We start from the raw sequence: 56,838 nt of genomic DNA, 5'->3' as shown, positions 1-56,838 counted from the left end.
GCATGAGACGTACTAAGATTGTTGCCACCTTAGGTCCTGCCACTAATACACCGGAAGCACTCGAAGCTATTGTGCGCGCCGGTGTAGATGTGGTGCGTTTGAATTTCTCGCATGGCACTTTAGAAGAGCATCAGTGCCGCGCACAACTCATTCGGGATGCTGCTAAGAAAGTAGGGCGTACTGTAGGGATTTTGGGTGATTTGCAAGGGCCTAAATTACGTATTGCTAAATTTCGCGATGGCAAAATTACTCTCAATGTCGGCGATACATTTATTCTCGATGCAGCTTTAGCAGCGGATGCGGGGGATCAAACGCGTGTCGGTTTAGGCTATAAAGAGTTGGTGCATGATGTCGTTATTGGTGATGAATTGTGGTTGGATGATGGGCGTATTGTCTTAGTCGTTGAGTCAATTAACGGCACGGAAATCCATACACGTTCTGTCAACGGCGGTGTGTTATCGAATAATAAAGGTTTAAATCGGCGAGGAGGTGGCCTATCGGCGGCTGCACTGACTGATAAGGACATTGAAGATATTCAAATTGCAGCTGCAATTAAGGTCGACTTTTTGGCGGTATCTTTTCCACGTAGCGCGGCGGATATGCACGAAGCGCGCCGTTTGCTGATAGAAGCGGGTGGTACAGCGGCTTTGGTTGCCAAGATTGAGCGTGTTGAGTCGGTGCGTCAACCGGATATGGATGAAATCCTGTTAGCCTCTGATGCCATCATGGTGGCGCGCGGCGATTTGGGGGTTGAGATTGGCGATGCGAAATTACCCTTAGTACAAAAAAGTTTGATCAAGCGTGCACGTGAGTTAAACCGAGCGGTCATCACTGCCACACAGATGATGGAAACCATGACCGATAATCCCATTCCCACGCGTGCCGAGGTGTTTGATGTGGCGAATGCGGTGATCGATGGTACGGATGCTGTCATGTTATCCGGCGAAACGGCGGTGGGTAAGCATCCTGCCCTAGTCGTGCAAACCATGGCCGCCATCTGCGAGGAGGCGGAGCAAGCCATTGAGGTACGCACTTCAAGGCATCGTGTCGCCGAGAAGTTTGAGCGAGTCGATGAAGCGATCGCTATGGCGACTATGTATACCGCTAATCATTTGGGCGTGCGTGCTATCGCAGCTTTGACGGAGTCTGGTTCAACGCCGCTCTGGATGTCGCGGATTAGCTCAGGCATTCCGATTTATGCTCTGACTTCACGCGAAGACACAGCGCGTCGTGTGAGCCTCTATCGCGGTGTTTATCCCGTTTGTGTCAAACAACCGATTACCGATCCTAAAGTGGCTAATCGTGAAGCGGTGGAGTTGATGCTAAATGAAAAAATTGTAGCCGATGGTGATTTAGTCATTATCACTAAGGGTGATTTAATGGGGCGGCAAGGTGGCACGAATATGCTAAAAATTTTACGGGTGGGCGAACATCATAATGGCTAATAAAGCCGTGCCTGTGTCTCAAATTGTTTAAGTAAGGAGAAGTTACATGGCTTTAATTTCTATGCGCCAATTACTAGACCATGCGGCTGAGTATGGCTATGGGATGCCCGCATTCAATGTGAATAACATGGAGCAGGTTCATGCCATTATGCAGGCGGCGGATGCAACTAACTCACCCGTGATTATGCAGGGCTCTGCTGGCGCGCGTTCTTATGCAGGTGAACCGTTCTTGCGCCATTTGATTTTGGCAGCGATTGAAATGTATCCCCATATTCCGGTCTGTATGCACCAAGATCATGGCTCTGAGCCAGCCGTATGCTTCCGTTCTATACAGTCGGGTTTTTCATCGGTCATGATGGACGGTTCTTTAATGGCGGATGCGAAAACGCCTGCTAGCTATGAATATAACGTCGATGTGACGCGTAAGGTGGTCGAGCTGGCTCATGCTTGCGGTGTGTCGGTTGAGGGAGAATTAGGCTGCTTAGGCTCGCTGGAAACCGGCATGATGGGTGAGGAAGACGGACACGGTGCAGAGGGTCAATTAGACCACTCTATGCTATTAACTGATCCGGAAGAGGCGGCTGATTTCGTGCGTAAAACGGGTGTAGATGCGTTGGCTATTGCCATTGGCACATCCCATGGCGCTTACAAATTTACCCAAAAACCAACCGGCAATGTACTGCGTATTGATCGTGTCAAAGAGATTCATGCACGTATTCCAAGCGTGCATTTAGTGATGCACGGTTCTTCCTCGGTGCCTGAAGATTGGTTAGCCATTATTAATAATTATGGCGGCGATATGGGGCAAACCTATGGGGTGCCCGTCGAGGAAATTGTAGAGGGTATCAAGCACGGCGTGCGTAAAGTCAATATTGATACCGATTTGCGTATGGCTTCCACCGGCTCAATACGTAAGCACTTGCAAGAGAATCGCTCTAACTTTGACCCGCGCAAATTTTTAAAAGAATCTACCAAAGGCATGATGCAAATTTGTAAAGCGCGTTATGAGGCTTTTGGTAGTGCAGGGATGGCCGATAAGATTAAACCCGTTTCTTTAGAAACCATGTTTAAGCGTTACGCATCGGGCGAATTAGCCCCCCGTATTGCCTAAATCTCCACTTAACACATCCAGCGAAAAAGGGCGAGTAGTCGCCCTTTTTTTTGTAATTTTTTGCAAAACCCGTGAACCTTTTTGTGATAAGAAAAATTAACCCTTTTTTAACGCCAAACTTTGTTGTAGGATGACAAGCGTTAGGAGGAGAGGATTCCCGAGGTCGGGCACAAATCCCACTGAGCCACGCTCAGTGGGGGACGTGCTTGCGCTGTCTACTATATTCTTAAATGTAGTCTTCATTTATTTCAGGCTATTTCCCTAGTTTATCAAACCCACCAACATTTCCGACTTTCATACTACTGTTTGAAGCATTCATCCTGTACGCTTAATGAACAATTTTGCAATTGGTCGGTCGATAACTGCAACTCATCCTCATAACAAATGATTATGAATATATAAAAAAATAATATTAATTACATCAAGACAAGCACTAAACCAAACCAGTAATAACTAAAACAAGGGAATCAATGATAATGTCTGCCTCATTTTCCAACAGTGTTAGTACCCATGCTGCACCACGCTCTAGTAGTTTTGTTAGTAACTCCTCGAATGCTTTAGTGGCTCCAACAACACGTTTCTCTGATGCAGCCCCTTATAGTTCTAGTTTTTCTAATATCAGCCGTGCTCAAACTCAAGAAGGTTTAGCTCATATGGCAGGTGGTTTGGTAAATAGTATTAGAGCAGATGCGCAAGTGATGACTGTTTCAAGCAGTGCTCCTAGTGCCGTCGCCAGTGCAGAGACCACACATGCAGCAACCTCATATAATGCTATGTTTAGTCATTGGCACTCTATGCAGGGGTGTGAAGTAAAAAGTCATACCACATTCTCTCAAGAGTGCGACAGTGCGTCTGTAGCCCATTCATTAAGCCGTCGGGCGGGGCGTCACTTCCGCCAGCAGCATCAGACCTTTATGGTGGATAGCTATGCTTGGTTTAATAAGTTTTCTCATGCACGTGGCTAAGGCCTAGTTTCAGTTTTCGTTTCGTACTCATTCCAAAGTTTTAGGCTCACTTCGGTGAGCCTTATTTTTGGACTAATCTTCTGTGTTACTAAGATGATTTTGCAGCCAGTGCTTAATAGTTTTACGATCTGGTAAGGCATTCAGGATAAAATCGGTAAGTTTCTCTAAGTCTTGCTCTGAAATAATACTGGGATCTGCTTGCGTTTGGCGTCCCGCATCGCTAAAACGTTGCTGCATCTCAGGTCTATCGATTAATTCCCCTAATAAATCTTCTAGCAAATCAGCTCGACTAGGTGCGCGAAAGCCAATCGAACAAGTCATGCACTCATTCAGCGCTACACCATAATGAGGCACGTTTGGTGGTAGATAGAGTAAGTCGCCCGGCTCCACAATCCACTCTTGCTCTGGTATAAATTCACGCATAATGCGTAAGTCCACATTGGGAAGGAAGTTATCTTCACCACAACTGTGTGTACTGATTTGCCAGCGTCTTTTGCCTTGCGCCTGTAACAGAAATACATCATAAGCGTCAATGTGAGGACCAACCGAGCCACCCTCGACCGCATAACTAATCATTAAATCATCGATGCGCCAGTCGGGAATAAAACGAAATGGCTCAATCAGTTCGCTCAATTCAGGCATCAACTGTTCCATATCATTAATTAGCAAAGTCCAATGCGTTTCAGGTAATTTAAAGTCTTTTTTCCGCAATGGGCCGTGGCGCACTTCCCAAGGAGTTTTTCCCCCTTTTTCAATCACCAAGCGTGCTGTATCGGTATCGTAGGCTAGACCGGCGAATTCAGTGGCATCTATAGGTAGTTGCAAGTTCGGAAAAGCTTGACGAATAAAGAGCGGTTTTTGCTGCCAATAATCACGTAAGAAATCGGCAATTGGCATATCACCAAGATGAGTTAAAATTTTAGACATGGTACTGAGTGTGGTCTTGCCCAAATAGAGTGAAACGATGATTTATCTTACGGAAGCTTAACTGGGTTTCTGGCATTAGAAGAAGACCCAGTTAACTGTTTTGCGCCACAAGCTTTATTTTAAGGCTTTAGCCTGTTGAATGGCATTTCCTAAATAACTGGCCGGTGTCAGCTGTTTTAAAGCAATTTTCGCTTCTGCTGGAATATTTAAACTATCCACAAATAGCCGCAACGCCTCGGGTGTGATGCGTTGCCCACGCGTTAAGGCTTTGAGTTTTTCATAAGGCTGTTCCACCGCGTAACGGCGCATGACGGTTTGAATCGGTTCGGCCAATACTTCCCAATTCGCCTCCAAATCCGCATTCATACTGGCGGCATTGGCTTCTAGTTTGCTGATCCCTTTCAATAAGGATTGATAAGCAATTAAGCCGTGGCCAAAGCCAACCCCCAAATTGCGTAATACGGTGGAATCGGTTAAATCCCGTTGCCAGCGCGAAATTGGCAATTTCTGCGCTAGGTGGGTAAATAACGCATTCGCAATCCCCAAATTCCCTTCGGCATTTTCAAAATCAATAGGATTGACTTTGTGCGGCATGGTAGAGGAGCCAACTTCACCCGCAATAACCTTTTGTTTGAAGTGCCCCAGTGAAATGTAGCCCCAAATATCACGGCTAAAGTCGATTAAAATAGTATTGAAACGTACGCAGGCATCGAATAACTCTGCGATGTAATCATGCGGTTCAATTTGCGTGGTGTAAGGATTCCAGCTTAATCCTAAGGAAGTCACAAACTGTTCGGCCAATGCTTGCCAATTTACGTGGGGATAGGCACTTAAATGCGCATTGTAATTGCCGACTGCGCCATTAATTTTGCCTAAATACTCAGCGGCTTCCACTTGTTTTAATTGGCGCTGCAAACGATAGGCAACATTCGCCATTTCTTTGCCCATGGTCGTGGGGGTGGCTGCCTGACCGTGTGTACGAGAGAGTAGCGGTTGCTCAGCATACTGTTGTGCTAAATCATGAATCGCGCTGAGGGTTGCGCGCATATCCGGCAGTATGACTTGTTCCATGCCAGCTTTCAGCATGAGCGCATGTGACAGATTATTAATGTCTTCCGAGGTGCAAGCAAAGTGAATAAATTCGCTAACTTTGTTTAATTCTGCGTGGTCGGCAATTTTTTCTTTGAGAAAATACTCGACTGCTTTGACATCATGATTAGTGGTGCGCTCAATCGTCTTAATACGTTGGGCATCGGCTTCGTTGAAGGCAGTAATGATGTGTTCTAAAAACGCATTGGCTTCGGCTGAGAAGGGTGGAACTTCTATAATAGCTGATTGGCTAGCCAGTAATTGTAGCCAGCGAATTTCCACCAATACACGATGATAAATGAGGCCATATTCGCTAAACCAAGGGCGTAAGGCGTCTGTTTTGCTGGCATAGCGTCCATCAACAGGTGAAAGGGCAGTGAGTGCGGAGAGTTGCATAGCGAAGTTCCAAGCTAAGGCGAAAGGGCGTTATTGTAGCGCAATTGGCAAAAAAATCCTGCTTAGTGCCATTCGCCGTAAAAAAACACATAAGCTGTATTGCTGCTTTATAATAGCGCCTGTCAATCCCAATCTTGACTAGGTCATTAATTTTAATAACGAGTGTTACAGCCTACCTGAGGGAACCCCATGAGCTATGACCATTATCGCTATTTAATCGAGAAAACTGTCGATAGTTGTTCATTTGAAACATTAGATCAATTTTGCCGTGATGTCGTGTCACGTATGTTGGATCATATTCAATCGGATGAGATGACGAGTCTAAAAAAGCGCGAATTCACCTTAGTGACGAACTTGATTAGTATGGTGCAACAGAACCCACTCCCTTGGGATCAAGCAGGGGCTATTCTGGACGAAATCAGTGAATTAGAAGATCAAGCCGATATTGAAGATGCTATTGAAGGCGATTTGATGGAATTTTTATGTGCGATGGACAGTTGGCGCGATTTACAAGATAACAAAGTGCCTATTGCTGCGGCTGCTGTCTCGGAAAGTTTGATGAATATGTTGGATGCCAAAGTCGATCCTGCCAAACGCTCTGATGAATGGCTTTCAGTACCTCCTTTACGCGATGAGTTTGCACGCCAAGTCCATTTTTTGAAAGCAGCGGCTTGAAAGAAGCGTTCGAGCGCTTTGTGTAAAACAAAGCGCTTGGTAGCTAAGGAGCGCTAGCCGTGAATAATAATTGCCCCTGATAAGTACCCGCAGTGAGCGGGGTGTTATTGGTGTAGGTAAAGGTCCAGGTAGCGCTTTGGTTAGTGACTAGTCCAGCAAAACTATTCCCTACAACATTAACAGAGGTTCCTGCGCCACTATCAGGTACGAGCGGAGCAGGAAGGCTGCTATTATTAGAGCTAATATTGATTCGTGAAAAGGGAATGGTATGAGAACCATTCGCCAAAGGCGTATTAACACTGGCTCTTAGGCTAACCGTACCTGCATTGCTACGTATTTCGACTGGTAAAGCAGCACTTCCTGTAGTGGTCAAGGTCGGCGCTGTATTATTCCAGTTAACTGCTTGATTACTTCCATTGCTGGGCGTGATAGCCCCGGCTGGGATGGTATAATTGGCGTTGAAGCTAACAGTACTCACTGTACTGCTAGCAGTCGGATAAGCACTATTGCCAAGGCGGAAAAAAATAAATTTGCCCATATTGATTTGAAAATCAAGGCTAGCACTGGTAGTGAGTGATGCGCCCGAGTTATTAGCAGGAGCAGAGACTGTTGTAGTTTCAGCCAGTAGGCTCTGGGTATACAGTACACTACCTAAAAATAAAACGGTGGAAATATAACGCCATTTCATTTGAACGTTGCATTTAGTTTGAAACTGCCCTTATCCCAATCTAAATTGCCCTTGCTGCTGATTGGATAGTGAATGGGGGGGGCTTTACCATTTTGCTCGCCTAATGGCAACAACGCTAAAGATCGGGTTTGCTTAGGTAAAATCGGTGTACCTTCTGGCGATAATTGCAAGGGACGGCCTACTGCATCAATAGCCTCTAGTGTGCCTTCTAAACGTCCGTGAGCATCGCCCGAATTAGTAACAGTGACGACGGGGAGGCGTTGGCCTTTAATAGTTTTGACACTAATCTGACCTATTTTGAGTTCAGGTTCTGCGCCGTTAATAGACAGGTAAACGGCCACTGCAATACGTCCTGTCACCGGTAAACTCAGGTTTGCACCCGCGCTTTGTAATAAGGTGCGATGTGCAGGTTCTACGCCTTCAATGGCTATCATAAAGCGGCATTCAGTGCGGGGAACGTCGGCTGGAATATCGACTTGGAAGCGGAAATTATTTTTACCCTTGGCTGGTATTTTAATTAAACCACGTTCTAAGGTGACCCATTCACGGCAACTGTCTGGTAATAACTCATCATAATAAGTAATACGGCCATCTTCGGAATAAGTCCAATCCATGGTTCGGATGGCTATTTCGTTAGCATCGCGACCAATATTTTGAATCTCTAGTGATTGGCCGATACGTTGTCCACTTTTCGCGGTTAATTCAAATCGTGAGGGCGCCGTGGCAATCTCAAAGCCGGCAGCAGTACTGAGTTGGGTAAAGCTGGTTAATACAAAGCCCATTAGAGCACACAACAGTTTTTTATTATTTTTCATGGTAGTACTTCTATTTCAAAATAAGCTTCAAAGCCAAACGCTTGGTTGTCACCTAAACGTATTTGATCCAATTGCACCGTCCATTGCAGATCAAAACTTTCTTCTACCCACGGCTCTTGAATCATGCCAGACCATACTAATTGACGTTCGCCAGCGTGCGCTGAACCAGCTGTAAATTCTTTACGTGCTTGCCATTCAACCGTTACCCCTGTCTTTGAAACTAATCCTGGAATGACAGGCGGAATGACATAATAAATACGTACACTTTTGCCAAGGTAGGCGGTAGTCGCTAAACGGTAATCCACTCTGCCAAATTTAATAATTGCTTGTTTTGCATCAAAACTTTCACTCAGTAATTTGCCGCTCTCACTGAGGACTAATACCGCTTCGACATTAGCACGAGGCGATGCGGAGTCATCTAAACGCTCGTAAATCGCGGCTTGAGCCGAATAGCTTAGTAGCAAGAATAGCCCTAGAAGGGTGCGGATAATGGTTCGGATCATGGCATCGCCGTCGTGAAGGTTACACGTCCTTTATATTGACCCGCAGGATAAAGGGTTGAGTTTGAATAGGAAAAGACCAGCGCCTGAGCCGTTTGAAAACTGGCGCCACTAAAAGAAAAGATAAATAGCGTTTGCGTTGAGCCATTAAACGTACCATTCTGAATATCGTAAGTCTCATAAGGACTAGTAGCGTGATGGTAGGCGATCCAACTAATCGTGTTAAAAGGGATAATCGTACTGCCACAGCCGCTTCCACTCACACACGTCAAACCAGCGGAGGAGCTTACTTGTAGATTGAGACCGATAGCACGACTAGTATCGGTTGAACGCACAGCCGCACGCACGACTACATCAACCCCATTCGCGATGACTGGACTGAGGGTCGTGCTGGTATTAGGTACACCCGTAGTAGCACTAGGACTGGGTGCGAGATTGGCATTTTGTACATCAAAAACGACGGTATCGACCGCACTGGTATTCGACCCCACACGGAGCGTTAGTGAACGTACGGGTGCTGAACTAAACCAAGTGAATACAGCATTGGCATCGGAGAGGGGAAAAACACTAAGCGATGCTAAAGCGACTATCTTTAGCCAAAAAGCATTGGAAAAATCACAGATAGTCGCTCGCATAACACCTCACTAATGCTTATAAAGCTGACGCTGTATAAGTGGTTGTTTGTTTATGTTCACCCGCTTGGGCAGTCGCTAAAGCAGATCCTAAAATCGAATAAGTCCACGTGCCTGTTGCTAAGGTGTTCTTAGTCAATGTGGTTGCAGGACCTGCACACGAAGTATCTGTACCAGGATGCGCTAAAGTGCCTGTGCTACTGACTTTGACATCAGCAGACGTTAAGCCGTTAGTAGCAACGAACATCGTATTCGCTACGGTTGCACAGCTTAGGCTACCGCCACTGGCATTGGTCCAAGCATAAGCTGTTAAGGTTTGCCCAGCAGTATTGGTGAAACTTGGCGCTACAGCGCCACTAGAATCTCCCCAGGTTGAGGCTAGGCTATTACCCGTCGTTAAGGTAGTCGGCGCACTGGCCACACTACCGGCCGCTGTAAAAGCCAGATTGTCTACTGTGGAGCCTTCTGTACCTACTCTTAACAGAATAAGTTTGGGTACAGTCACGGTTACTTGCACTTTCGCGGTTGCTGTTACACCGCCTACGCCGGTACCTTGATAACCATAAGTACTTTCTGCAAAACTTTGTCCAGCAGCACTTAATACACAAGCAGCAGTAAATAAACCTAAAATTTTTGACACTGATTTCATGGTTCTTGACCTTATTGTTTTTTATTGTTTGGGTTTGTAAGTTTTATATTGATCTTGGGTGTGTATCAATAGTTGTAGTTTACATGGGTTTAGTTGCTATAGAATATAATTTTGTTCAATCACTCCGACTAATGGCTAATGTTTTGGGTGGCAATATCTTGGGTGACACGGCCTCGTAATGGCACGCTGAGCTTGATCTGCTGAGATTCCTTGAGACCCCAAGGTAAAGGAAGGCTATTGAGGTTCAAACTTAACTCATGCTTGCCGGTGGCTACTCGATTAAAGGTATAATTTCCAAGGTTATCGGTGGTGGTCTGATAATTGCCATCTAACGTGACTTCAACGCCACCTAAACCGACTTCATCAGCTTGTTGCTTACCGTCCTTATTAGCATCTGCGAAAACTTTGCCAGCGATTACGCCACTACCGGCTAAACCCTTGCCACCTAGGCGCTGATAGGGTTTGCCTATAGTGTCTTCCCAGATTAGATAAATGCCGCCTATTAGGTCACGGCTACGGCTGACTAAGGGCTTATTATCGAGTGGATTAGTGGCTTCTACTTTGGCTTCATTAGCACTTATCGATGCACCAATTTTCCAACTACGATTTAGGGTTTTTTCTGTCGATATGCCACCGGATAAGCCTTGGCTGGTGGACAAATTACCATGGCGCGAGCTATACCGTAGGTTGGCAGCTAAATTCCAATCTGGATTGATCCAATGCCGCATGGTGACACCAGCCGTTGGGTACACTTGGGTATCTTTTTCACTGCGATCATGCGCTACCCCTAAAGTAGTTGTCAGCTCAGGGCGCATGGTTTCATATTGCTCGCGAATCCAATTTTGTTGCCACTGAATTTCTTCGCCAGTAGAGGCTTTTGCATTGGTAGCTAAGAGATCATTACGTTTTAGAGCTAGATTCAAACGTGCGTTACCCCAAGGTTTAAGCGGAGCTTCGTAATAGATATTCGCATTTAAAGCCCGTGAGCCGGTATTATTTGCGGCATCCGTTTTTTGCTGTGAGAGACGGGCATAGCCACCCATATATTTATTATGCGTTAACTGATAACGCGCATTGGCATCCAGTCCAAGATGTTGACTGGTATCTTGATCGGCTTGGCTGTGATTATCCTCTTGTAGATCAATGCCTCCCGAGGCTTGCCAGCGTACTTGTTGGCGATCAACACGCCAATACGCGCCGCGTTTACCCGAAGCGATGGTATTAGACCCATAGCGTAAGTCGGGATCAACTTGATAAGCACCAAACTCATGGCGGTATTTACCTTTTTTCACTGATACTTCAGCGAAAATACCTTGTGATCGGTCGGTATGATCTGTTTGCTGGTAATCAGTTTTACTTTGTAGCCAGGTTACACGCGCGCGTTTAGTATCGCCGTCTATAATGTAGTCATTCGAGGCGTAGTCGATAGTGGCAGCCAGCGTATGAATATTAGCTAACGAACGCTGCGCATTGATTAGCTCTGTGATGGGCAAGTCACGTGCTTGGCTGGTTTGAACCCCAATAACCCACTGGTCATTGATGGCTTTGGAGTAGCCAAGCCACGCAAAATCACCTTCTTGCGCATCATAGGCCGGATAAGGGCCTCCGACTAAACGGCTACGCTTTCCATATCCAGCACGTAAATCGAATTTCTGGCCTTTAACTTTGGTACTAATGCCGCGTACCGATTCGCTATTCAAAGCAACTCGGCCACTACGAGTAAAAGCTGTGGTAATGGAGCTAGATTGATCACCTAAAGTGGTGTCAGCACTGATGGTTTCAGTGAGGGCGAGTGCTTCATTGCGCAGCGTAATCCGTTCATGATTATCTTGATAAGCTTGAGCACTGGATGGGTTTGCTGCGTCTTGAGTGCGGCCATCAAACTGAAGTACTACATCGCCATAGTCGCGTGTTTCGGTACGATATTCGCCGTGCACGCCCGCTTCCGTGAATTGATAGGCATCAGTGACAGAATTGCTACTTTTAAAGAAATTGACGCGACTTTCTAAGGTATAACTACTTTGACCCTCAGGCTCTGCTTGTGATTTTGCATCTTCTGCTTCGAAGCTTAATAACTCTAACGGCTGCATAAATTTATCTTTATAAGCAGGCGGTTTTTCGGCGATGAGTTTTTTTAAGCGCTCTTGTTCTGCTTCGAAAGCGTCTAAAGCCTCTATTTGAACACTCACCGTTTCATTTTGAATAACTTGTTCTTTGGGGCTTGTGTTTTCAGCCCATACCGGTAAAGCCAGCGCTAGGCTAGGTAGTGACACTAAAGCTGCTAAAGCTGCTAAAGCTTGTTGTTGGCCTCCGAATCTCTTAACACGCATAAACGTGCACCACTTATATTTTTAATTAATTATTATTAGTGCTTATTTAGCAATAAGTTTTACAACTTTTAGGTGAGCTGTCAAACTAAGTTAAGGCAATAAATTCATTAGTTTTTGCAAATAGCGCTGCTCATCTGGCATGGTATTATCGCGTTGTGCTTGCCAAATGCTTTCTGCTAAGCATTCCATCATTTCGTGTTCAGTCGTGTGTAAGTCTTTCAAAGTTAAAAGTTTCTGATAAATGGCACGAATACCCGTAGGACGATCAGTGGCAATTTGCTCACGTAGTCCTAAATGTAAGCCAAGGTGCAAAAAAGGATTGGTTTCCCCCATTTCTGGCAAAAAATTACGCCCTACACTGCGTTCTTGGGTAATAAAGGCTTGGTATTCAGGGTGTTCACTAATCACTTGTGCAATTTGTTGCTCTAAGGCATCCATGGGCTGATTAGTTTGTTTTTTCTGCCAGCACTGCTGATAGTAGCGGCGTAAACTGTCACGATCATTACCAAACATTAAAGCGTTTTCCCTTTGAAGTCACAAAGATCAGCAATTAAGCATTCTGGGCATTTAGGCTTGCGCGCTACACAGGTATAACGTCCATGCAAAATCAACCAGTGGTGCGCATCCAGTACATACGCTTTTGGAATATGACGCAATAAACCTTGTTCGACTTCCAAGACATTTTTCCCTGAAGCTAAACCTGTGCGATTGGCGACCCGAAAAATGTGCGTATCAACTGCCATAGTGGGTTGATGAAAGGCTGTATTCAAGACGACATTAGCAGTTTTGCGCCCAACGCCGGGCAAAGCCTCCAAGGCACTGCGTTCCTGTGGCACTTCACCCTGATGTTTTTCTAAGAGTAAGTGGCAGGTGGCGAGAATATGTTTGGCCTTACTATTATACAAACCGATGGTCTGAATATATTGTTTTAAGCCTAACTCACCTAAATCTAAAATCGCTTGCGGCGTATTCGCAACGGGAAATAATTTAGCCGTGGCGAGATTCACACTTTTATCAGTGGCTTGTGCCGAGAGAATCACAGCGATTAATAATTCAAACGTAGACTGGTAGTGTAATTCAGTACGCGGCTCAGGATTGGCTTCTTTTAAGCGCCGGAATATTTCCGCACGTTTGGCTCGATTCATGTGCTTTCACTAAGCTTGGCGGACTGTAATCTGGCAGTGTTGCGTTCAGCACGTTTTTGGTCAATATAGTTTTTGCCAGCGACCAAAAAACCTAAGCCGATAAAAGCTCCAGGAGGTAAAGCAGCTAATAACAGGCCTTGGTAGTCACTACCGAAAGAAATGGTAAGACCCCGTGCAGACTCCCCAAACATTAAATGGGCATCGGCAAACAACGTGCCTTTGGCCAGCAATTCCCGTATGCCACCCAGTGTCATCAGCACTAACATAAAGCCTGTGCCCATCATCAAACCATCAAACCACGCATATTGCGGCGGGTTTTTTGAGGCAAATGCTTCGGCGCGACCAATGACAATGCAGTTAGTCACAATGAGCGGAATGAAAATGCCCAAAACGAGGTAAAGTTCGTGGAAATAAGCTTGAATCAAGAGCTGAATCGCGGTAACCGTCGAGGCAATAATCAGCACAAAGACCGGAATACGAATTTCTTCGCGAATGAAATCACGTGATAAAGCAATGATCAAATTGGTGATGGTGAGTGAGAGTAGGGTCGCTAAACCTAAGCCTAAGCCATTCATAACATTGGTGGTGACCGCCATCATGGGGCACAAGCCTAATAATTGTACCAGCCCTGGATTATTGTTCCATAAGCCATCAGTCAGCATAGCGCGATAATTACTGCTCATCGGGTCTCCTGCGCAGGCATTTCATATAGACGATTCGCATGTTGCTGTTGCCATTGTAAAACGCGCTTTACGGCGCCAACAACGGCGCGCGGTGTAATGGTTGCACCGGTAAATTGATCAAATTCACCGCCATCTTTTTTAACTGCCCATTTTTCCTCGCTAGGGCTAGTTAGCGATTTATGGGTGAAGCTAAAAATCCATGAACCTCGCTCTGCTTCAATTTTATCACCTAAGCCGGGGGTTTCTTTGTGCGCCAAAATGCGCACACCGGCTAAAGTTTGATCGGCATTTACCCCTACTACCATGCGAATATCGCCACTATAGCCATTGGGTGCAGTAGTGATGAATAAAGCAGCTACTGGCTGCTGTTGTTTACGTGCGCGGTAGACTACCACCGGTTGGGAGCTTCCTAATGCCGCAGCAGGCAAACTAACACTATCGGCAATCGGATCATTATCATAGCGCTCAGGCGCGACCAAGGTGTTTATCTGCTGCAATAAGGCAAGGTGCTCATTAGCAGTAATGCGGGGCGCCGTCAGTGCATGAATACCGGCTAGCAGGCTGGTACCCGTTAATGCGAAGGCTGTTAATAATAAAGCAGGTTTACTAAGGTCTTGCAGTGAGAGTTTATTGAGCGACATCAACGCTTGCCTCGCTTGCCGTAAACCCGAGGCTGTGTATATTGATCCAGTAAAGGTGCGGTCATATTCATGAATAACACTGCAAAGGCTACACCATCGGGATAACTGCCCCAGGTGCGAATTACCCACACTAGACCTCCAATGCCAGCCGCATAAATCAATTTGCCACGGAGGGTGGTGGAGGCTGTGACCGGATCGGTTGCAATAAAAAATGCACCTAACATGGTCGCACCCGAGAATAAATGAAAGGCGGGGGAGGGATACTGATTCGGATTGATCAACCAAAAAATGCCAGCCAGTACTGCTATGGCGCCCAACATAGCACTCGGAATATGCCAGCTAATCACGCGTTTATAGATTAGCCAGAGTCCACCTAGCAGATAAGCGAGATTCACTACAGCAATCGGAGGGCTGCCGAGTCCATTAAAAGGAGGCTGTTGGAAGATCTCAGCCAAGGTTTTACCCAAGCCCAGATTGACCTTGGCATGATCCAACGGGGTAGCTTGCGTATACGCATCCCAACGGGGGATGGGGCTCGCGAATACTGATTGCAACGCTTGGATGAAGTCAATGTTGCCAAAGCCAGACTGCAGGGGGGCAGGCCAGAGCGTCATTTGCAAGGGGAAGGATACCAAGACAGCGGCATAACCTACCATTGCCGGATTAAAAGGGTTGTAACCCAAACCGCCGTATAAATGTTTGGCAATAATCACGGCGAACAACATGGCCACCAGTATTAACCACCACGGCGCATAAGGTGGTAAAGCGAGTGCTAATAACCAAGCAGTTACCGTAATGCTTAAATCTTGCAAGGCCGGAGAAATAGGTCGCTGGCGTAATTTTAAGAAACTGGCTTCCAGCCCAAGTGCAAAAATCAGGCTTAGCAGTAGATTACTTACCAAGCCCCAGCCAAAGAAATACAACACCACTAAGGTAGCGGGCACCAATGCGTAGATCACTTGTAGCATCAGTTGGCTCAGGTGATTGGTGCCAGTAATGAAGGTGGAGGTACGTGCACCAAAAATCATGCGGGTTTGTCCTCTGACACGGAAGGCGCGGGGGATTTTTTAGCTTTAACGCGATCTAAAGCCGCTTGAATCGCTACTTTTTTGCTATCCACTTCGCTGCTAGGCGCTGTGGGTTCTTGGCTGGCTTTTTTATGCTGTGCCAATTTTTCGGCTTTTTCGCGCTTTAAACGTTCCAAACGCTCTTGACGAAACTCATGACGGGCTCGTGCCAATTCAGCTTTTTCCTGAGTTTCACGCTGCTTTAGCACTTCACCTTTCGCAAAACGATAATAATCCACTAAAGGAATATGGCTTGGGCAAACATAGGAGCAGCAACCACATTCAATACAATCAAATAAATGGTGGTGTTCTAACGCATCCAAATGGCGCGCGCGCGCGTGCCAGTAAAGTTGCTGCGGTAATAAACTCACCGGGCAAACATCGGCGCATTTGCCGCAACGAATACAGGGCAGAGCGGGTGGTGGTTGGATAGCCGCTTCGACCAAAATGCAATTGGTGGCTTTCACTACGGGCAAAGTGTCATTGGCTAAATTTATCCCCATCATAGGGCCACCCATGACCAATGCCGGTTGATGCTGCGTATAACCCCCCGCCGCCGCGATGAGGTGTTTGATTGGCATACCCAAGGGCACTTCAACGTTCTGTGGCGCTTTGATACCAGAACCAGTGATAGTGACATAACGTGAAATCAAGGGTTCGCCTAGTACAACGGCGCGATAAATGGCGCGTGTGGTCGCTACATTGTGACAGAGAATACCGACATTTAGGGGGCGTTGACCACTAGGAACTTCTCTGCCAGTTAAAATATGAATCAGTTGTTTTTCGCCGCCGCTGGGATAAATAGTTGGAATAGCGACCACTTGAATGCGTGAATCTTGGCTATGCGCCAACGTCTGCTGCATGGCTTGTAGTGCTTCGGGTTTATTATCCTCAATGCCAATGAGGCAATGTAAACCCTTGGGGTCTGTATGTTCATGAAAAATATGCAGAATAATTTGAATGCCTGCGATGATTTCCTGTGCTTTTTCACGCATCAGCATATCATCGCAAGTAATATACGGCTCACACTCTGCGCCATTAATAATCAAAGTGTGTAAAGCTGTGCCTTGGGTTTCCAACTTAAGTGCTGCCGGAAACACCGCGCCTCCCAAGCCGACAATACCGGCACCGCAAATACGTTGGCGTAAGCGTTCTGCGGTGTAATCCGTATAATTGGCGAGAGGCTCTAAACGCTCTGGTGTCCAAGTATCTAAACCGTCCGGTTTGAGAATAATACAGGTATCGTTTAAACCGGATAAGTGTGGAATCGGGCGCGGTTCAATCGCAATAATTTGCCCTGAGGTGCTAGCATGGATGGGTAAACTGCTATAGCCCTTGGCTTTGGCCAATGCTTGGCCTTTATAAACGTTATTCCCCACTTTAACGACAGGTTCGGGATAAAAGCGTGCATGTTGCAATAAAGGAATAACTAATTCTGGCAGGTTTGCTGCCGATAAGCATTGCACCGGCTGTTGTGTAGAGATGGTCTTGTGCTCAGGTAAATGTAAGCCACCATGATTACGCCAAAGCTTGTTTGTTAAAGTGCTCATGCAGCCTCCGATTCAGGCTTAGGCGCATGTTGTATTTGCAGCGTATCACTGGGATAAGGCCATTTCCATTGCGTGGGTTTGCTATGGGCGGGAATCATGTCAATGCAATCAACAGGGCAAGGTGGCAGGCACAATTTGCAACCCGTACATTCTGCAGTAATAACCGTGTGCATATGTTTTGATGCACCCACAATCGCATCCACTGGACAAGCTTGGATGCATAAGGTGCAGCCAATACAGTTATATTCATCAATAATAGCCACTAGCGGTGTAGCCGGTGTTGTACCGTTTTCACTATTGAGTGGTTTGGGTTCAACCCCCATTAATTCGGCTAACGCTTGAATGGTGGTTTCACCGCCAGGTGGGCATTGATTAATATCCGCCTCACCTTTTGCAATAGCTTCTGCATAAGGACGACAGCCGGGGAAGGTACACTGTCCGCATTGGGTTTGTGGTAAGAGTTTATCGATCTTGTCGGCCAGTGGATCGCCTTCAACATGGTATTTTTTGGCGGCAAAACCAAGCAATAAGCCAAATCCGAGCGCTAATCCAGCCACCACCAATAAAGCGCTTAACATTATTGTTTGACCAAGCCAGAGAATCCCATAAAAGCTAAGGCCATCAAACCAGCGGTAATCAAGCCAATCGGATTGCCTTTAAAGGCGGCTGGGACATCGGCGACAGCCACACGTTCACGAATGGAGGCGAATAAAATGAGTACAAACGTAAAACCTAGTGCGGCACCCATGCCATACAAAGCCGACTCAATAAAGCTATGTGATTTTTGAATGTTAAGAAGTGCCACGCCTAAAACCGCACAATTTGTAGTGATTAGCGGTAGATAAATCCCTAGCACATTATATAGAACAGGGCTATTTTTCCGCACAGCCATTTCCGTAAAGCCCACAATAGCAGCAATTACCAGAATGAGGCTAAGGGTGCGTAAATATTCCAAACCAAACGGTAATAAAAGATAGCTATCTACAAGATAGCTCGCGATGGACGAAAGGGTCATGACAAAAGTGGTCGCGAAACCCATACCCAAAGCCGTTTCGAGTTTGCGAGAGACTCCCATAAACGGGCATAGTCCCAAAAACTGTGCTAGGACAAAGTTATTTACCAATATTGTGCCAACCAGAATTAGCAAATAGTCGGTCATGTCCACCCAACCTCATCGACTTTCGAACGCGAAAGCCTACTGAAAATGTTAAAACTGCACAATGATTATTGCCAATGCAATCTATCCAAATTGGTGCAATGCAAAAAAATTCGTGGATTTCTAAAAAAGCTTGAATTATGATGGATTGTGAAGCGTTTCAAAGCGCTTCACAATCCTCCTAGCGGTTGGGTGCTCTTGTTTTAGAGCACCCTTTTTTATGTCTACTGCTTTTGACGAGCTAGTGTTAAGGCTAATTGAATGGCTGTTTGTAAGCTGCCCGTGTCAGCGCGCCCTGTACCAGCTAAATCGAGTGCAGTGCCATGATCGACTGAAGTGCGAATAATTGGCAAACCGAGGGTAATATTCACCGCATTACCAAATCCTGCGTATTTCAAAACTGGCAAGCCTTGATCATGGTACATCACCAAAACGGCATCGGCTTGTTCTAATAAACGCGGTGTGAATAACGTATCCGCAGGCAATGGTCCCGTGAGGTTTAAACCTTCTTGCTGTAATTGGCGTACGGTAGGGATAATGGTATCCAACTCTTCACGCCCTAAATGGCCGCCTTCACCAGCATGAGGGTTTAGGCCGCTCACTAAAATACGTGGATTTGCTAAGCCAAATTTGCTTTTCAAATCGTGATCCAAAATACGCAGCACATCGCGCAGCAGTTTCGGCGTAATCGCTTGGCTCACTTTAGCAAGGGGTAGATGGGTGGTTGCCAACGCAACCCTTAATTTGCCAGCCGCTAATAACATGACAGGCAGCGGCGCATCAGTAAGTTGTGCCAAATATTCGGTGTGTCCGGTAAAAGGCACACCGGCATCATTGATGATACCTTTGTGTAAAGGGGCGGTAACCATACCGACGAACTCGCCGCTTTGGCAGCCACTAACCGCTCGTTGGAGTAGCTCCAGCACATAAGCTGCATTGCGCGTGTCTAAAGTACCAGGGATGCAAGGGACAGGGCAGCTTATGGGGAGGACAAATAATTCGCCCGGCTGGCAAGCACGCTTTTGTTGGTCTGGTTCGTAAGGTCGTAAACGAATGTTTAAATTCAATAAACGAGCACGGGCGCGCAAAACATCGGGGTCGCCGATGGCAATAATATCGCCGGCCCAATGAATCTGACTGGCCAACATCAGCGTTAAATCAGGGCCAATACCAGCAGGCTCGCCGGTGGTTAAAGCCAACCGTAAGCGTCGTTTCATGAGTATCCTTTATTGCAAGGGCAAATTGGGTTTTGCGACTGGAATCCGATAGTCAATATAAGCTTTGCCGCGTAGATTTTGTAGCCATGCACGATATTGTTCTTCAGCTTTGCGATCACCGATGTAATCCGCTGCTTTTTGGCGTAATGCGTCGTCTTGTACAGCAGGCGACTTATTGGTTTGGCGCTCGACAAGGCGTAGCACGTGAAAGCCTGCCGCATCGCGCATCACGTTAGACACTTGGCCCGGCTTCATGAGTGCCAGTGCGCGCGTAAAAGCAGGCGGTAGATTTTCTGCGGCTTGCCAACCTAAGTCACCGCCTTGGGCGGCTGCATTATTATCAGAGAATTCGCGTGCCAGTGCGGCAAAATCTTCACCTTTTGCTACACGCTGACGAATTTGTTCAGCACTTTGGCGTGCGGCATTGGCTTGTTGCGGCGAGGCATTCTGCGGTGTAGCAATCAAAATATGCTGCAAATGATAGCGTTCACCCGCAGTGAGCTTATTGCTTTGGCTACTGATTAAGTCTTCTACTTCACGTTCAGAAACCTTCACTTTTCCACCGACTTGCTGGTTGCGCAAACCATCAATCAAGAGTTTGCGGCGGGTTTGCTCACGAAACATCGCATAATTAATGCCTTGGCTTTCTACCGCTTTTTTGAAGGTGGCTAGATTCATTTTGTTATTTGCCGCAATCTTAGTCATCGCGGCATCTAGCCTATTATCGTCGACTTGTAAGCCGTTTTCCTTCGCAAATTGCACCTGTAAACGTTCCATAATCAAGCTATCGACGGCGGTTTGCATGAGTTCTTGTTGCGGTAGTTTGCTAGCGGCAGGATCACTGGCCTTTAAAAAACGCATTTTTTGCTGGATTTCGCTTTGCAAAATCACATCTTTATTGACCACTACGGCAATACTATCCAGCATTTCAGCTTGGGTAGGTATGAGTGCATTGAGACCGAGTGTCGTGGCCAACAGCAGAACCGCTGCCATCTTTTTACGGGTGCTTAAACTTGTTTTATTCATAACCATAAATTCGATTTTCCAAAAGATTGCGTGTGCCACTGCCGAAATTGCCCAAGCCTTTTAGCTCAAATTCGACAAAAAACGCATTATCATAAGTTTCATTATCAGATAGCAAATAGCGGCGTGATGCAAGACGGCTTTTCCAACAACAGCTCTGGTATTCTAAACCACCTAAACTCTCTAGCGAACGTCCGGTTTGTAAATCGCGTTCATAAGCACCAACGACTTTCCAGTGCTGTGAAACAGGGGCTGCAAAGGAGACATGAGCGGCTTCATAATCACCTTTACGTTGCCCATACCCGAGATTCAAGAGGCGTTGTTTGGGATCGTGATAATTAAGCCGCAATTGGCTGGCACTAATTTCATCACTACCCGTATCCAGAAAGGCCGTGCCACTTAAACGTGTTAGGGCATTCAATTCACCGGCTATTTCCATCACCACTTCGGAGTTTGTCCCGCTGGATGGCGTTTCGCTTGGCAACGTCACTTTGCGCGCATCGAAGTAATGAATTTGACCAATACTGGCTCTAAAAATTTCACGTCCCTTGCTAGGAAGTTGCAGGCGTGTGGTGAGCGAAGCGGATAAGCGATTAGCATCCGCAATCCGATCTTTACCCGAAAATAGACGATCACTGAATAATTGACTGTAATTGAAGGTGCGTTTCGCCGTGTCAAAAATAGGGATGTCACTTTGATCTTTAAACGGGGTAAACGTGTAATATAAGCGCGGCTCTAAGGTTTGGAGACGTTGACCTTTAAAAACATCGCGTTCAAAGAAAAGGCCACTATCCAGTGAGGCGGTGGGCAAACTACGCGATAAATGGGTTTTCTCGCCTTCAGAGAGTTGGTAATGCGTGTGCTCAACGCTCAGTGCAGGTGTTACATAACTATAGCTATTCCCAAAACGCTTTTTTAAACCCGCTTGTACATCCATACGCTGCCCATTCGTAGCTTTAGTTTTAGTGAAATAAGTGTATTCACCGGAAGCATAAAGCTTTAACTGATTTTCTTCCGTTTCATGCGCATAACTAAAGGCTAATTGAGGCAGTCGAGCATAGACTTCTGTGCTGTTATCAAGGATTTGATAATCTTGAACTAAACCGGATACAGTCCAATCTTCTTGGGTTTTTACATAGCTTAGGGTGCGCTCCAAATTGACTGTGCTACTAGCGGCGAGCGAGCTGCCGAGATCATTAAAATAATCAGAATCGGACACGCCACTGGCTTGTAACTTTAAGTCACCATCGGCTATGTGGCTTTGATGGTCAATGCGAAACAAAGAGCGTGTTTCGTCTTGGTAGCGCCGATCATGGGGTAGAATTTCATAATCGAGACTTCCTTGATGGCCTTCAAATAAATAACGGAAAGCCGCATCTGTTTTTAAACCACGTTCTGATAATAAATTACCAGTTAAGGTCAGGTCATAATTGGGCGCGAGATTCCAATAATAAGGCAGGCTAACACGAATGCCACTTTTCTCATCACTACCAAAATTCGGCGTCAGAAAGCCAGATTGGCGTTTGTCGCTCAAAGGAAAACTAAAATAGGGTAGGTAAGCAATCGCCTGTTGGTGGAGGGATAACTTAACTTGACGTGCCACCCCTTTATCGGTGGCGCGATCCAGTTCTAAGCTTTTTGCTTCTAATTGCCAAGTCGTATTGCCAAGTGGGCAAGTGGTATAAGTTGCATCACTTAAGCGTGTCAGCGTTTTACTGGCTTGTACAAACGTTTTGCTAGTTCCCCGACCTTGTGCATCATTAAGTAAATAGGCAACCTCGCTTAATTGGCCTATACCAGTTTGAAAATTGTAGTGCAGGGCTTGGCTATCCACTTGTGCTGTATCAGTTTGAAGATGCACGCCTTCTTCGGCTGTGATGTCTCCGGTCTGTTTATTAAATGTCGCACGTCCTGCATAAATATGTTGATTTTGTTGTGATAAATAAACCTGTCCCTGTAATTCTGAACGCCCCTTCTCACGGAATAAAGCCTGATCCGCCTCCAGATAAACTGCCATTTTATCTAAACCTTCGGGGCGCAGAATAGGACGCTTGGGTGTGCTGGGAGCTGCACAGACTGGCCAATCCTTATTAGCCGCCAATAAGCTGGGACTGGTTAAAGATAGGCCAATTGTTAGCCATCCCATCTGCCTAAAACGCATCATTATCCTTTTAAGATGTTTGTTGGATAGATCGTAACATTGCATAGGGTATAAAGGCAGTTAAGCTTAGTCTCTTAAGCTTTAAATATTTTTTAGAGTTTGAAAAACTTAATATTTTTACCTAATAGGTCAAGGAAAAGCGTTTAAAAATACATCAGGATACGATTTTACAAATCGTAACGTTTTGTGTAGTCTTTGATCTATTTCTTACTAGGTATGGTTGCATTATAACGTTAGGAGCTTCCGCAAACCCTCCTTCAATGATTGCTTTGGACAAATCCATTCAGTATGACCGATTCTATTATTAAAAAGCGTGGTCGCCCTAAAGGTGCTATATCCGCTAGTCTTGCCGAAGTGCGAAGTCGAGCCGCCGAGGATTTGCGTCAGCAAAAACTCAGCTACGAGACCCGTATTCTTGAACTTAAGGCTAGTTTAGAAGAGTGCAAGTCACGTTATAGTGCAGAAATTCAACAACTCAAGCTCGATCTGGATCTGTCTCGGCGGCGTGAGCAGAATTATCAACAAGCGTTAAGTGAACGTTTAAATGAAATGGTCGCTTATTTGCAGGAAAGCTTGATTAATTGGGGTAAGGCTGAGCTCGAAGAGGCGCAGATCGACAAGCGAAAACGCGGGCGGCCTCGAAAGACCATTAAAGCAAAATAAGCGCCTTGAAGGCGCTTTACTTTTTATAGCGTATTCGATTTGAAATAATGCGGGTTTCGTTTGAGTTATCTCGATATTCCGTGGATACTAGAAGTGCAGGAGTAAATTAGACGTTGTTACTTAAACGAGGAGTCGGTTGATGAGCGAGCCCTATAATAGTAAGCACGTGATTGATGCAAAAGCGCCGAGTACCAGTTTGTTGTTTGGCGGTGCGCCGGTGAATGTAGTAAATCCCAGTTATGTATCGAAATGGCTCAGGCAAGGTTGGCAAGATTTCAAGCATAGCCCCATGCACAGCCTAGTTTATGGTTTTATCTTTGCCATTATTGGCATTTTTCTTGAGCGTCTTAGCGATATTAGCCCCAGTTTTAGACTGTCTGCAGTCGCAGGCTTCCTCTTATTAGGCCCGTTTCTGAGCTTAGGTTTGTACGATATTAGCCGCCAGATTGAAAAGGGGCAGCCGGTTAGTTTATTTGAGTCGGCCTTGGCCATTAAACACAATATGTTTGCTTTAATCCTTTATGCCTTGGCTTTAAGTGCGGTTATGTTTGTTTGGATTCGCGTCAGTGTCGTGGTGATGGGTATTTTTTTTAATCAAGCTAATCTAGCGGGTCTTTCGTCGTTTGAATTGACCATGACCATTGCTAAGTTAGCAGGTGGCCCTGCGTATTTATTGGTGTTTTTTGCCACGGGTTTTTTGTTTGCCTTGGGTGCTTTTGTCAGTGGCGTAGTGACTGTGCCCCTCATGCTAGATCGTAAAGCTGATATCGTAACAGCAGTCAATACCAGTATCCGTGCATGTTTGAAAAATCCGAAAACCATGGCGTTGTGGGCAATGACGGTTGCAGTATTGATTGGCCTTGGGATTTTTACTTATTACTTGGGGCTTATTGTGGCTGCACCTGTGGTGGCACAGGCCAGTTGGCACGTTTATCGTGATTTAGTGGCGAATGCGTAATAAAGCATAACACCTAGCATGTTGAGATAGTGGAAATAAAAAAGGCTGCAATAAATGCAGCCTTTTAAATGTGGTGCCGGCACTCGGAATCGAACTGAGGACCTACTGATTACAAGTCAGTTGCTCTACCAGCTGAGCTATACCGGCGTTGAAGTCGCGCATTTTATGCAAACTCTTCTCGCTTGGCAAGTATTTTTAAGCATCTCGTGGCTGAAATTTTCTACCTTGAAACGAAGCCAACATGCCACGCAGCATACTCACCTCATTTTCGGTCATAGCAGCACGTCCAAAGAGTCGGCGCATACGGCGCATGAGCAAGCGTGGATGCTCAGGGTCAAGATAGCGTGTTTCGATGAGGGTGTTTTCCAAATGCTCAAAAAAGTCTTCTAGCGCTTCGTGAGTGGCAGGTAATTCCTGTTCTGCACCTAGTGGTGGGATTTGCGGATGAGTTTGTAAAACGGCCATCCGGCATTCGTAACACAGTAATTGAATGGCCGCGGCAATATTAAGCGAGAAAAAGTCAAAGGCCATCGGGATATGTACCAAAGCATGGCAATGCTCTAGTTCGCTATTAGTTAAACCTGTACGTTCGCGCCCAAATACCAGTGCCACTTTTTGTGACGTTAAACGTTCAGCGACATGTACTCCCCCTTCGCGCGCATTCATTTGTGGCCAAGGCAGACTACGCTCAGAACGGGCGCTGGTCGCCATTACATAATGGCAATCGACCAAGGCTTCACGTAGGTTATCGCAAATCCGTGCATTATCCAGAATATCATCCGCACCTGAGGCTAGTGCTTTGGTTTCGGGAGAGTTAAAACGATTGGGCAGAACGAGGCGCAAATCTTTTACGCCCATGGTTTTCATGGCTCGTGCAGCCGAACCTATATTGCCCGGATGCGAGGTGTGTACCATGACGATACACAAATTATCCAAGCGCTCAGTCATTACTTTTTCATCACTCGCGATTTTTCACGATTCCAATCGCGCTCTTTTTCAGTCGCACGTTTATCGTGTGTTTGCTTACCCTTACCTAAGCCAATTTCAATTTTGACGCGATTATTTTTCCAATACATAGCCGTAGGGACAACAGTATAACCTTTGCGATCTACCGCACTGCCTAAGCGAGCTATTTGATAGTCGTGTAAGAGTAATTTTCGGGTGCGTTTCGATTCGGGAATAATATGGGTGGAGGCCGAAATCAGTGGCGTAATCAAGGCATTAAATAAAAATGCTTCGCCCTGTTGCAGCATGACGAAACTATCGCGTAATTGCACACGCCCTTCACGAATACTTTTGACTTCCCAACCTTGTAAGACTACACCAGCCTCATAGGTATCTTCGATGGAATATTCGTAGCGAGCATTTTTATTGAGTGCTATGGTTTTACTACCAGACGCTGCTTTTTTGTTTGTTTTTGCCATATGGGTTTCTATCAATGCAAGATTCAGATGATGATAGCGTGTTCTGGGCGTAATATGAATTAGCTGAGTTGGCCGACAGGTCGAGATAAAGGAAATTGTATGCCGCATATCGTTCGTAGCGCACTGGTGCCTTATTCTGCTGAAAAGATGTATGCCTTGGTGGATAATATTCTGGACTACCCTAATTTTTTGCCTTGGTGTCGCCATACAGTAGAATTAGCACGCAGCGAAACGGAGGTAACGGCCAGTATTGAGGTGGCTAAAGGTGGTTTTGATAAAAGCTTTACTACACTCAATCGCGTTATTCCTAATCGTACTATCGAAATGACCTTAGTGGATGGGCCGTTCAAGAAATTACACGGTCAGTGGAGTTTTCAAGCGCTTGGTGACCAAGCGAGTAAAGTGTTATTAGATATTGAGTTTGAATTTTCTAATAAGCTCACGGGAATGGTGATGGGGCCAGTGTTTAATCAAGCGATTGATTCTTTGGTGGATTCTTTTGTAGCACGTGCACAAGATGTTTATGGAAAAGCAGCCGTCTGAATCGATTTCTATTGAAGTGGTTTATCCCTTGCCACAGGAACAAATTTTATGGCAAGTTCAGGTCGCGCCTAACACGACTGTGCGTGAAGCGATTCAAGCCAGTGGTATATTAAGTCGTTATTCTGAACTGGAGCTGGAAAAATTGAGTGTCGGTATTTTTGGCAAAGTAACCCAGTTAGATACGGTAGTGCGGGTAAAAGATCGGATTGAAATTTATCGCCCCTTATTAGCTGATCCGAAAGAGGTACGTAAACGACGTGCGGCAGAGGGTAAGCAAATGAAAAAAGGTTCAGGTGGCGAAGAAAAATAAGCCCTTTTGAAGAAAGGGCTTAGCTTGATAGTTAGTCGCGGCGAATCTCCGTTACTGTACCAGCATCACTAAACAGAATAGTTACGCCACTACGTTTAGGCGTGCCGCTACCGGGTTTTAAATAAAAGATATAATCCCAGCGATTTTGCCGAAAATCGTCAGCTAATAAAGGTGTACCTAAAATATCCTGCACTTCTGTGCGGCTCATGCCACGTTGAACTTTAGCGAGTTGCTCCTCGGCCAAATAATTACCTTGTTGGATATCCATACGGTAAATACCACAACTGGTCAGCAAGAGGGCTGCGAGTGAAACTGAAAGAATAGTTTTGATCATGATAAGCTTTATCTAAGTTGTTCAGTATATGTTAGTAATGCTGTGTGGCTGCCATAATAGACCATTCAGAATGGAGAGTGCAGGGTGGAAGAGCAAGATATTAAACGCGCTGGTCTGAAAATTACTCAGCCACGCCTAAAAATCCTCGATTTATTAGAACATTCGACGGATCGCCATCTCAGCGCAGAAGATATTTATCGCACGCTGTTGGCAAACGGTGAAGAGGTCGGATTGGCAACCGTGTATCGGGTTTTGACGCAATTTGAGGCGGCAGGATTAATTAACCGCCACCATTTTGAAGGTGGGCAGGCAGTGTTTGAAATTGCGTCAGAGGATCATCATGATCACATGGTGTGTTTACGCACTGGTAAGGTCGTGGAATTTTGCGATGAGTTGATTGAAAAGCGCCAAGGGGAAATTGCCGAGCAACATGGGTTTAAGATTAGCGGTCACTCATTAATTTTATACGGCGAATTTATTGAAACATCGTAAAAAAATCAGTGTCGCTTTTACATTTGGCGCTAGAGCGCGTATAATTACGCGTTTACTAAAATGCACCACCTCGTGGTGATACCTATGGATTCATTTTAAACGATTCTAACTGATTGAGATTATTGAAAATATGCCAAGTGTACGAGTAAGAGATACAGAGCCTTTTGAAATTGCGGTACGTCGTTTTAAGCGTACTTGTGAAAAAGCAGGTGTGGTGGCTGAAGTTCGCGCGCGCGAGTTCTATGAAAAACCAACCTCTATCCGTAAGCGTAAACGTGCTGCTGCGGTTAAACGCAATTTAAAGCGTATCTCTCGTGATTTGAACCGTCGCGTCAGAATGTATTAATCGGAGTAGTACTGTAATTGTTGGATTGCAGTCAACTCGGTTCACTTGGTTTAGGAAAATAAAATGAGCTTAAAAACAGAACTCACCGAAGCCATGAAAACTGCCATGCGCGCCCACGATAAGGCGCGTCTGGGTGTCATTCGTCTGATGTTGGCCGCACTGAAGCAGCAGGAAGTCGACACCCGTACTGAGTTAGACGATACAACCATCTTGGCGATTTTGGACAAAATGGTAAAACAGCGCCGTGAGTCTATCCGCCAATACACCGACGGTGGTCGTGCTGATTTAGCCGCCGCTGAACAGTCCGAAATTGACATTATCCAAGAATATTTGCCGCAAGCTTTGACTGAGGCCGAGTTAAATGTCTTAGTGCAACAGGCAATTGCTGAAACGGGTGCTAGTTCTGCTAAAGATATGGGCAAGGTCATGGCATGGGTAAAACCCAAGGCGCAAGGCCGTGCTGATATGAGTAAAGTAAGTAGTTTGATTAAAGCTGGATTAGGCAGCTAAGCCAGTCTTCCTTTTTGAGCCACAAGCTGGTGTGCTCAGTCTTTTTGGAGTGTATACATGGTTGCTACGCCGCTAAAGAATGATCGTTTTTTGCGTGCCTTATTAAAGCAAGCTGTTGATACCACTCCTATTTGGATTATGCGTCAAGCCGGGCGTTATTTGCCTGAATATCGCGCCACTCGCCAACAAGCAGGCAGTTTTATGGATTTGTGTCGCAATCCAGAGCTTGCTTGCGAAGTTACTTTGCAGCCTTTAGAACGTTTTGATTTAGACGCCGCCATTCTATTTTCTGATATTTTAACCGTTCCCGATGCCATGGGTTTGGGCTTGTATTTTTCAGAGGGTGAAGGGCCACGTTTTGAACGGCCTGTACAAACGAGAGCAGCTATTGAAGCCTTGCCTATTCCTGATCCTGAAGACGAATTGCGTTATGTCATGGATGCAGTGCGCACAATTCGCGCAGCACTCAATGGCCGAGTGCCCTTAATTGGTTTCTCGGGTAGTCCTTGGACTTTGGCTACTTATATGGTGGAAGGTAGCTCCAGCAAAGAATTTGCTAAAATTAAAGGCATGATGTATAGCGATCCTGCCACTTTACATTTACTTTTGGATAAATTAGCAAGTAGCGTCACCGCCTATTTGAATGCGCAAATTGCAGCAGGCGCGCAGGCAGTAATGATTTTCGATACTTGGGGCGGTAGTTTAACACCGACTACTTATCGTGAATTTTCCTTAGCGTATATGCAGCGTATTGTTGAAGGCTTAACGCGTCAGTACGAAGGTCAAACTATTCCGGTCATTTTATTTACTAAAGGCGGGGCACAATGGCTGGAAAGCATGGCAGCAACGGGCTGTGATGGCTTAGGCTTAGACTGGACGATTAATATTGCCGAGGCTTATGCGCGTGTTGGTCAACAAGTGGCTTTGCAGGGCAATATGGATCCTTGTGTACTCTATGCCACACCTGAGGCCATTCGAGCGCAGGTAAAGCAAATTGTCACTGATTTTGGGCAGCCAAGCGGGCATGTATTCAATTTAGGACACGGCATCCACCAACACATTAGACCCGAGAATGTGAAGGTATTAGTTGATGCGGTACATGAGTTTGGCCGTAAGGCCTAAGGCGTATTCTCCTCAGGCTGTTCTAGTAATTCTTTAAGCTTGCGATAATCAGCGCGCTTCAACGCTTTGCCGGTTTGTGGATTTAAAGTGGCGTGTGCATCGCGCCCATCATCTGGGAAGATCATTAATTCTACTTCAACATTATCGACGAAAAAGCGTAATAAAGGGTAATACTCCTGCTTTTTTCCGGAGCGCAATTTACGTTCATGTGTTTGAAACGGAATATTCTGATCCTCTAAAAAGAACATCACATCTTCAGCTCGATTGGCTTGTAGATACAGCGTCACAGGCGAATGCGGCCCGCTGGTACCCTCTAAAGCCGAGCCTGTAAGGTAAGGTTGAAACTCGTTCAGAAAATCCAATGCTTCCAGAGCGATTTGTCGATGTTGGCGTAGGCGGTTTCGTTGTTCGACAGGATCGACTAAACGCACATATTCTTGCAGAGCCGTTTCGATCTCGTCATTACTGGGTTGTTGACCGGCTTGATTTGCACCGAGTCGTTCAGCAGCTTTTAGCTTAGCCAGTCGATAATCGCGATAGCCTTCATCAAAAATTAAGCGTGCTGTCTCATCCGCGACTAGCTGACGGATATTTTTTTCATTAAAGCTCATTAGAAAATTTGCTCAGGGATTTCAACAACCTCTTTACGAATGACGCGCGGGGCTGCTGGTGTGGCGCGGTTCGCGTTTTCCGCTGGGTCATTGCCGCGTGTATCCGTAAATTCAAAACGGGGTGTCGTTTTCTTGGGCGCAATCACATCGTTTTTAGGCGGCAAGGCTTTACCTTCTTCTACTATAGTGGTGGTTTGGTCGTTAGCTAAGGAACCAGTGATAGCATCTACTTTAACCGTTTGCAACACAGGCGGCTCTACCCACGGTCTTTCGGGTACATCTTTGAGTACATTTTGCATTAAGCGTGTCCACATAGGGACTGCTAATCGACCTGAGGTTTCGCCATTGCCTAAACGTGACATATCATCAAAACCAGACCACGCTACCGCCACATAGTCAGGGCTAAAACCACAAAACCACGTGTCGCGCTCGTCATTCGTTGTACCGGTTTTTCCAGCAATATCGTCTCGCTTTAAAGCTCTGCCCGCATGAGAAGCCGTACCGATGCGAATGACATCTTTCATGACATCCACAATTTGAAAATGGGTGTGTGAATCCATAATGCGTTGGGCTGCTGGCACTTGCGGTTCGTTGGTCTGAGTCGGAGGCTCGGTTTCACTTGGCTTTTTGGCATTAATAATATTATCAGGTTGCTTGGTTACACCAGCCGCCCCTTGCACGCCGCTTTCCTGCTCTTGGGCGATACGCAAAGGGCAGGTATCGACATTATCGCCACAAACACGTTTAGTAAACGGCATCGCATCGTAAATGATTTTGCCCGTATTATCTTGGATTTTAGTAATGAAATTTGGCTCAATTTTAAAACCACCATTCGCGAAGGTCGCATAAGCGGTAGCCATTTGTAAGGGATTCGTCATGGCAGTCCCCAACGCCAAGGTTAGGTTTTGGGGCAAATCCTTTTCAGGAAAACCAAAGCGTCGAGCATAAGTAGTCGTATAAGGAACGCCAATTTCTTTAATAAGACGCACAGACACTAAATTACGTGACTTTGTCAGTGCCTCGCGTAAGGTCGTTGGGCCAATATACTTGCCGCCAAAATTTTTCGGTTCCCACGTTTTACCATCCTCCGTAATAATTGTGATAGGTGCATCATTGACAATCGAGTCAGGGGTATAGCCTTTAGAAATGGCGGCTGAGTATAAAAAGGGTTTAAAGCTTGAGCCAGGTTGGCGAATGGCTTGGGTGGCACGATTAAACTTAGTATATTCAAAATCATAGCCGCCCATGACGGCTCGTAAAGCGCCATTTTTCGGATCCATTAAAATCAACGCGCCGCCCACTTTAGGAATTTGGCTAAATTGCCATTCGGAATTTGTGATGGGAGCTTTGGTAGTGCTTGTTTTCGTCTCAGGTGTTTCCAAGGGTTTGGCTGGGCGCACACGAATGACATCACCCACTTTTAAGACATCACTTACACGCTTAGGCGCAGGGCCGCGCTTATCTGACTCAATAAAAGCACGCGCCCACGCCACATCGGCCAAATGAAAGCTGGTAGCCTGTTCATTTAATAACAACACATCCGCGCGCTCATTACCGGTTTTTAAAACAACAGCAGCCTGTAAATCACCTACTGGCTGATAAGTCGAAAGCTTGTCTAATAAATCATCGCGCTCTTTAAAGTCCGCCAAATTCAAACGCTCTTCTGGGCCACGATACCCATGACGCTGATCATATTCATCAAGGGTTTGACGTAAGGCGTTTACTGCATAGCTTTGTAAATTTGAATCGAGGGTCGTATAAACATGCAAACCTTGGGTGTAGACTTTTTCATCATATTGTTCAAATAAAGTGCGACGCACCATTTCCGCCATATAAGGTGCATAAACTTGAATATCAGGGGCATGTACGGTAGCGGTATTAGGTTCACGCACGGCCTTTGAATAATCTTGCTGAGTAATAAAACCTAATTCTTGCATTCGCTTTAAAATATAATCGCGCCGAATCATAGAGCGTGATTCATTCGCAATAGGATTATAGCGTGAAGGTGCTTTCGGTAATCCAGCCAGCATAGCCATTTGTGCCAGCGTCAAATCTTCTAAATGGTCTTTGCCATAATAAGTCTCTGCGGCGGCGGCAATACCATAAGCCCGATTGCCTAAATAAATCTTATTTAGATAAAGTTCTAATATTTCTTGTTTAGTAAGTTTTTGTTCAATACGTAAGGCTAATAATACCTCACGTAATTTACGTTGAATGGTTTTGTCATTGTCTAAAAAGGCATTACGTGCTAATTGCATAGTAATGGTACTGGCACCTTGGGAAGCTGAGCCGGTGGATACGACACTTTTCAAGGCACGAAAAACACCAACAATATCAATTCCTGCATGGTCGTAATAACGCGAATCCTCTATGGCAATAAAGGCTTGGCGTAATTTCTCAGGAATTTCATTGAGGGTCACAGGACGGCTGCGCTGGCTGCCAAACTCAGCAATCAGCTTATTATCTCTTGAATAAATACGTAATGGAATCTGTATTTCCATCTGCCTTAATAATTGTGGGTCAGGTAATTGTGGAGTGAGATATAGGTAAATACCTGTAAGGCCTAATAGGGCAAACATCATTAAGGTGAATAAGCTACTAAACAGAGCTGAGATGAGCTTTAAAAGCAAGCGCATAAGAATCAAGCCAACCTGAGTTTTTATAAGTTATATATGGTTGTTAAGGCAAAATAAGCCTAAAAAATAAGGTGATTGTTGTTTTTATCTGAGGTCGTTAAAGTCGGTCTTGAGCTTCCCCGTTTATCTGAAAACACCGCATCACACAAGAGGGCAGAGTAGACTATTTTTAAGTCGAACGCTACCATAATCACAAACTTAATAACAAAAATAAGACGTGAGAAGCCGTGTTTTCATTTTATAGCCGCAAGCCCAACTTACTGGGCATTGATATCAGCTCTTCAGCCATCAAGTTAGTGGAAATGGCGCGTCGTGGCCGTGAATACCGTATTGAAAGTTATGCGGTAGCTCCACTACCTGAAGGAGTCTGCAATGAAAAAGACATTGTCGATCCTGAACCCGTGGGTGAGGCCATTCGTAAAGCTTTGCGTGAAAGTCGAACACGACTTAAACACTGTGCTTTAGCAGTGCCTACTTCGATGGCCATTAGCAAAATTATCACCATGCAGGGTTCTATCCCGATAGGTGAAATGGAGGCGCAAATTGCGATTGAGGCGGATCAACATATTCCTTACTCCATGGATGAGGTCAGTTATGACTTCGAAATTCTTGGGCCTTCCCGTAAAAGCCCGGAGCTAGTCGATATTTTATTGGCTGGGACACGCACCGAGAACGTTGAAGTGCGCGTTGCCGCCGCAGAAATGGCTGGCTTAACCGTGGATATCGTCGATACCGAGACCCATGCCTTAGAAAAAGTATTGCGCCGTTTAACGAATGAATTAGAGCAATATGATTCGGTCGCCGTGGTCGATTTTGGCGCAACCATGACCAGTATTACGGTGTTTGAGCAAGGCCGCCTGACTTTCTCACGCGAACAAGCCTTTGGTGGTCGCCAATTAACAGAGCAGATTATGCACCGCTATGGTTTGACATGGCAGGAAGCAGGTTTGGCTAAGAAAGAAGGCCACTTACCTGAGAATTATATCTCAGAAGTCTTAGATCCTTTCAAAGACAATATGGTCGGTCAGTTGCATCGTTTCTTGCAGTTTTACTATGCCTCTAGCCAACGGGAAGGTGTAAGTCAGGTCTTATTATCTGGCGGATGTGCGCGCATTCCTGGTATTGATGAGCAAATTCAGGCCGTTATTGGAACGCCAGTAAAAATTGTGAATCCCTTTGTCAATGTGGCCTTGGGTACAAAAGTCAGCCCCGCACGGTTTACTAATGATATGCAAGCGTTATTGATTGCTGCAGGATTATCTTTGAGAGGGCTAGATTAATGGCTGGATTAAATCTCTTACCTTGGCGTGATAAAGAGCGCGAGCGTAGAAAAAAGCAGTTCCTAACGCTATTGGGCTTAAGTGGAGCACTTGCCGCAGGTTTAGTTTTCTTGGGAAATATGTATATGGGAATGGCTGTTGAGCATCAACAACAGCGTAATCAAATGCTCACTCAAGAAATTTCACAATTAGACCTGAAAATAGAAACCATTAAAAAATTAGACAATACGAAACAAGCCTTATTAAGTCGGATGCAGATTATTGAAAATCTACAAAGTACTAGGCCAGCAATTGTGCATTTATTTGATGAAATGGCAACAGCTTTACCAGAGGGGATGTATCTCGAAGGCTTAAGGCAAGATGGTACTTTGGTGAAAGTGGAAGGTAAAGCTGAATCGAATGCAAGAGTATCAAGCTATATGAATAGCTTAGATGCCTCACAATGGCTCAGCTCCTCAAATTTGAATATTATTTCTGTTGCACGGGAAAATGATGCTAATCAGCAAGGTGTTATTCCACTGCGTGATTTTAAGTTAGATGTACAGCAGCTCCTAACAGAAAATAAAAATAATCTATCTGGCAGTGAGGCATCAAAAAATGAATCTCCAAGCAATTAATAATCTTGCTGAGGATCCCGGTAATGCACCTTGGCCGATAAAATTATTAGCTATGCTGGCCATAATGGCGTTGATTTTATTCTTAGGGTACAAGCTGGTTATTACGGATGGCATTAATGAGTTGTCTTCAGCTGAAGGTAAAGAGAAAGAGCTACGTTCTACTTTTGAAACAAAGCAAAAGCGTGCTAGCCAATTATCAGCCTATGAAGATCAATTAAAAGAAATGGAGTTATCATTTGGCAATATGATGCAACAGTTGCCAAGTAGTACTGAAATTCCAGCCTTAATCTTAGATATTTCTGAGAAAGGTGTTTCAAACGGCTTGGAAATTGAACTCTTCGAACCATTAGCAGAGGAAAGTAAAGAGTTCTATGCAGAGAAACCGATTAAGTTGAATGCTTTAGGCTCTTATAAAGAATTAGCAACCTTTGTCAGTGATATATCTGCACTGCCTCGTATTGTGACTATTCATAATATTCAGTTAAAACCTGAGGATGCGAAAGTTAATGCTAATAAGGAAAAAGATCTTGTCACTAAAAAGCGCTTACGCATGGAAGCCATTATAAAAACCTATCGGTATCTCGAAAATAGTGACCTCAAAACAGCTTCTGCATCGGGCACCGGTAGCGAGACCAATAATGTGGTGAATGGCAGAACAGGGAATAGTAAAACGACTGTTAAAGTGGCTAGTGGCGATAACGAAAAAAGCTCTAAAAAATCAGGCCGCAGAAAGTGATTATATGAAAAATTTTATTAGTTTTTCCATGGCAAGTCGTTTAGTACTCTTGGCGAGTATCTGCACTCTCTTGTCAGCTTGTGATCAGGGTATGTCTGATTTGAATGCGTTTATGGAAGAAGTAAAAGCAAGGCCTGCTTCACCCATCGAACCCATTCCTCCTATGAAGCCCTATATGCGTTTTGAATATCCTGGTCATGATAAAGATCCTTTTGATGCTTCAACATTTGAAGCAAAAAAAGAAGAGCAGAAAATGCCAGACTCAGTAGAGTTAGATAAGAACCGTGAAACCGAATTATTAGAGAACTATCCGTTAGATGGTTTACGTATGGTTGGAACGGTTTATAAAGATAATGACTTATGGGCTTTAATTAAAGTTCCCGATGGAACCATTCATCGTGTCAGAAAAGGTAATTACATAGGCAAGAACTATGGAAAAATTACTAATGTCAAGGAAGTTGGTATTACCTTATTAGAGATTGTAGATAATGGCTTTGGTGGTTACAAGGAACGTGATAATGAGCTAGCAATCTCCAATCCGAATAAATCCCAATAATAATAATAAGGTTAGCTATAATGAAAATAATAAAGCAAACCCCCATCCAGTCGGTACTAGCGGCAACGCTATTACTTTATGGGCCGCTGGCTTTAGCGGGTGCTCAATTGAATAATATTAGTATTAATGAGGCCGCTGCTGGAAAAGTGGAGGTTATGCTCAATTTCAGTGAGCCAGTGACACCACCTAAGGGCTTTACTATGACTAATCCCTCACGATTAGTATTCGACTTCCCGGGTGTAGAGGTATCGGCCAGTGCTCGAAAGAATCAGACTAAGCGTGGTATTATTAGTTCAGTGAATGCAGCTAGTAATAAAGGTCAAGCGCGTTTAGTATTTAATGTTGATAAGTTAGTCGATTATAGCATTGAACAAGTAGGCTCAGATTTAGTTTTATTATTTGATGGTACGAATGGCGCTCAATCTTCTGCTCCAGAGGCTAAAGATCAAGCTGCCGCTAAAGGTCTAAAGCCGAATGAAACCTATCAATGGTATAAAGATCCCTCCAGTAAGCCTAGCGTAGGACCTAAAATTCCAGCCGATATGCCGGCCAATGTGCCAGAATTGCCAGCGCCTAAAGCTTTAGCGCAGGGGCAAGCGTCAGCCCCACCTGCTATGTCCGCACCACGACCTGCGCCACCTGTACCTGCTGCACCAGCGCCACGCTCTATGCCACCTTCACCTGCTAGGGGACAAGCCTCAGCGCATTATGCGCCGGTTTCGGTAAATGCTTTGCGTTCAGTGGATTTCAGACGTAATTCAGAGGGCGGTGCTGAAATCACTTTAATTCTGCCTAATAGTCGGGTGACTGTTAAAGATGATAGATCAGCAAATAATCTGAGTTTGTTATTACAAGACATGGATGTGCCGCCTAATTGGCAAAAGAATATAGATGTGGTTGATTTTGCCACTCCGGTTGCCAGCGTCCAAATTTCGCAGCGCGGTGCAGATGGTAAGGTTAATATTACCGCCAGTGAGGATTTTACTTATCGCACTGAACGTAAAAACAATGTTTACAAGGTTTATGTAGATAAAGTAAAGGCCAAAAAGGCGGATCCTTTAGCGGATAAAAAGAAAAAAACCTTTAGTGGTGAGAAATTATCTTTAAACTTCCAAGATATTGAAGTCCGTGCAGTCTTACAATTATTAGCTGATTTCACGAATAAAAATATTGTGGTGAGTGATACAGTCAGCGGCAATATTACGGTGCGCTTAAAAGATGTACCTTGGGATCAGGCTTTAGATATTGTTTTAGAGTCTAAAAACCTAGGAATGCGTGAAAATGGTAATGTTATTTGGGTAGCACCCAATACTGAATTAGATGCCAAAGAAGCGCAGGAGCTTGAACTCGCTAAAAAGAAAGTTGAACTTGAGAAGTTGGTGACTGAATATATTCCAGTAAACTTTGCTAAAGCCAGTGAGTTAGCGACTTTAATCGAAAAACGTGCTGCAGGTACGGATGGTGATGCAGGCCATTCATTATTATCTAGCCGCGGTAGCGTGTCGTTCGACGAGCGTACTAATACTTTATTAGTTCAAGATACTGCAACGCAGGTTGCAGAAATTCGCGAACTCTTAAAAGTTTTAGATGTGCCGGTGCAACAGGTGTTGATTGAATCTCGCATTGTCATTGCGAATGATGAATTTGGTAAGCAATTAGGCGCACGCTTTGGTGTGACGCCGCAATGGACCAATAGTGATTCCAAAGGCATGATGGGGAATTTAGCGGGAACCAATAGTTTCTATAATAACGGTTCTACCAGTACCACCAATGCAGCCGGTGTAACGACCACAACAACACCGTCTACCGTGCCTAGTTTAAGTGATCGCTTGAGTGTGAACTTGCCTGTGGCCGGTGCTGCAGGTGCGTTTGGCTTCTCAATTTTGGCTTCTGATTTCTTGTTAGATTTGGAATTATCTGCCTTACAAGCGGAGAGTAAAGGTGAGATTGTTTCCACGCCACGCGTCATCACTTCAAATCAAACTAAAGCGGTGATTCAGCAAGGTGTGGAGATTCCTTATCAAGAGGCATCCTCCAGTGGTGCAACCAGTGTATCGTTTAAGAAAGCAGTCTTGAGTTTGGAAGTTACGCCACAAATTACCCCTGATGAACATATTTCAATGGATTTGAAGGTTAATCAAGATACGGTGGGTACGGTCTATGCGAATGTGCCCAGTATTGATACACGCCAAGTTCAAACGCGGGTATTGGTAGAAAATGGTCAAACCATTGTGTTAGGTGGGGTACACGAAGAAAATAAAATCAAGAGCGGTAGTAAAGTGCCTGTGTTAGGCGATTTGCCAGTAGTAGGGCAAGCTTTCCGCAACACCAAGAAAACCGATAGTAAACGTGAGTTGTTGATTTTCGTTACACCGAAAATTATTGACGGTAAGTCCTAAGCAATTGACCTTACGGGAAGAAAAGCCACTTAGTGGCTTGATTCCCGCGCTTAGTACTGGCATAAAACTCCCATGAAAGAGAATATTATCCTAGTGGGCCTCATGGGGGCAGGAAAATCGACCCTAGGCCGACAATTAGCCAAACGTTACCATATGGATTTTTACGATTCTGATAAAGTTATTGAGGATCGTACTGGTGTTTCTATTCCCACAATTTTTGAAATCGAAGGCGAAGCGGGCTTTCGCGAACGTGAAGAGCAAATTATCCACGAATTATGTCAAATGCGTGGCATTGTGTTAGCCACGGGGGGGGGTAGCATTTTGCGCGAAACGAATCGTAAAGCACTGAAAGCTGCTGGGCGTGTTATCTATCTGAAAGCCAGCGCTGAACAACTTTATAGCCGTATCCGCAATGACAAAAATCGGCCCCTGATGCAAACCGAAAATCCACTCCATACCTTAAGACAATTATTACAGGCGCGTGAGCCTTACTATATGGAAGTGGCTGATATTGTCATGCCAACCAGCAAGCAACGCGTGTCACATATTGTGCACTTAGTCAGTCAACAGCTGAATCAATCAACAGGGACGCATCATGCAAACGCTGCAAGTTGAGTTAGGGGATCGGAGTTATCCTATTTATATTGGACAAGGCTTGCTGGCTCAGGCGAAGCATTTATTAGCACCCCATATTCATGGCAAAAGTTGTGTCACGATTACCAATACGACTATTGCGCCGCTTTACCTAGCTGCTGTAGAACAGGCAATAGCCGATAAAAAACACTCCGCTAGTATTTTGCCCGACGGCGAGGCTTATAAAACCTTAGAGACTGTGAACACAATTTATACCCACTTATTGGAGCAGCGCGCTGATCGTAAAACCACGCTCATTGCATTAGGGGGGGGTGTTATCGGTGATATGACTGGCTTTGCGGCTGCTAGCTATCAACGTGGGGTGGATTTTATCCAAGTCCCCAGCACTTTATTGGCGATGGTTGATTCTTCGGTGGGTGGTAAGACGGGGGTTAATCATCCGTTGGGTAAGAATATGATTGGGGCTTTCCATCAGCCCAATGCGGTGTTAATTGATACCAATACCTTGAATACCTTAGCGGATCGTGAGTTAAGTGCAGGGATTGCCGAGGTTATTAAATACGGTTTGATTCGTGATCTAGTCTTTTTAGAATGGCTGGATCAACATATGGAAAAATTGTTGGCACGTGATGCGGAGGCGCTAACTTATGCGATTCATCGTTCTTGTGAACATAAAGCGGCAGTGGTTGCCGCCGATGAGCGTGAAACAGGCGAACGTGCATTATTAAATTTAGGACATACCTTTGGTCATGCCATCGAAGCAGGGATGGGCTACGGTGAGTGGCTGCATGGTGAGGCAGTGGCGGTTGGCACGCTGATGGCGGCTGAGTTGTCACAACGCATGGGTTGGTTAGGAAAGCAAGATGTTGCCTTCATGCGGCAGTTATTTGAGCGTGCCAAACTCCCTACCACCCCACCCAGCCAACTGAGTGGGGATGATTTTAAACGCTATATGGCGGTCGATAAAAAAGTCTTAGATGGCTCGTTGCGCCTGATACTCATGAAAGCACTCGGTCAGGGAATCGTTACAGCAGATTTTGACGCGAGTGCTTTACATCAGGTGTTAAATCGTCCATGAGTGCTAGTTATGCGGCACACCCCAGTCATTCACGGGGACGGCGTTATGCGGAATCAGTGCCTTTATATCGCAGTGAATTCCAGCGTGATCGTGATCGGATTATTCATTCCAAAGCTTTTCGCCGCTTAGAGTACAAAACCCAAGTCTTCGTTAATCATGAAGGCGATTTATACCGTACACGTTTAACGCATTCGCTAGAGGTTGCACAAATTGCGCGCACTGTAGCACGTAGCATGGGGCTAAATGAGGATTTAACCGAAGCCATCGCGTTGGCGCATGATTTGGGGCATACGCCGTTCGGCCATGCGGGACAAGATGCATTAAATCACTGTATGAAGCCTTATGGTGGTTTTGAACACAATCTACAATCCTTGCGTGTAGTCGACTTGTTAGAAGATGCGTATGCTGAGTTTCCGGGTTTAAACCTGACGTTTGAAACCCGTGAAGGTATTTTGAAGCACTGTTCTACCCAAGATGCTCAACACTTGGGTGATGTGGGTGAACGATTTTTAGCTAAGACCCAGCCCTCTTTAGAAGCCCAATTAACTAATATTGCGGATGAAATTGCTTACAATAATCATGATATTGATGATGGCCTACGCTCGGGATTAATCAGCCTAGAACAATTAGAGCAAGTCCCTTTATTTGCTAAAACTTATGAGCTTGTGCGCCAGCAATATCCAACGGTAGCAGGACGACGCTTAATTCATGAGATATTGCGCCGCCTGATTGCTCAGATGGTGGTAGATCTGATTGAGACGAGTCTGTCAGCGATTCAAGCTTCAGGGGTGATAAGTCAAGACGATGTGCGCCAACAAACCAAACCACTGATGCGCTATAGTAATGCGCTGCGTGAGCAAAAGAATGAGCTAAAACGTTTTTTGCGCGAAAATCTCTATTTTCACCCTACAGTTTACCGTATGACATGGCGCGCCCAACGCATTATTGAGTCTTTATTTAATGCTTTTATGCAGGATGTGCGTTTGTTACCGCCCAAACACCAGCAGGCTGTACAGCAACTCGTTGCACTAGAAGGCGAGGCTGGGCAATCAAGAGCTATTGCTGATTATATTGCTGGCATGACCGACCGTTATGCGATGAGTCAATATGGTGCTTTGTTTGATTTATCGCGTGTAGAGTGAGTGCTTCTAGGGGTTTTATTTTTTCTATAAAATTTAAAAAGTGTAAACCCTAATTGACAAATTTTGCGATAGAATAGAATTTCTCTCTACATATCGACCCTAAGTCGTTGCCTAGTAAAAGTTTCTTTTACTAGGTTTTTTTGGGGCAGTTTATAAGAGATTATAGTTGATCCTTCCAAAAACAGGCATAATCCATCCTCTTTATAAATCAACTGCCTTTATGACACCTGCGATTCTGGCTATACGCAAATCGGGTTTTCCCTTTCAAGTGCATGAATACGAACATGATCCCAATAACCACGCTTATGGTTTAGAAGCTGTTGATGCACTTCAGTTGGAGGCAGCACGCGTCTTTAAAACTTTGGTTGTTACGCTAAACGATGACCCTAAGCGTTTAGCCGTTGGCATTGTACCTGTCACCCATCAATTGGATGTAAAAGCCATAGCCCGTGCTTTGGGTGCTAAGAAAGCTGATTTGGCTGATCCTAAACAAGCTGAGCGCAGTACGGGATATGTGGTAGGTGGCATTAGTCCTTTGGGGCAGAAACGTTTATTGCCCACCGCTTTGGATGAGTCAGCCTTGTTGTTTGACACCATTTATATCAGCGCAGGGCGACGCGGATTGGAAATTGAGTTGAGCCCTGAAGCCTTGTTAGATTTGTGCCAAGCGGATACGGTAGCTTTATGCCGTTGAACAAGAAAAGCGGTCGTTACGACACTAATAGTGTATAAAATCTTACAAATGATCCAGCAAGGGTAAAAACTGACTATGCTCGAGCCTTCCAAGCACAAAGTCCGCAAAGCGGTTATTCCAGTAGCCGGTTTGGGAACGCGAATGTTGCCTGCCACCAAAGCTATTCCTAAAGAAATGCTGCCGGTGGTGGATAAACCCTTAATTCAATACATCGTTACTGAATGTATTGAGGCGGGTATTAATGAAATTGTGCTGGTGACTCATAATAGTAAAAACTCGATTGAGAACCACTTTGATACCAGTTTTGAATTGGAAACCATGTTGGAAAAACGCGTAAAGCGTCAATTACTGGAAGAAGTGCGTTCGATTTGCCCCAAAAATGTCACTATTATGCATGTACGCCAAGGCGAAGCGAAGGGCTTAGGCCATGCTATTATGTGCGCACACCCTGTCGTTGGTCATGCACCCGTGGCTGTTTTATTACCTGATGTTTTAATTGATGATGCAGCATGCAATCTGCGCAAAGATAATTTAGCAGCCATGCTGAATTTGTACGATGACACAGGGATTAGCCAAATTTTAGTGGAACCAGTGCCTAAGGTGATGGTGTCCTCGTATGGCATTGTCGATATTAATGGGCAGCAGCTAGCCGCCGGTGCATCTGTGCCAATGACCGCTATTGTAGAAAAACCAGAACCTCACGAAGCACCTTCTAATTTTGCTGTGGTGGGACGTTATGTGTTATCACCTCATATTTGGGATTGGCTGAAGCGTACACCACTCGGTGCAGGCGATGAAATACAGTTAACCGATACGATTGGTTTATTAATGCGTGAATACCAAGTCAATGCATTTCACTTGACTGGTAAAAGTCACGATTGTGGTAGCAAATTGGGTTATATGGCCGCGAATGTCGAATATGGTATTCGTCACCCCAAAGTGGGCAAAGAGTTTAGTACTTATTTACGTGACTATGTGAAGACACTTTCCTAACCAGATGCCATAAAAAAGCCAGCTCATTAAGCTGGCTTTTTTTATGTCTAAGCTAGAAAAGATTAACGTTTTTTAGCTCTTAACTTAGGTGGTCTTTTACCTTGTTTTTTCATAACACGTGCTTTAGCAGCCGGTCTTTTAGCCTGTTTCTGAGCATTACATCTTGCACAGTCACGAATCACAACCACTTTTTGCTTTGGCTTTTCGGCCACTGGTTTTGGAGCTGGTGCTTCTGGTTCTGCTTTCTTTTCACCCATACATTCTGGGAATTCTTTACCCATGTTCTGGGATTTTACGCAGCCACCATTCGTAGATAATAATGGGCCGCCACTGCCAGCGCCTACAAAACCATCTTCTGCTACTGCAGTATAAGAGAAGGCAGCTAAGACAGCAGCCAATGCGAGTTGTTGCAATTTCATGTAAAAATCCTCTGCTATGAGAATAAGTGAACTTATTTAATGGCTCTAAAAGCAAAACCTGTTGTTTTAATGATACACGTAAACCGAGGTTCTATATAGTGTTTCTTGTAAATGATGTCAATTCTCAGTGCTGCCACTGGTTTGCTGTCAATACGCAGTTTTTGCTGTGTCTCTAGCATACCACACGGAGAACTTATGTCAGATTCTTGGAATCCAACTTTTTATCAACATCATCCAAGTTTTGCTCAACTCTTGCCCTTGCTTACTAGCTTATCCAGCACCGCAACATGGCCTCAATGTGCCACTTTGAATGCTGGTTTACCTGCACATTTAACCAATGCCAATCAAAAATTGATTCAATTTACGCCGCAGGATGCATCCTTGCCTTATCGCGAACTTTACTACGAGCAACGTATCTTTGACCATGGTTTAGTCTCAACTCGTGCCAACTGGCATGACTTTTTTAATGCGCTTATTTGGCAGCGTTATCCGCGTCTAAAATTAGCCATTAATGAAAGGCATGTGGCGGATATAAAACAACTACCCGATAAAGCTCGTACGCCACAACGTGATGCTTTAACCATTTTTGATGAAAGCGGCGTGATTATCGTCAGCAGTCAACGCATGGTGTTACAAAACATCATCGATTTTAACTGGCAAAAGTTATTCCAATATGAACGGCAAGCTTGGTATGAGACCTGTGCTTGCTTTGTAGTGGGTCATGCCTTGCTAGAGAAGTTTCTGACCCCTTATGTGGGTTTAACGACTCATGCGGTGCTGGTACAAGTGGAAGAGGCCTTTTTTGACCAAAGTTTTGAAATGCAGCGTTTCCAACTTGATTATTGGTTAGCGGAAGTTGTACGTGCAGGGCGGTTATATTCGCCTCAAGTTCTCAATCCATTTCCGGTACTCGGTGTACCGGAATGGTGGTCTGAGCAAAATGATTTATTTTACGCGAATACGCACTATTTCCGACCCAAACGTCGCGAGCGTGCGATTCAAATATTTTGCCCTAATCGGCATGTACCCGTTTGACTTGGTTTTCAATAATATCGCCATAAATGGTATTACTATCGCCATCGTAAACTAAGGCTGCTGCTAATTTGCTAGCCAGTACGGCATATTTAATTTTTTCTGGCAAACGATCAATGCGTTGACTAAATTCAGCATCCTCGCGAATGAAAGCGGCCATATGTTGCAAAATAGCGTTTTTGTAGGCTGGTTGTTGCACTTTCTCAGGATTGGCTTGGAAATAGGCAAACATTTTTGCGTAATGCTCATTAATTTCACGGCTAATACGATTACTAAAATCGGTATAAGGAATAGAACCACCGGCTTCCTTATGACGTTTAATAATCAGGCGTGCTTCTTGTTCTGCCATACGATTCAAGATTTGAATGACATCACTCACATAGCGATCTTTATGCGCCAGAAATTCGCTATCACTCATCATTAAATTCGCAAGAATTTCATAGGAAGAGGAAATAACACCACATTTATTGGCCGACGCATCACGCATAATAATCACACCGCGATTTTGTAAGCTTAAGCGCGCATCGGGCGTAATAAAAGAATTTGCGCCCTCGATAATAAGCTTGGCGGAAGGATTTCCATGACCATCAAAGAATTGATCGACATTATGGGAGGCAATCGTTTCTGGGCGACCGCCGGCTGGAATAAATAAGTCAGCGCTAACCGTAAACGCTAGGCTATTAAAGGTTTTGTAAAATTCATCCGTTGAAATCCATGTTTCTTTTAAACCTTCATTCGTTTGATGTACTTTACGGAATAATTCGCGCATCCCTTCTGTACGTTTCTGGCTGCGATAAATCATAAAGCCACCTACATGCAAAGCATTTACATCAAACGCATCTAAGTCAGCTTTTAAGACAATTTTTGCTAAAGCGGTGTGATCTAAACCTTCAGGATCAAAGACAGCGCCTGTGCCATCGACAATCATGCGAATTTGGACTTGGGGGCAACGCTCTAGCATTAAGCGCATACTATTGCCCGCCACATCACCGTTAGGGCCGCCCGTTAATTTCACACTAAAGGCGTCTTTGTGCATATCAATGCCCAAAGTTTCTTTCATAGTAACTTCAGCAAAACGAATGACACCAATGGAGGTCACGCCATATTCTTTGTGATTAATGCCCACTTGTTTACTCGACATAATGCCAGAGCCTAACACGTAACCGCGTTTGACGGCTTGCTGGGCGATGATCTCAATCATCACATCGTGCATATTTTCATCAGGGCCTAATTCAATCGGTTCTTCTTCCCCATAATAATCGATAATGCGTGGGTCTTTAGCTTTGCCACTAGCATCTGTGACATATAAATCTAAAAAGGCATGAATAAAACTAAATTGTAGGCGATATAAATATTGTAAAACAGTTGCGGGAGGTGTGTCGGTGCGCGTATTTAAAATGGCCACCATTTTAGATCCACCTTCATAAATATCTTTATTCTTTAAGTGTTGCGTATGCGCTAATACATAATTTTCTTTAAAAATAGTATTGGCATTATTGACATAATCGTCATGCCCTTGGGTCATTAGTGTACGCCAACCACCGCGTGCAATATCCGAAAAACCAATATGATAAGCTGCACCACTACGACCAGAAAAGAACGTTATCCGGAAAGGACGATCTTTGGGGAGATCATCTGTAAAGCTTTTATCTAATTCTTCCAAGTAAGCAGGATTTAAGCGGAAGGCTAATGCTAATTTATCAACGACAAAGAAATTGCTTTTTAAACAATTGGTAATAAAACTAATGGCACAATTAAAAATCGTGCGGCGTGTTTCATCTAGCAAGCGTCGGCCAGTATTAAAGTTTCTTACGGTCTCACGCACTTGTTTTAATAAAGCTTCATATTGCTCATTACGCTGCTCGGCACTTAAATCGGGATTAAAGCGTGCATAGAATAAGTTGACTAATTGTTGGCTCACTGCTGGGTGGTGATGGAAAGCACGCTGCACTTCTTCGGGGTCATAATGTTCCGGTTGGCTATGCGCCAAATTAGTATAGGTGAAAGTAATCATAGCCTTCACCAAATTGGCATCCATGCCGCTCATTAAACCCGTTTCGACTAAGGCAGAAAAAGTCCCTGAGTCGGAGGATAAAATTTGGGTGTTATAGAGCTCATTTTGTAGTTGTTGAAAGCGCGCAGAATTTTTTTCTAATAACACACCATCGCGGGGATTAACATATAAAGTAGCTAAAAAGGTGGGGAAAACACCATTGCTTATCGTGACTGTATACAAGCGTTTTACGCCAATATTGAGGCGTTTAAAGACCTCGAAAATTTGTAATAGAAAATCACGCTGTGGCGGGTTGCTGACACCAAATAAAATGCGGGCGGTTTCTGGGCCACTTCTTTTTTCTAGCGGCTGAATATCCAGATAAATACCACCATTATTTTGTGTTTGGTGATAAAGATTAATGACACGTGCTAAACGTTCAGGGTGGGATACGCTGACGTAACGCACATTGTTTACCCATAAGGTTTTCAACGTATCTTCGACGTGCTGGGCGTCCATCTCGGGATAAAGTGCTTTAGCTTCGGCTTGTACGGCGAGCAAAATGTCCTGGGGTAACGAGTCACCTTCTTGATTCGCGATAGCGCGAGCAATCTCGGCATCTGACTTTAAGGAGTAATCAAAACGCATGACTTCTAAGGCTTGAGCACGGCGCGGCATGGGTTGTGAAGAGGTATTCATCTCGGAATACATCAGATTATCGCGGCGTGGAATGCTGCTTAGGGTGTTGTAGATAGAGTTGGGGATTGAGGTTTGCGCTAGAAATAAACGTTCGGGGGTATCCGTCAAGCGAATATAAGGTAGGCGCTCTAAACGATTCATGCCCTCAGCCAATACTGCAAGGGCTGGGGCTTCATCTTGATTGAAACTAAAGAAAAAGGGATGCATAGCATTTTCTAGCCAAGCTGCGTTTTCGGCGCTGTGTTGGTTATTCAAGGCTAAGGTGTCGTTGATCGTGGTTAATACGGTTTGTATTGAGCTATCCATAAGGGCTCCTCTCCTCTAAGGTGGCTTGATGGTTGTTATAATTGCTTGGGACTAGCTTAACAAAATTAGGTATAAAAATACGCTATATTTTGGTGCATAAGCTATCAGCAGAAGCAAAACATAGTTTAGTGAAAATTGGATGACTTATAGGCTAGTTAACGGCGTGTGCTCGCCAAGCAACGCAGCGCCAAAACCAATAAAAATAGCCGCCAGTAATGCGACTGAACCAGAGGCGTGTATTGTTCTGGTCTAAATGGCGTTTGAGAGTAGCAGCTAGGGCAGGATATAAGCCTAAACAACTAAAGGAGGCGATGACGAGGTTGACATTGAAAAACAAGAAGGAAACTTAGACAGTCGCTTACCGAGATTTCAAGCCTCGGTAAGCGACTTAACAATCAAGCAGCGTTATTGTCTTGACTACCTACGAAACGATAGGCATAAGCACCAATCATTGCACCGACGATAGGCGCTACCCAGAACATCCATAATTGGCCGATGTACTGAGTACCCGCGAATAAAGCAACGCCTGTACTACGTGCTGGATTGACGGAAGTATTAGTGACTGGGATGCTGACTAAGTGGATTAAGGTTAAGCATAAGCCAATTGCGATAGGAGCAAAACCTGCTGGCGCGCGGCTATCTGTGGCACCCATAATCACAAATAAGAACATCGCTGTCATTACAACTTCAGTAATTAAAGCAGCCATCATGCTGTATTTGCCTGGTGATAAGTCACCGAAACCATTTGAAGCGAAACCACCGAGAGCAAAATCTGGTTTGCCGCTCGCGATCAGATACAAGACACCCCCTGCTACGATAGCACCTAAAACTTGTGCCACAATATAAGGCCCTAATTGGCTTACTGGGAAGCGTCCACCAGCCCATAGACCGATAGAAACGGCTGGATTCAGGTGGCAACCTGAAATATGACCAATCGTATAAGCCATGGTTAAGACGGTTAAGCCGAATGCGAAAGACACACCGACTAAGCCGATACCAACATCGGGAAATGCTGCCGCTAATACAGCACTACCACAACCACCTAATACTAACCAGAATGTGCCGATAAATTCAGCACTAAGTTTTTTTAACATCAACGTGACCCTTCTGACTTTTTAATATTGTCCTAATCCCTTTGGTGAGCCGATGAGCGATCAGTGAAAGCCTTTCAGCTTGCAAGGTTCAGGCATTGAAGTGACTGAGCCTGTACTCAGACCACACTTTGTAACGAAAACATGATAAACGGTTCATGAATTAAAAAAATTTCGTTAGCAAGACTCAATAATATTGAGCAAGCTAAGTGTAGCCACTGTTTATCAATCGACACAAAGTGTGGGTGAATAGCTCTCTAATTCACAACACTTATTTTTTCATAAAATTATTAAATATTCATCAGGTTATGTGGGTTGATTGCTTTTTGATTAATCATAGTGATCATGTTCAAACCGCAATCTGTTAGAAAGCAGGTGATCTTGAAAACTGAAGCTGAACTAACATATAACAAAAGTTTGTGATTATGGAGTAAGGAGCGCGCATGGCAAGCCAAGCTGAGCAAATGAAAAAATTGGATCAACTCGCTGTGTTATTGGATAGCTCGATCACTATTCCGGGAACGAAGTGGAAGTTTGGTTTGGATGGTATTGTCGGCCTGATTCCGGGGGTAGGAGATTTAGCAACCGGCGCTAGTTCCGCTTATATCTTGTTTCATGCGCTAAAGATGGGGGTTCCCTTACCTGTTCTGATGCGTATGGGCTTTAATATTATTTTGGAAAGTGTGATTGGCACGATTCCTGTAGTCGGGGATTTATTTGACATTGTCTTTAAGGCAAACCTGCGTAATGTGAATTTAATGCGTAGTTATGTATTAAACCCAGTCGGCGTGAAGCGGCGCAGTTCCTTGATGATTGGGGCAGTGATTTTCAGTTTAGTGCTGCTCTTAATGCTGATGATTTGGGGCATGTGGAGTTTGGTTAAATGGGGTTTTTCAGCGCTCTAAGTGGCATTCATGCTTAGTTTGCCACTATCTGCTTAATAAATTATTGATCTTTAAGCCTCAAAAACTACTGCAACTTGAGCAATCACAAGGCAAATGCTTCAAGTTGCAGTATGATGGCCGCCACTTACTGTTCCTGACGTTCAAGAGTTGATTTATGAGTAATGTGCAAGTCATTCAACCCAAGCATATGGTGCAACCACGCTCCATCAAAGGACGCTTCCGTAATCTCAAAACGGGCATTTTGCTACTAGCTTATGCGGTTTATTTTATCCTGCCTTGGGTGCGTTGGGATCGCCCGATAGGTCCTACTCAAGCGGTGATGTTCGATATTCCGAATCGTCGCTATTATATTTTTGACCTAGTCATGCACGCTCAGGATGTTTTCTGGCTCACCGCTTTATTATTTTTGGCGGCGGTATTGCTGTTCTTTGTAACGACTTTATTAGGGCGCGTGTTCTGCGGTTATTTCTGCTTTCAAACCTTGTGGACCGATGCGTTTCGTTTTATTGAACAATGGATTCAAGGCGATCGTGTGGCTCGGCTGCGTTTAGAAAAACAGCCATGGAACGGTGAAAAAATTCTTAAAGTGGGTGGTACTCATGCGCTCTGGATCTTTATGGCGTTTTGGACTTCCCTCACCTTCGTTTTGTATTGGGGCGATGCCTTTGCCTTAACTAAAAGTGTGTTTACTGGCGCTGCGCCTGCTGCTGCCTATGGCACCATCATCATCTTAACGGCTACTACTTATTTGGCGGCCGGTTGGATGCGTGAATATGTCTGTATGCATATTTGCCCTTATTCCCGTTTCCAAAGTGTTATGTTTGATCAAGATACGGCGATCGTTTCTTACGATACCAAGCGGGGTGAGGGTAAAGCTGGACGTGCTACGCCTATCAAAGAATTGAAAGATCATGCCACGCGTTTAGCGCAGGGACACGGGGACTGTGTCGATTGTGGTTTATGCGTGCAAGTGTGTCCGATGGGTATTGATATTCGAAATGGCTTGCAAATTGCGTGCATTCACTGCGCTTTATGTATCGATGCTTGCGATAGCATTATGGATAAATACCAATGGCCGCGTGGCTTGGTGCGTTATACCTCGGAAAATGCCCTAGAAGGTAAAAAGACCAAAATCTTAAAGTTGCGCACGGTTGGCTATGGCGTGGCAACACTATTAGGGGCTTTTGCTTTAGTGTGGAGTATTTCGACTACCAAAGAATTGGAGGCGTCGGCACAACAAGTACGCAGCCCCTTATTCGTCCTACTCTCCGATGGTAGTATTCAAAATAGCTATGAAGTAAAAATCAATAATAAGGCACAAGAACCAGCGACTTATAAATTGAGTTTGGAGGCGTTGCCCAGTGCTCAATTACATTTGGGAGCCTTGGATCCGAATAATATTAAGCTAGCGCCTGATTCCAGTGTACGCTTATTGGTAAAAGTCGTTCAGCCTGAGCCGGTGGCAGGTATCGCAAAAAACCGTGAGTTTCACTTTAGGCTAGAGCCATTGAGTGGTAAAGTGACTGAACCTGTGCAAATCCCATCGAGATTCGTCATACCCTAAATGAATAGCTATAACCTATTTCTAACCTTAGCGATTGGTGTTGCGGCATCGATCGCTTTGTTTTTTCTATTTTTCAAAGCCCTCAAGTGGAATAGTAAGCTTTCTGCCTTAGTCACTATTTTAATCGTTCAGATTATCTATTTGCCCCTAGTCCTTGCGGATTGGCCGGGTATGGATGTGTTTGCTATTCACTTTGCATTTTTTGTCATGACTGCGTATGGCCTAGCGATTATTAATAGTCGTGATGCGCGACGGGTGATGGAATTAAGTGCAGAGCGAGAGGGTACAGCCGCCACGCCTAAGTCATGGTTTCATTGGGCGCCTGCGACTATTGTGGGGTTTTTCCTGCTGTTGGCAATGGTTGATGGTTTAATCATTACCCTAGCCAGTAAAGGCGCGAGTGCGGAGTTTATGGAGCGTTTTTTGCCTCAGCCCCAAAGTGGTCAAGCCATTTCCTCTAGCTTTACTGGGCCAGTGGCGCACAATTTCCACCAAAAATACCAGCAATTTAACCATTATGTGGCACAAGTGCAGGAACAAAAGCAGCGTGGTTGGGCAGTGAGTAAGGGCTGGGCAGAGCAACCTATTGCTGATAAAAGTGCGCCCTTTGCGATTGAGGTGCAGGATAAACAAGGTACTCCTGTGACAGGGGCTAGAGTCGATGCACAATTCTTACGCCCGTCTGACCAGCGTTTAGATCAGAAATTGACTTTGTCCGAATTGCAGGCTGGCAGCTATGGTGCAGATATTCGCTTGCCTGTCCCGGGGGCATGGTCGGTCGTGTTAACGATTAAGCGTGGTGAGGAAGTGCATGAAGTGAAAGGTGATATTGTAGTCGCCGATCCGCAGTAAACTATGTCTGACCCTAGCGCTGACTGCTTTCATTGCAGTACTCCCATTCCGTCGGGTGTCCATTATACCGTTACTATTGAAGGTGCTGAGCGCTCGATGTGCTGTAACGGTTGCCAAGCTGTGGCACAAGCGATTATCGACAATGGCCTCAGCGATTTTTATAAATTTCGCACTGAAAAATCGGATCGCCCCGAAGACCTCATTCCTGAACAATTACGCAATACCCAGTTGTATGATGCTGATGAACTGCAACGCTCTTTTGTCAAAGTCAGCGATCAAAGCCAAATTCGTGAGGCATCCCTAATTTTAGAGGGCATTACCTGCGCCGCTTGTGTCTGGCTGAACGAACATCATGTGCGTCAATTGGATGGGGTGTTGGATTTTCGCATCAACTACTCGAATCATCGAGCGACCCTGAAATGGGATAATAGCCGTTTACGCTTAAGTGAAGTCCTGCAAGCGATTCAAGCGATTGGCTACTATGCTCATCCCTTCGATCCAAGGCGTTTGGAATCGCTACAAAAACAAGAAAAATCAGCCGCATTGCGCCGTATTGCAGTAGCAGGTTTAGGCATGATGCAGGTCATGATGGTAGCCGTGGCTATGTATATCGGTGCTGTCTCCGATATGGATCCGCAGATGCGCAGTTTTTTGCGCTGGATTAGCCTCGTGATGACGCTGCCTGTCGTCTTTTATTCAGCACGCGTATTTTTTATTTCCGCTTGGCGTGACTTGAAACGTGGACGTTTTGGGATGGATGTACCTGTTTCTATTGGTATTGCCATTGCGTTTAGTGCCAGTATTTGGGCCACACTCTTTGGTGGCGGCGAAGTTTATTTTGATTCAGTCACGATGTTTACTTTTTTTCTCCTAACAGGGCGCTATTTGGAAATGGCAGCGCGCCACAAGGCAGGGCAGGTTGCGGAAGAATTAGTACGCCTTGTGCCCGCCAGCGCCACGCGGATTCGTGATGGTCAACAAGAAGTGATTCCTGTGAGTCAATTAGCAATCCATGACCTTGTGCTGATTCGCCCGGGTGAAATCGTACCCGCCGATGGTGTAGTGATGGAGGGTATCAGTAGTACCAATGAATCGTTGCTGAGTGGTGAAAGCTTGCCCTGCCATAAAGCCGTAGGCGATAACTTAGTGGGTGGCACGGTCAATATTGAAAGCCCGCTAACCATGCGTGTCGAAAAGGTCGGCGAACAAACTGTGCTGGCATCGATTATGCGCTTATTAGAACGTGCCCAATCCGAAAAACCAGATTTGGCGCGTTTGGCGGAACGTGTCTCCTTGCGCTTTGTACCGATTATTTTATTGACTGCCGCTGCTGTATTTTTTTGGTGGTATCAGCATGAGCCATCGAATGCGTTTTGGATTGCGCTGTCGGTTTTGGTGATTACCTGCCCTTGTGCATTTTCTTTGGCCACACCGGCGGCCTTAACCGCAGCGACGGGACTATTAACTTCAAAAGGTGTGCTCACCACGCGTGGTCATGCGTTAGAAACATTAGCCAAGATTGATTATTTGATTTTTGATAAAACGGGAACGCTTACCGAAGGGGAATTGGCTATTGTGGCGTTTGAGCCGTTGGCAGCGTTGGATAAGCTTGAGCTACAAGCTTTATCAGCCGGATTGGAACAAGCTTCGGAGCATCCAATCGCCAAAGCGATAACAAAATTAAGTGATACACCTGTCGTTTTTAGTAAGCTAAGTTCTGAGTCAGGGCGCGGAGTGAAAGGATTCTACCAAGGCCAAGAATATCGTATTGGTACGGCTGCATTTGTGAGTGAGTTGACGCAACAGGCCTTGCCGGATAAGCCGCAACACGCCGGTGCATCCTTGGTTTATTTGGGAACAGCAGAACGGTGGCTAGCACAAATTGCTCTAGCCGATCAAGTACGTCCAGAAGCTAAAGCGGTCGTAGAAGCGTTGCAAAAGCAAGGGATTGAGGTGGCCTTATTAAGTGGTGATGCGCCATCGGTCGTGGCTCATGTGGCACAACAATTAGGTATTCGCCAAGCCTTGGGTGCTCAGCTACCCAATGATAAATTAGCCTATGTGAATAACTTACAACGCCAGCAAAAGATAGTGGCGATGATTGGTGACGGTGTGAACGATGCCCCTGTCTTAGCGGGAGCAGCGGTCTCACTGGCTATGGGAAGCGGGTCGCAATTGGCGCAGGCGAGTGCAGATATGGTATTACTGTCTGAGAATTTGCAGCAATTGCCATTTGCGATACAAACAGCACGGCGTATGTTGACTATTATTAAGCAAAATTTTGCGTGGACGATAGGCTATAACGTGATTGCAGTGGGCTTAGCGGCTAGTGGCTTGATAGCGCCTTGGATGGCCGCCATTGGTATGTCGGCTAGCTCATTAATTGTGGTATTGAACTCGTTACGTTTGCGGCAATAATGCCAGTTTATTCAGTGAGGCTTATAAGTAAATGGAAGCTCTGTATGTGCTCATTCCGATTGCGCTCGGCGTAATGATCGTGCTTGTGATAGCTTTTCTTTATACCGTACGTAGTGGGCAATATGATGACTTAGAAGGGCCTGCACACCGCATTTTGATGGATGATGATGATCCCCGCATTCCGGGAAATGCCAAAAAATCGCAGTGCTATGCGGTTAAAGTGGATGACAATAAATAAAAAAATTTATTCCATGCTCAAGTTAGAAGGTGGAATTATGCGTGTATGTAACCTTCTATCTTACTGATATGCTATTTTGTTCATCATTCTATCTCCCGTTTTAATTGATCTGGTCTATGCTATGACTAGCGTTAATAGGATGAATAATAGACAGAATTTATTGTCTGGTATTTTCTATCATGCTATTAAGCGCTATTATCCGGTAAATGGATGACCATTGGATGGTTTCAGGGACTCGTGAGATAACCCCCCTCTCGCACTTGCCTGGCTTAGCAGTGTCACAAACAAGGAGAACAGTTTCATCATGTCAGACAGAAGATTGCAGGTCTTCCATGCAGTGGCCCGTCTTTTGAGTTTTACTAAGGCTGCGGAAGTATTGCATATGACGCAACCAGCAGTAACATTCCAGATTCGGCAACTCGAAGACCAATTTGATACCCGTTTATTTGATCGAACGCACAATCGCGTTTCGTTAACTGAGGCCGGTCAGATTGTTTTTGAATACTCTGAACGTATTTTTGACCTTTATGGCGAAATGGAAAATGCCATTCGTGAAATGACCGATGACATTAGTGGTTCTTTGACCATTGGTGCCAGTACGACAATTTCCGAGTATATGCTGCCTGCATTGTTGGGCGATTTCAAAACTAAGAATCTGGACGTTAAGCTTCGCTTGCGCGTTTCTAATACTGAAGGCATTGTCTCTATGGTCGAGAACAATGTGATTGATTTAGGTATTGTTGAAGGGCCAGTGACTAATAAAAACTTATTAGTAGAAGTATGTCGTACGGATGAGTTGGTAGTGATCGCACCGTCAGGTCATGAGTTGACTAAACTTGCTAAAGTGAATGTCAACGAATTGCTCAAATACCCTTTTATTTGTCGTGAAGAAGGTTCTGGAACACGTGAAGTGACCATGGATTATCTTTATGCACAAGGAGCAGATAAGCATACTGTCAATAACTGTCTAGAATTAGGTAGTCCTGAAGCAGTAAAAGGGGCAGTTGAAGCCAGTATGGGTGTGTCTATTGTATCCAGCGTGAGCATTAGTAAAGAAATAAAGTTAGGCAGCTTAGTAGCGATTCCTTTAGATCCACCCTTAACGCGTGATTTTTCTTTCGTCCGTCAACGCCAAAAATTTAAAGTGCCCGCGATGGAAGAATTATTAGAGTTTGCTAGGGGCTACTGCCAAAAAGTTAAAAAAAATGAAGAGTAAATAATAAGGCTCATTTTTATTTGTGCAGCGAACTCCGTTAGAATAAAAAAAGCCTGATTAATGAGTGAAACTGCGTAATGAATGTATCTAGTGGCAATCAACAAGAAAAGAAACTACGCCAACTATTTCGTTCGTTGGGGCAGGCTGATCAAGAAACTCTAATCCGTTTCGCGGAGTTTCTGGCAGCCTCTCCAGCGACCGTCACCCCTGACTCAACTTTACAAGTGCCCGAAAATCTACCACGTCCTGCTGAAGAAAGTGTGGTCAAAGCGATTAAGCGCTTACGCCAAACTTATCCTATGTTGAATGCTGATAAATTACTCCAACCCACTTCTGATTTAATGTCCGCGCATGTCATTAAAGGTCAAGCGGCATCGGATGTTATTGATGCACTAGAAGCTTTATTTTCACAGCATTACCAACAATATAAAGATGCCTGTGCGAACTTCTAAGGCATTGTAAGGTCTCATCACAAATGATTAAGGTACTTAGTGATTGGTATAATCGCCATTTCTCCAACCCCCAAGTGGCGATTCTAGCGTTTCTACTGCTGGTTGGTTTTGTGGTTATCATTTATGCTGGTAAAACCCTAACGCCAATTTTGGCCGCTGTAGTCATTGCTTATATTTTGGATGGTGCAGTGGAGTGGTTACAGCGTTATAAACTTCCGCGTATAGCGGCGGTTGCCTTAGTATTTGGTGCTACTTTATTAGTATTGCTGGTAGCACTTTTGTTTATGATTCCGTTGCTGGTTAAGCAAACGACTCAATTTATCATTGCAGTCCCACAAATGCTCACCGTGGGGCAAAATGTAGTCATGCTATTGCCGGAGAATTATCCGAATTTAGTATCACAGAATATGGTAGAGGAAATCTTAAGCACTATCCGTACCCAAGTTTCTTCGTATTCACAGCAGGTGCTTAGTTTTTCCATAGCTTCTGTCTTTGATGTTGTGGCGGTGCTTGTTTATATGGTGGTTGTGCCACTTTTAGTGTTTTTCTTTCTCAAAGATAAATATTTAATCCAAGCTTGGTTTACACGGTTTTTACCGTATGAGCGTGCTTTGGTGAAGCAGGTGTGGGTGGACGTCAATATTAAAATTGCAGGCTATATGCGGGGTAAGTTGGTAGAGATTCTTGTCACGTGGCTCTCCACCTTTATCGTCTTTTTGTGGTTTGGTTTGCAATATGCCTTCTTGCTCT

General features: G+C 44.9%; 59 protein-coding genes and 1 tRNA gene (2 of these 60 running past the window's edge). 32 read left to right on the top strand and 28 right to left on the bottom strand.

The window, feature by feature from the left end:
- The 4 genes from A3IE_RS0109220 to A3IE_RS0109205 form a co-directional block, all read left to right on the top strand.
- Nucleotides 1–6, top strand: the end of a protein-coding gene (locus tag A3IE_RS0109220; RefSeq protein WP_020395329.1) for a phosphoglycerate kinase. 1,176 nt of this gene lie to the left of the window's left edge; 6 of the gene's 1,182 nt are visible here — the last part of the coding sequence; its start codon lies off the left edge, out of view; the stop codon is at nt 4–6.
- Complete coding sequence (gene pyk, locus A3IE_RS0109215) at nt 3–1,445, top strand: pyruvate kinase (RefSeq protein ID WP_020395328.1); 1,443 nt, start codon at nt 3–5, stop codon at nt 1,443–1,445. Before A3IE_RS0109220 ends, pyk begins: the two co-directional genes overlap by 4 nt.
- 46 nt (nt 1,446–1,491) lie before the next feature.
- On the top strand, nt 1,492–2,556 hold the full coding sequence (gene fba / locus A3IE_RS0109210) for a class II fructose-bisphosphate aldolase (RefSeq protein ID WP_020395327.1): 1,065 nt from the start codon (nt 1,492–1,494) through the stop codon (nt 2,554–2,556).
- Nucleotides 2,557–3,032: 476 nt separating this feature from the next.
- On the top strand, nt 3,033–3,521 hold the full coding sequence (locus A3IE_RS0109205) for a hypothetical protein (protein WP_020395326.1): 489 nt from the start codon (nt 3,033–3,035) through the stop codon (nt 3,519–3,521).
- A 72-nt stretch (nt 3,522–3,593) separates the two neighbouring features.
- Here A3IE_RS0109205 and A3IE_RS0109200 read toward each other — a convergent pair whose 3' ends face one another.
- Nucleotides 3,594–4,448, bottom strand: coding sequence for a cupin domain-containing protein (locus tag A3IE_RS0109200; protein WP_020395325.1), 855 nt, complete (start codon nt 4,446–4,448; stop codon nt 3,594–3,596).
- A 114-nt stretch (nt 4,449–4,562) separates the two neighbouring features.
- Nucleotides 4,563–5,933, bottom strand: coding sequence for an adenylosuccinate lyase (gene purB / locus A3IE_RS0109195; RefSeq protein WP_020395324.1), 1,371 nt, complete (start codon nt 5,931–5,933; stop codon nt 4,563–4,565).
- Nucleotides 5,934–6,122: 189 nt separating this feature from the next.
- Here purB and A3IE_RS0109190 point away from each other — a divergent pair, with 189 nt between their 5' ends.
- Complete coding sequence (locus A3IE_RS0109190; RefSeq protein ID WP_020395323.1) at nt 6,123–6,608, top strand: hypothetical protein; 486 nt, start codon at nt 6,123–6,125, stop codon at nt 6,606–6,608.
- A gap of 43 nt (nt 6,609–6,651) precedes the next feature.
- Here A3IE_RS0109190 and A3IE_RS0109185 read toward each other — a convergent pair whose 3' ends face one another.
- From A3IE_RS0109185 to A3IE_RS0109105, 17 genes are all read right to left on the bottom strand, one after another.
- Nucleotides 6,652–7,296 (bottom strand): hypothetical protein, encoded by a 645-nt coding sequence (locus A3IE_RS0109185; protein WP_020395322.1) that lies wholly within the window; start codon nt 7,294–7,296, stop codon nt 6,652–6,654.
- Entirely contained in the window at nt 7,293–8,111 is an 819-nt protein-coding gene (locus tag A3IE_RS0109180) for a hypothetical protein (RefSeq protein WP_020395321.1), read from the bottom strand. The genes A3IE_RS0109185 and A3IE_RS0109180 overlap by 4 nt, the downstream gene beginning before the upstream one ends.
- Nucleotides 8,108–8,614: a hypothetical protein gene (locus A3IE_RS0109175; protein WP_020395320.1), complete on the bottom strand. Its 507-nt coding sequence runs from the start codon at nt 8,612–8,614 to the stop codon at nt 8,108–8,110. The genes A3IE_RS0109180 and A3IE_RS0109175 overlap by 4 nt, the downstream gene beginning before the upstream one ends.
- Nucleotides 8,611–9,246: a hypothetical protein gene (locus A3IE_RS0109170; protein WP_020395319.1), complete on the bottom strand. Its 636-nt coding sequence runs from the start codon at nt 9,244–9,246 to the stop codon at nt 8,611–8,613. Before A3IE_RS0109170 ends, A3IE_RS0109175 begins: the two co-directional genes overlap by 4 nt.
- Before the next feature lie 16 nt (nt 9,247–9,262).
- The gene (locus tag A3IE_RS0109165; protein WP_020395318.1) at nt 9,263–9,892 is read right to left on the bottom strand and encodes a hypothetical protein; all 630 of its coding nucleotides are present in this window, start codon (nt 9,890–9,892) and stop codon (nt 9,263–9,265) included.
- Nucleotides 9,893–10,020: 128 nt separating this feature from the next.
- Entirely contained in the window at nt 10,021–12,222 is a 2,202-nt protein-coding gene (locus A3IE_RS0109160; RefSeq protein WP_020395317.1) for an SdrD B-like domain-containing protein, read from the bottom strand.
- Nucleotides 12,223–12,312: 90 nt separating this feature from the next.
- Nucleotides 12,313–12,735, bottom strand: coding sequence for a DUF1841 family protein (locus A3IE_RS0109155; protein ID WP_020395316.1), 423 nt, complete (start codon nt 12,733–12,735; stop codon nt 12,313–12,315).
- Nucleotides 12,735–13,367 (bottom strand): endonuclease III, encoded by a 633-nt coding sequence (nth, locus tag A3IE_RS0109150; RefSeq protein WP_020395315.1) that lies wholly within the window; start codon nt 13,365–13,367, stop codon nt 12,735–12,737. Before nth ends, A3IE_RS0109155 begins: the two co-directional genes overlap by 1 nt.
- Complete coding sequence (locus tag A3IE_RS0109145) at nt 13,364–14,050, bottom strand: electron transport complex subunit E (protein ID WP_020395314.1); 687 nt, start codon at nt 14,048–14,050, stop codon at nt 13,364–13,366. Before A3IE_RS0109145 ends, nth begins: the two co-directional genes overlap by 4 nt.
- Nucleotides 14,047–14,691 carry an electron transport complex subunit RsxG gene (rsxG, locus tag A3IE_RS0109140; RefSeq protein ID WP_020395313.1) on the bottom strand — a complete coding sequence of 215 codons (645 nt, stop codon included), beginning with the start codon at nt 14,689–14,691 and terminating at the stop codon, nt 14,047–14,049. Before rsxG ends, A3IE_RS0109145 begins: the two co-directional genes overlap by 4 nt.
- A complete protein-coding gene (gene rsxD, locus A3IE_RS0109135; protein ID WP_020395312.1) occupies nt 14,691–15,719 on the bottom strand; it encodes an electron transport complex subunit RsxD in 1,029 nt (342 codons plus the stop codon). Before rsxD ends, rsxG begins: the two co-directional genes overlap by 1 nt.
- The gene (gene rsxC / locus A3IE_RS0109130) at nt 15,716–17,308 is read right to left on the bottom strand and encodes an electron transport complex subunit RsxC (protein WP_020395311.1); all 1,593 of its coding nucleotides are present in this window, start codon (nt 17,306–17,308) and stop codon (nt 15,716–15,718) included. The genes rsxD and rsxC overlap by 4 nt, the downstream gene beginning before the upstream one ends.
- The gene (gene rsxB, locus A3IE_RS0109125; RefSeq protein ID WP_020395310.1) at nt 17,305–17,886 is read right to left on the bottom strand and encodes an electron transport complex subunit RsxB; all 582 of its coding nucleotides are present in this window, start codon (nt 17,884–17,886) and stop codon (nt 17,305–17,307) included. Before rsxB ends, rsxC begins: the two co-directional genes overlap by 4 nt.
- Complete coding sequence (gene rsxA / locus A3IE_RS0109120) at nt 17,886–18,467, bottom strand: electron transport complex subunit RsxA (RefSeq protein ID WP_020395309.1); 582 nt, start codon at nt 18,465–18,467, stop codon at nt 17,886–17,888. The genes rsxB and rsxA overlap by 1 nt, the downstream gene beginning before the upstream one ends.
- Before the next feature lie 221 nt (nt 18,468–18,688).
- Entirely contained in the window at nt 18,689–19,681 is a 993-nt protein-coding gene (gene pdxA, locus A3IE_RS0109115; protein WP_020395308.1) for a 4-hydroxythreonine-4-phosphate dehydrogenase PdxA, read from the bottom strand.
- Nucleotides 19,682–19,690: 9 nt separating this feature from the next.
- Nucleotides 19,691–20,707, bottom strand: a complete 1,017-nt coding sequence (locus tag A3IE_RS20275) for a peptidylprolyl isomerase (RefSeq protein ID WP_169333055.1) — start codon at nt 20,705–20,707, stop codon at nt 19,691–19,693.
- Nucleotides 20,700–22,850, bottom strand: a complete 2,151-nt coding sequence (locus A3IE_RS0109105) for an LPS-assembly protein LptD (protein WP_169333054.1) — start codon at nt 22,848–22,850, stop codon at nt 20,700–20,702. Before A3IE_RS0109105 ends, A3IE_RS20275 begins: the two co-directional genes overlap by 8 nt.
- Before the next feature lie 303 nt (nt 22,851–23,153).
- On the opposite strand from A3IE_RS0109105, the gene A3IE_RS0109100 reads away from it, so the two are divergent.
- Entirely contained in the window at nt 23,154–23,528 is a 375-nt protein-coding gene (locus A3IE_RS0109100; protein WP_020395305.1) for a hypothetical protein, read from the top strand.
- Nucleotides 23,529–23,667: 139 nt separating this feature from the next.
- The gene (locus A3IE_RS20270) at nt 23,668–24,486 is read left to right on the top strand and encodes a DUF2189 domain-containing protein (RefSeq protein ID WP_020395304.1); all 819 of its coding nucleotides are present in this window, start codon (nt 23,668–23,670) and stop codon (nt 24,484–24,486) included.
- A gap of 71 nt (nt 24,487–24,557) precedes the next feature.
- On the opposite strand, the gene A3IE_RS0109090 is transcribed toward A3IE_RS20270, so the two are convergent.
- From A3IE_RS0109090 to smpB, 3 genes are all read right to left on the bottom strand, one after another.
- Nucleotides 24,558–24,633: transfer RNA gene (locus tag A3IE_RS0109090), tRNA-Thr, on the bottom strand.
- Between the two features lie 48 nt (nt 24,634–24,681).
- Nucleotides 24,682–25,434, bottom strand: a complete 753-nt coding sequence (locus A3IE_RS0109085) for an RNA methyltransferase (protein ID WP_020395303.1) — start codon at nt 25,432–25,434, stop codon at nt 24,682–24,684.
- A complete protein-coding gene (gene smpB / locus A3IE_RS0109080; RefSeq protein WP_020395302.1) occupies nt 25,434–25,910 on the bottom strand; it encodes an SsrA-binding protein SmpB in 477 nt (158 codons plus the stop codon). The genes A3IE_RS0109085 and smpB overlap by 1 nt, the downstream gene beginning before the upstream one ends.
- A gap of 99 nt (nt 25,911–26,009) precedes the next feature.
- Here smpB and A3IE_RS0109075 point away from each other — a divergent pair, with 99 nt between their 5' ends.
- Together A3IE_RS0109075 and A3IE_RS0109070 are read left to right on the top strand one after the other, a co-directional pair.
- Entirely contained in the window at nt 26,010–26,453 is a 444-nt protein-coding gene (locus tag A3IE_RS0109075; protein ID WP_020395301.1) for a type II toxin-antitoxin system RatA family toxin, read from the top strand.
- Nucleotides 26,434–26,763, top strand: coding sequence for an RnfH family protein (locus A3IE_RS0109070; RefSeq protein WP_020395300.1), 330 nt, complete (start codon nt 26,434–26,436; stop codon nt 26,761–26,763). Before A3IE_RS0109075 ends, A3IE_RS0109070 begins: the two co-directional genes overlap by 20 nt.
- Nucleotides 26,764–26,794: 31 nt before the next feature.
- On the opposite strand, the gene A3IE_RS0109065 is transcribed toward A3IE_RS0109070, so the two are convergent.
- Nucleotides 26,795–27,097 carry an outer membrane protein assembly factor BamE gene (locus A3IE_RS0109065; protein ID WP_020395299.1) on the bottom strand — a complete coding sequence of 101 codons (303 nt, stop codon included), beginning with the start codon at nt 27,095–27,097 and terminating at the stop codon, nt 26,795–26,797.
- A gap of 84 nt (nt 27,098–27,181) precedes the next feature.
- On the opposite strand from A3IE_RS0109065, the gene fur reads away from it, so the two are divergent.
- From fur to hemE, 4 genes are all read left to right on the top strand, one after another.
- Entirely contained in the window at nt 27,182–27,589 is a 408-nt protein-coding gene (gene fur, locus A3IE_RS0109060; protein WP_020395298.1) for a ferric iron uptake transcriptional regulator, read from the top strand.
- A gap of 130 nt (nt 27,590–27,719) precedes the next feature.
- Nucleotides 27,720–27,935, top strand: coding sequence for a 30S ribosomal protein S21 (gene rpsU / locus A3IE_RS0109055; RefSeq protein ID WP_020395297.1), 216 nt, complete (start codon nt 27,720–27,722; stop codon nt 27,933–27,935).
- A gap of 63 nt (nt 27,936–27,998) precedes the next feature.
- Nucleotides 27,999–28,445 carry a GatB/YqeY domain-containing protein gene (locus tag A3IE_RS0109050; protein WP_020395296.1) on the top strand — a complete coding sequence of 149 codons (447 nt, stop codon included), beginning with the start codon at nt 27,999–28,001 and terminating at the stop codon, nt 28,443–28,445.
- 57 nt (nt 28,446–28,502) lie between these two features.
- On the top strand, nt 28,503–29,567 hold the full coding sequence (gene hemE, locus A3IE_RS0109045; protein ID WP_020395295.1) for a uroporphyrinogen decarboxylase: 1,065 nt from the start codon (nt 28,503–28,505) through the stop codon (nt 29,565–29,567).
- Here the strand turns inward: hemE and A3IE_RS0109040 are convergent.
- Both A3IE_RS0109040 and A3IE_RS20265 read right to left on the bottom strand, forming a co-directional pair.
- The gene (locus tag A3IE_RS0109040; RefSeq protein ID WP_020395294.1) at nt 29,564–30,178 is read right to left on the bottom strand and encodes a hypothetical protein; all 615 of its coding nucleotides are present in this window, start codon (nt 30,176–30,178) and stop codon (nt 29,564–29,566) included. The genes hemE and A3IE_RS0109040 overlap by 4 nt on opposite strands.
- On the bottom strand, nt 30,178–32,814 hold the full coding sequence (locus tag A3IE_RS20265) for a penicillin-binding protein 1A (protein WP_020395293.1): 2,637 nt from the start codon (nt 32,812–32,814) through the stop codon (nt 30,178–30,180). The genes A3IE_RS0109040 and A3IE_RS20265 overlap by 1 nt, the downstream gene beginning before the upstream one ends.
- A gap of 227 nt (nt 32,815–33,041) precedes the next feature.
- On the opposite strand from A3IE_RS20265, the gene pilM reads away from it, so the two are divergent.
- The 10 genes from pilM to galU all read left to right on the top strand — a co-directional run bounded on the left by pilM (nt 33,042) and on the right by galU (nt 42,903).
- The gene (gene pilM / locus A3IE_RS0109030) at nt 33,042–34,094 is read left to right on the top strand and encodes a type IV pilus assembly protein PilM (RefSeq protein WP_020395292.1); all 1,053 of its coding nucleotides are present in this window, start codon (nt 33,042–33,044) and stop codon (nt 34,092–34,094) included.
- On the top strand, nt 34,094–34,711 hold the full coding sequence (locus tag A3IE_RS0109025; protein ID WP_020395291.1) for a PilN domain-containing protein: 618 nt from the start codon (nt 34,094–34,096) through the stop codon (nt 34,709–34,711). The genes pilM and A3IE_RS0109025 overlap by 1 nt, the downstream gene beginning before the upstream one ends.
- Complete coding sequence (locus A3IE_RS0109020; RefSeq protein WP_020395290.1) at nt 34,692–35,447, top strand: type IV pilus inner membrane component PilO; 756 nt, start codon at nt 34,692–34,694, stop codon at nt 35,445–35,447. Before A3IE_RS0109025 ends, A3IE_RS0109020 begins: the two co-directional genes overlap by 20 nt.
- Nucleotides 35,448–35,451: 4 nt before the next feature.
- Nucleotides 35,452–36,003 (top strand): pilus assembly protein PilP, encoded by a 552-nt coding sequence (locus A3IE_RS0109015; RefSeq protein WP_020395289.1) that lies wholly within the window; start codon nt 35,452–35,454, stop codon nt 36,001–36,003.
- Nucleotides 36,004–36,023: 20 nt separating this feature from the next.
- Complete coding sequence (locus tag A3IE_RS0109010) at nt 36,024–38,402, top strand: type IV pilus secretin PilQ (RefSeq protein ID WP_020395288.1); 2,379 nt, start codon at nt 36,024–36,026, stop codon at nt 38,400–38,402.
- A gap of 72 nt (nt 38,403–38,474) precedes the next feature.
- Nucleotides 38,475–39,017 carry a shikimate kinase AroK gene (gene aroK, locus A3IE_RS0109005; RefSeq protein WP_020395287.1) on the top strand — a complete coding sequence of 181 codons (543 nt, stop codon included), beginning with the start codon at nt 38,475–38,477 and terminating at the stop codon, nt 39,015–39,017.
- Nucleotides 38,998–40,074, top strand: a complete 1,077-nt coding sequence (gene aroB, locus A3IE_RS0109000) for a 3-dehydroquinate synthase (protein ID WP_020395286.1) — start codon at nt 38,998–39,000, stop codon at nt 40,072–40,074. Before aroK ends, aroB begins: the two co-directional genes overlap by 20 nt.
- Nucleotides 40,071–41,216 (top strand): deoxyguanosinetriphosphate triphosphohydrolase, encoded by a 1,146-nt coding sequence (locus A3IE_RS0108995; RefSeq protein ID WP_020395285.1) that lies wholly within the window; start codon nt 40,071–40,073, stop codon nt 41,214–41,216. The genes aroB and A3IE_RS0108995 overlap by 4 nt, the downstream gene beginning before the upstream one ends.
- 220 nt (nt 41,217–41,436) lie before the next feature.
- Nucleotides 41,437–41,910, top strand: coding sequence for a Cys-tRNA(Pro) deacylase (gene ybaK / locus A3IE_RS0108990; RefSeq protein WP_020395284.1), 474 nt, complete (start codon nt 41,437–41,439; stop codon nt 41,908–41,910).
- Between the two features lie 75 nt (nt 41,911–41,985).
- A complete protein-coding gene (galU, locus tag A3IE_RS0108985; RefSeq protein WP_020395283.1) occupies nt 41,986–42,903 on the top strand; it encodes a UTP--glucose-1-phosphate uridylyltransferase GalU in 918 nt (305 codons plus the stop codon).
- A 62-nt stretch (nt 42,904–42,965) separates the two neighbouring features.
- On the opposite strand, the gene A3IE_RS0108980 is transcribed toward galU, so the two are convergent.
- The gene (locus tag A3IE_RS0108980) at nt 42,966–43,322 is read right to left on the bottom strand and encodes a hypothetical protein (protein WP_020395282.1); all 357 of its coding nucleotides are present in this window, start codon (nt 43,320–43,322) and stop codon (nt 42,966–42,968) included.
- 195 nt (nt 43,323–43,517) lie between these two features.
- On the opposite strand from A3IE_RS0108980, the gene A3IE_RS0108975 reads away from it, so the two are divergent.
- A complete protein-coding gene (locus A3IE_RS0108975; protein WP_020395281.1) occupies nt 43,518–44,357 on the top strand; it encodes a DUF3025 domain-containing protein in 840 nt (279 codons plus the stop codon).
- Here the strand turns inward: A3IE_RS0108975 and A3IE_RS0108970 are convergent.
- Nucleotides 44,335–47,352 (bottom strand): NAD-glutamate dehydrogenase domain-containing protein, encoded by a 3,018-nt coding sequence (locus A3IE_RS0108970; RefSeq protein ID WP_020395280.1) that lies wholly within the window; start codon nt 47,350–47,352, stop codon nt 44,335–44,337. The genes A3IE_RS0108975 and A3IE_RS0108970 overlap by 23 nt on opposite strands.
- 395 nt (nt 47,353–47,747) lie before the next feature.
- Nucleotides 47,748–48,446: an aquaporin Z gene (gene aqpZ / locus A3IE_RS0108960; protein ID WP_020395278.1), complete on the bottom strand. Its 699-nt coding sequence runs from the start codon at nt 48,444–48,446 to the stop codon at nt 47,748–47,750.
- 440 nt (nt 48,447–48,886) lie between these two features.
- Between aqpZ and A3IE_RS0108955 the strand changes: the two genes are divergently transcribed.
- The 8 genes from A3IE_RS0108955 to A3IE_RS0108920 form a co-directional block, all read left to right on the top strand.
- Nucleotides 48,887–49,348, top strand: coding sequence for a DUF4112 domain-containing protein (locus A3IE_RS0108955; RefSeq protein ID WP_020395277.1), 462 nt, complete (start codon nt 48,887–48,889; stop codon nt 49,346–49,348).
- Between the two features lie 154 nt (nt 49,349–49,502).
- Nucleotides 49,503–50,912 (top strand): cytochrome c oxidase accessory protein CcoG, encoded by a 1,410-nt coding sequence (gene ccoG, locus A3IE_RS0108950; protein ID WP_020395276.1) that lies wholly within the window; start codon nt 49,503–49,505, stop codon nt 50,910–50,912.
- Nucleotides 50,913–51,764 (top strand): FixH family protein, encoded by an 852-nt coding sequence (locus A3IE_RS0108945; RefSeq protein WP_020395275.1) that lies wholly within the window; start codon nt 50,913–50,915, stop codon nt 51,762–51,764.
- A gap of 3 nt (nt 51,765–51,767) precedes the next feature.
- The gene (locus tag A3IE_RS0108940; protein ID WP_020395274.1) at nt 51,768–54,182 is read left to right on the top strand and encodes a heavy metal translocating P-type ATPase; all 2,415 of its coding nucleotides are present in this window, start codon (nt 51,768–51,770) and stop codon (nt 54,180–54,182) included.
- 31 nt (nt 54,183–54,213) lie between these two features.
- A complete protein-coding gene (gene ccoS, locus A3IE_RS0108935) occupies nt 54,214–54,420 on the top strand; it encodes a cbb3-type cytochrome oxidase assembly protein CcoS (protein WP_020395273.1) in 207 nt (68 codons plus the stop codon).
- A gap of 304 nt (nt 54,421–54,724) precedes the next feature.
- The gene (locus A3IE_RS0108930; protein WP_026154855.1) at nt 54,725–55,636 is read left to right on the top strand and encodes a LysR family transcriptional regulator; all 912 of its coding nucleotides are present in this window, start codon (nt 54,725–54,727) and stop codon (nt 55,634–55,636) included.
- 77 nt (nt 55,637–55,713) lie between these two features.
- The gene (locus A3IE_RS0108925; protein ID WP_020395271.1) at nt 55,714–56,088 is read left to right on the top strand and encodes a hypothetical protein; all 375 of its coding nucleotides are present in this window, start codon (nt 55,714–55,716) and stop codon (nt 56,086–56,088) included.
- Between the two features lie 23 nt (nt 56,089–56,111).
- Nucleotides 56,112–56,838: the 5' portion of an AI-2E family transporter gene (locus A3IE_RS0108920; protein WP_020395270.1), read on the top strand. 350 nt of this gene lie beyond the right edge of the window; only the first 727 of its 1,077 coding nucleotides appear in the window; its start codon is at nt 56,112–56,114; the stop codon falls past the right edge of the window.

It is taken from the genome of Thiolinea disciformis DSM 14473, from assembly GCF_000371925.1.
Classification (GTDB): Bacteria; Pseudomonadota; Gammaproteobacteria; order Thiotrichales; family Thiotrichaceae; genus Thiolinea; species Thiolinea disciformis.
This window is presented reverse-complemented; position numbering and strand designations above follow the sequence as displayed.

Coding starts and splice junctions, on each gene's coding strand:
- pyk (WP_020395328.1), top strand. CDS start 3: ATGAGACGTACTAAGATTGTTGCCACCTTAGGTCCTGCCACTAATACA.
- fba (WP_020395327.1), top strand. CDS start 1,492: ATGGCTTTAATTTCTATGCGCCAATTACTAGACCATGCGGCTGAGTAT.
- A3IE_RS0109205 (WP_020395326.1), top strand. CDS start 3,033: ATGTCTGCCTCATTTTCCAACAGTGTTAGTACCCATGCTGCACCACGC.
- A3IE_RS0109200 (WP_020395325.1), bottom strand. CDS start 4,448: ATGTCTAAAATTTTAACTCATCTTGGTGATATGCCAATTGCCGATTTC.
- purB (WP_020395324.1), bottom strand. CDS start 5,933: ATGCAACTCTCCGCACTCACTGCCCTTTCACCTGTTGATGGACGCTAT.
- A3IE_RS0109190 (WP_020395323.1), top strand. CDS start 6,123: ATGAGCTATGACCATTATCGCTATTTAATCGAGAAAACTGTCGATAGT.
- A3IE_RS0109185 (WP_020395322.1), bottom strand. CDS start 7,296: ATGAAATGGCGTTATATTTCCACCGTTTTATTTTTAGGTAGTGTACTG.
- A3IE_RS0109180 (WP_020395321.1), bottom strand. CDS start 8,111: ATGAAAAATAATAAAAAACTGTTGTGTGCTCTAATGGGCTTTGTATTA.
- A3IE_RS0109175 (WP_020395320.1), bottom strand. CDS start 8,614: ATGATCCGAACCATTATCCGCACCCTTCTAGGGCTATTCTTGCTACTA.
- A3IE_RS0109170 (WP_020395319.1), bottom strand. CDS start 9,246: ATGCGAGCGACTATCTGTGATTTTTCCAATGCTTTTTGGCTAAAGATA.
- A3IE_RS0109165 (WP_020395318.1), bottom strand. CDS start 9,892: ATGAAATCAGTGTCAAAAATTTTAGGTTTATTTACTGCTGCTTGTGTA.
- A3IE_RS0109160 (WP_020395317.1), bottom strand. CDS start 12,222: ATGCGTGTTAAGAGATTCGGAGGCCAACAACAAGCTTTAGCAGCTTTA.
- A3IE_RS0109155 (WP_020395316.1), bottom strand. CDS start 12,735: ATGTTTGGTAATGATCGTGACAGTTTACGCCGCTACTATCAGCAGTGC.
- nth (WP_020395315.1), bottom strand. CDS start 13,367: ATGAATCGAGCCAAACGTGCGGAAATATTCCGGCGCTTAAAAGAAGCC.
- A3IE_RS0109145 (WP_020395314.1), bottom strand. CDS start 14,050: ATGAGCAGTAATTATCGCGCTATGCTGACTGATGGCTTATGGAACAAT.
- rsxG (WP_020395313.1), bottom strand. CDS start 14,691: ATGTCGCTCAATAAACTCTCACTGCAAGACCTTAGTAAACCTGCTTTA.
- rsxD (WP_020395312.1), bottom strand. CDS start 15,719: ATGATTTTTGGTGCACGTACCTCCACCTTCATTACTGGCACCAATCAC.
- rsxC (WP_020395311.1), bottom strand. CDS start 17,308: ATGAGCACTTTAACAAACAAGCTTTGGCGTAATCATGGTGGCTTACAT.
- rsxB (WP_020395310.1), bottom strand. CDS start 17,886: ATGTTAAGCGCTTTATTGGTGGTGGCTGGATTAGCGCTCGGATTTGGC.
- rsxA (WP_020395309.1), bottom strand. CDS start 18,467: ATGACCGACTATTTGCTAATTCTGGTTGGCACAATATTGGTAAATAAC.
- pdxA (WP_020395308.1), bottom strand. CDS start 19,681: ATGAAACGACGCTTACGGTTGGCTTTAACCACCGGCGAGCCTGCTGGT.
- A3IE_RS20275 (WP_169333055.1), bottom strand. CDS start 20,707: ATGAATAAAACAAGTTTAAGCACCCGTAAAAAGATGGCAGCGGTTCTG.
- A3IE_RS0109105 (WP_169333054.1), bottom strand. CDS start 22,850: ATGGGATGGCTAACAATTGGCCTATCTTTAACCAGTCCCAGCTTATTG.
- A3IE_RS0109100 (WP_020395305.1), top strand. CDS start 23,154: ATGACCGATTCTATTATTAAAAAGCGTGGTCGCCCTAAAGGTGCTATA.
- A3IE_RS20270 (WP_020395304.1), top strand. CDS start 23,668: ATGAGCGAGCCCTATAATAGTAAGCACGTGATTGATGCAAAAGCGCCG.
- A3IE_RS0109085 (WP_020395303.1), bottom strand. CDS start 25,434: ATGACTGAGCGCTTGGATAATTTGTGTATCGTCATGGTACACACCTCG.
- smpB (WP_020395302.1), bottom strand. CDS start 25,910: ATGGCAAAAACAAACAAAAAAGCAGCGTCTGGTAGTAAAACCATAGCA.
- A3IE_RS0109075 (WP_020395301.1), top strand. CDS start 26,010: ATGCCGCATATCGTTCGTAGCGCACTGGTGCCTTATTCTGCTGAAAAG.
- A3IE_RS0109070 (WP_020395300.1), top strand. CDS start 26,434: ATGGAAAAGCAGCCGTCTGAATCGATTTCTATTGAAGTGGTTTATCCC.
- A3IE_RS0109065 (WP_020395299.1), bottom strand. CDS start 27,097: ATGATCAAAACTATTCTTTCAGTTTCACTCGCAGCCCTCTTGCTGACC.
- rpsU (WP_020395297.1), top strand. CDS start 27,720: ATGCCAAGTGTACGAGTAAGAGATACAGAGCCTTTTGAAATTGCGGTA.
- A3IE_RS0109050 (WP_020395296.1), top strand. CDS start 27,999: ATGAGCTTAAAAACAGAACTCACCGAAGCCATGAAAACTGCCATGCGC.
- hemE (WP_020395295.1), top strand. CDS start 28,503: ATGGTTGCTACGCCGCTAAAGAATGATCGTTTTTTGCGTGCCTTATTA.
- A3IE_RS0109040 (WP_020395294.1), bottom strand. CDS start 30,178: ATGAGCTTTAATGAAAAAAATATCCGTCAGCTAGTCGCGGATGAGACA.
- A3IE_RS20265 (WP_020395293.1), bottom strand. CDS start 32,814: ATGCGCTTGCTTTTAAAGCTCATCTCAGCTCTGTTTAGTAGCTTATTC.
- A3IE_RS0109025 (WP_020395291.1), top strand. CDS start 34,094: ATGGCTGGATTAAATCTCTTACCTTGGCGTGATAAAGAGCGCGAGCGT.
- A3IE_RS0109020 (WP_020395290.1), top strand. CDS start 34,692: ATGAATCTCCAAGCAATTAATAATCTTGCTGAGGATCCCGGTAATGCA.
- A3IE_RS0109015 (WP_020395289.1), top strand. CDS start 35,452: ATGAAAAATTTTATTAGTTTTTCCATGGCAAGTCGTTTAGTACTCTTG.
- A3IE_RS0109010 (WP_020395288.1), top strand. CDS start 36,024: ATGAAAATAATAAAGCAAACCCCCATCCAGTCGGTACTAGCGGCAACG.
- aroK (WP_020395287.1), top strand. CDS start 38,475: ATGAAAGAGAATATTATCCTAGTGGGCCTCATGGGGGCAGGAAAATCG.
- aroB (WP_020395286.1), top strand. CDS start 38,998: ATGCAAACGCTGCAAGTTGAGTTAGGGGATCGGAGTTATCCTATTTAT.
- A3IE_RS0108995 (WP_020395285.1), top strand. CDS start 40,071: ATGAGTGCTAGTTATGCGGCACACCCCAGTCATTCACGGGGACGGCGT.
- ybaK (WP_020395284.1), top strand. CDS start 41,437: ATGACACCTGCGATTCTGGCTATACGCAAATCGGGTTTTCCCTTTCAA.
- galU (WP_020395283.1), top strand. CDS start 41,986: ATGCTCGAGCCTTCCAAGCACAAAGTCCGCAAAGCGGTTATTCCAGTA.
- A3IE_RS0108980 (WP_020395282.1), bottom strand. CDS start 43,322: ATGAAATTGCAACAACTCGCATTGGCTGCTGTCTTAGCTGCCTTCTCT.
- A3IE_RS0108975 (WP_020395281.1), top strand. CDS start 43,518: ATGTCAGATTCTTGGAATCCAACTTTTTATCAACATCATCCAAGTTTT.
- A3IE_RS0108970 (WP_020395280.1), bottom strand. CDS start 47,352: ATGGATAGCTCAATACAAACCGTATTAACCACGATCAACGACACCTTA.
- aqpZ (WP_020395278.1), bottom strand. CDS start 48,446: ATGTTAAAAAAACTTAGTGCTGAATTTATCGGCACATTCTGGTTAGTA.
- A3IE_RS0108955 (WP_020395277.1), top strand. CDS start 48,887: ATGGCAAGCCAAGCTGAGCAAATGAAAAAATTGGATCAACTCGCTGTG.
- ccoG (WP_020395276.1), top strand. CDS start 49,503: ATGAGTAATGTGCAAGTCATTCAACCCAAGCATATGGTGCAACCACGC.
- A3IE_RS0108945 (WP_020395275.1), top strand. CDS start 50,913: ATGAATAGCTATAACCTATTTCTAACCTTAGCGATTGGTGTTGCGGCA.
- A3IE_RS0108940 (WP_020395274.1), top strand. CDS start 51,768: ATGTCTGACCCTAGCGCTGACTGCTTTCATTGCAGTACTCCCATTCCG.
- ccoS (WP_020395273.1), top strand. CDS start 54,214: ATGGAAGCTCTGTATGTGCTCATTCCGATTGCGCTCGGCGTAATGATC.
- A3IE_RS0108930 (WP_026154855.1), top strand. CDS start 54,725: ATGTCAGACAGAAGATTGCAGGTCTTCCATGCAGTGGCCCGTCTTTTG.
- A3IE_RS0108925 (WP_020395271.1), top strand. CDS start 55,714: ATGAATGTATCTAGTGGCAATCAACAAGAAAAGAAACTACGCCAACTA.